This is a genomic window from Actinopolymorpha singaporensis (genome assembly GCF_900104745.1).
Lineage (GTDB): Bacteria > Actinomycetota > Actinomycetes > Propionibacteriales > Actinopolymorphaceae > Actinopolymorpha > Actinopolymorpha singaporensis.
Genome location: NZ_LT629732.1, coordinates 3,421,369 through 3,476,927 on the forward strand (window position 1 = coordinate 3,421,369; position 55,559 = coordinate 3,476,927).

Below are 55,559 nucleotides of genomic sequence, written 5' to 3' on the forward strand. Positions count from 1 at the left end.
GATGGCCTGCGACGCCAACATCATCCCCGTCGTCCTCGGCGGCAACGGCGAAATCCTCGACATCGGAACGGCAGACCGGTTCTTCACCGAACCACAACGACGCGCTCTCGCCATCCGCGACGGGTCCCACTGCCACTTCCCCGGCTGCCACGTACCCGAACGCCGCTGCGTCGCGCACCACATGACCGCCTGGGAGCAGTTCGGCCCGACTGATCTGGCCAACGGAGTGCTGCTGTGCAAGACGCATCACACCTTCGTCCACCACAAAGGCTGGCAAGTGCGCATGGGCAACCACGGCCACCCCGAATACATCCCACCCGAGTGGGTGGACGTGCGACGACGAATCGTCCGTCCATGAGCGTCGCCGACGCCCTCCGACACCACACCGACTTCGCAGGGTCAGGAGTAGGCGTGCCGCATCAGGCCGTGCAGGACTTCGCGGATGCCGGTGGCGAAGCTCAGATTGTCGTGCCGAGTCGACCAGATGAGCTGCCAGGTGACGGTCAGGGCGTGCCCGTGGACAAGGTGAGCGAGGTCGTCCGCGGTCAGCGTGCGCCCGTACCCGTCCAGGAACGCCTCACGCAGGTCGGGCCGGCCCTGCCAAGGTCCGAAGAACAGCTTGGCGAGGTCGGTCACCCAGGCATCCGGGCGAGCCCACTCGAAGTCGATCACGTACAGGTTCCTGCCGTCCAGCAGCCAGTTGCGCGGGCCGTAGTCACGGTGGCACGGCACCGTCCTCGGGCTCGGAAGGCTTTCCAGACAACGGATCTCCGACCGTACGAACGCGGTCTCCACGGCGTCCAGGAGGCCGTCGGCGCGCGCGAGCCAGCCATCCAGTTCGGCTGCCTTCACGGCCGCGTAGTCCGGGTCCCGCCCGAACTCCTCGGCATCGTGCAGCCGGCGCAGGAGCGCCCCGCCCGCGTGGTACAGGTCGACGCTCTGCTCGGGCACGGCCTGCCCCGGCACCGCGGACAGCACGAGCGTGCGTCGTTCGTCGTCATGCGCGCGCAGGACGGGAGCGTTCGGCCGCAGCGCGGGCACCCATCGCCGGTACGCCGAGAGTTCGCGGTCGTACTGGCCCTGGCGTTGATGGCGCTTCGCGAACCACCGGCGGCCCTTGGCGTCTCGCACTTCGAAGACCGCGGCACCGCGGTGCGGCCAGGTGTGCTCGCGTACGACAGTGCACGGACCGAGGACCGTGCCGACAAAGGAGAGAACGGCCGTCGCGGAGGTGGCAGGCATGGGAGACCTCGCAGTGGAAGGGAGAACGGACAGGGACGGGGGGAGTGGACAGGGGACGAGGCAGGGAGCAGAGCTGCGCCGGTGGAGTGGCCTCGGAAAGGGGTGCGCCGACGGATGCGCAGAAGGGGACGGGGGGAGCCACGCGGAAGGAGAGGCCCGAGAAGATCGGCCGTAACGTGCCCGCGGGAGGGGAACCGCGGAACGCCGGCCCCGGCGTGGCGGGAGGGACTCGGGCGAACGAGCGCGAAGTGCCGCGGAAGACTGAGCCGGCCGGATCGGCCTGGAGGCGTGACCCGATCGTAGAACGTTCACCGCATCGTCGGCAACGACGCCGAGACTGCAGTGAGGGGACTTTCGATCATTCGCAGGACACGGGATCACGCCAGGTTGATCATGGTGGTACGTCCTCCTCGGTCACTGAACCCCGCCTGGTTGAGACCGCCATTCGATCTTCTCCCCTGGCTAGCTCAACGGAAGAGCGGGCGATCCGGCAAGATCGTCCTGTCGCGGTTCGACTCCGCGGCCAGGGTCTCATCGACTGCGGGCTCCACCGAGCCGGACGAGTCAGGCGTGTGCCGAACGGGCCGAAGCGGACCAGCCGAGCCGATACGGTGTGCGTCGTAGGTGACACAGGGTGGTCGTCGTACGAACGCCGCGTGCCTTTCCGGCTCGCCGTGCCGGTCGTCCGCGCGAAACACCGGCGGGCGGGGGAACATGAACCCTGACGTCGCCGCAACGCCGGGGCACCCGTGCCCGGACCCGAGGAGCCTGAGCCTGACCATGACCGCGCCCGAACCGACCGCGCACGAATCCGACAACCCGGCCAGCTTCGCCGATCTCGGTCTGCGTCCGGAACTCCTCCACGAGCTGTCCACCCTGGGATACGAGGAGCCGACGCCGATCCAGCTCACGGCGATCCCCCCGATGCTGGCCGGGCGGGACGTGCTCGGACAGGCGGCGACGGGCACGGGCAAGACGGCAGCGTTCGCCCTCCCGATCCTGCAGCAGATGCCCGACGGTGACCGCGGTGCAGACCCCACCGCGCTCGTGCTGGTCCCCACACGCGAGCTGGCGGTACAGGTGTCGGAGGCGTTCCACAGGTACGGCCGGGGCATCGGCATCCGGGTGCTGCCCATCTACGGCGGTCAGCCGATCGGCCGCCAGCTGCGGTCGCTGTCGAACGGCGTCGACGTCGTGGTCGCCACCCCGGGACGCGCCCTCGACCACATCGGCCGCGACACCCTCCACCTGGACAGCCTGACCTGCGTCGTGCTGGACGAGGCCGACGAGATGCTCGACATGGGCTTCGCCGAGGACATCGAGGCGATCCTGCAGGAGACGCCGCAGGAACGCCAGACGGTGTTGTTCTCGGCGACGATGCCGCCGCGCATCGGCGGGATGGTCCGGCGCCACCTGCGTGACCCGGAGCGGATCGAGATCGAGCGGCGCGCACCGGAGCCCGGTGAGGCACCTCTGGTACGACAGGTGGCGTACGTCATCCCGCGGGCGCACAAGCCGGCGGCGCTGGGCCGGGTCCTCGACGTCGAGTCACCCACGGCGTCACTGGTGTTCTGCCGTACGCGCGAGGAGGTCGACCAGCTCGCAGAGACGCTGAACGGCCGGGGCTACCGCGCAGAGGCTCTGCACGGCGGTATGAGCCAGGAGCAGCGCGACCGGGTCATGGGCCGGCTGCGCAGCCGTACCGCCGACCTGCTGGTGGCCACCGACGTGGCGGCTCGCGGCCTGGACATCGAACACCTCAGCCACGTCGTCAACTACGACGTGCCGTCCGCGCCGGAGTCCTACGTCCACCGGATCGGCCGGGTGGGCCGGGCCGGCCGGGAGGGCGTGGCCATCACACTGGCCGCCCCGCGCGAGCACCGGATGCTGAAGACGATCGAACGCGTCACCGGCCGCAGGATCGCGGTGGAGAAGATGCCGACGGTCGCCGACCTGCAGGCGCGCCGGCTGGAGCTCACCCGGGCCGCGTTGCACGAGAGCCTGCTCGAGGACGACCTGGACCACTTCCGGGTGGTGGTGGAGACCCTCACCGACGAGTTCGACGTGATGGAGGTGGCGCTGGCCGCGGTCAAGCTGGCGCACGAGGCCACCGGCGGCCGGGTCGACGAGGACGAGCCGGAGATCCCGAACGCGACCCCGGAGTCCGACGGTGCGCGACGCAAGGGCGACGGCGGACGTCCGCAGGGCGGTCGTGCGCGAGGCCGCGGCGCGGCAGGTGGTATGACCCGGCTGTTCGTCGGGCTCGGCCGGCGGGCAGGAGTGCGCCCGCAGGACCTGGTGGGGGCGATCGCCAACGAGTCCAGCCTGCGTGGGCGGGAGATCGGTGCCATCGAGATCACGGACAAGTTCTCCCTGGTGGAGGTGCCGGAGAACGCCGCCAACGAGGTCATCTCCGCGTTGCGGTCCACGACCGTGAAGGGCCGAAAGGTCAACGTACGCAGGGAACGCCAGCGCTGACCACCGCGTCCTCGGCTCCGTCCGGGCGGCGGAGCGGCCGGAACCGGCTCGCACCCGCGCCGCCGGACCGTTGAGACGTTCGTACGTCAGGAATCGGACAGGCCTGGTCGCCCACACCCTGCTAGCGTCCTAGGAACGGTTCCGGCCCGCCTGGTGACCGCCCGCATCGCGAAGGGGCGCGAGGTCGCGCCGAGCCGCGACAGCCGATCCGACGACGACACTTCAGGGTGGGGATGCGGGATGCCGGCGACCACGACGGTCGGAGTCATCGGGTGCGGACAGGTCAGCCACATGTACCTCCCGATCCTGGGCCGGATGCCGGGGGTCGAGGTCGCCGCGGTGGCCGACGTCGACCAGGAGCGGGCGGCGCAGGTCGCCAAGAAGTACGACGTACCGCAGGCGACGGACCCGCGGACCTTGCTGGAACGCTCGGACATCGAGGTGGTCGTCAACCTCACCCCGATCGCGGTGCACGTCGAGGTGAGCAAGGCGGCGTTGACAGCGGACAAGCACCTGTGGTCGGAGAAGCCGCTCGCTCCCACACTGGAGCAGGCGCGGGAACTCCTCGCGGAGGCCGACCAGCGTGGGCTGGCCGTGGGATGCGCTCCGGACACCCTGTTGGGCTCAGGATTCCAAGCCGCGCGGGCCGCTCTGGCCGACGGTGCGGTGGGCACTCCGCTGTCCGCGACCGGGCTGATGTTTCGGGGCGCGATGGGCCGGGCGAGCTTCTACACCGAGGGTGCGACACCCATTCTGGACATGGCGCCGTACTACTTCTCCGCGCTGGTCAACCTGTTCGGCCCTGCGGTGAGGGTGAGCGGTGCGGCCCACACCCTGCGGGCGGGGGAGGAGCCGACCCGGCCGCCGGCGGGCGCGGCGATCGCCACCGCCGCGGTGGTGGAGTTCGCGAACGGCCTGCTCGCGAACACCGCGCTGGTGTGGGGCACCGACCATCCGCGGGAGGTTCCGGTGCTCACCGTCTACGGCAGCGACGGTGAGCTCGCAGCACCGAACCCGAACAACTTCGGCGACCCCGCGTACGTCCGCCGGTACGGCGAGGACTGGAAGGAGGTCCCGGACAGCCGGCAGCCGGCCGAGCTTCCGCACAACCTGCGCGGGCTCGGCGTGGGTGAACTGGCCGCTGCGGTCCGGGCCGGCCGCAAACCAAGAGCTGGTGGTGACATCGCCTGCCACGTGGTCGACCTGATCACCGGCCTGGTCCGCTCCGCCCAGACGGGTGAGCGGGTGGAGCTCACCACCACGTGCACCCCGGCACCGCCGCTGTCGGTGGAGGAGCGGGCGGCGCTGCTGGGCCAGGGCGAACGCTCGTAGAACACAGGCAGGAAAGGGAGTCCGGCGTGACCCGAGGCCGCGCGGCGATCCCAAGGTGTCCGAGGCATATCGAGGCCCACAGAGGCGTACAGAGGCGTATCGAGGAGGCGGGATGAAGGTCGACCTGGGCTGTGGCCAGATCACGTGGCGAGGTGTCCCGGAGGAGAAGGTGCTCGCCGACATCGCCGAGGCCGGCTACGCCGGCGCGCCGTGGAGTGCCCGCGGTGGCCGCACGGCGAAGGAGATCGCCGAGATCTGGGGCGGGTACGGCCTGGCGCCCGCGCCCGGCTACTTCGGCGGCGACTTCTGGGAGGAGGACCGGCACGAGGAGTACGTCGCACAGGCGCGCGAACAGGCCCGCATCTCCAGCGAACTCGGGGTGGGCGAGCTCTACGTCTCCGCGGGCGGGTTCAACGCCACGACCCGCTCCGGTCGCACCCGACGGGACGTCGCCGCGCACGCGGGTCCGGACGACGCTCTGTCGGAGAAGGACTTCGCCCAGCTGGTGCGGACCGTGGACGCGATCGCCCGCGCGACGCTGGAGTACGGCGTGCGGTCCTGTTACCACAACCACGTCGGCACGTTCGTGGAGACCGAGGACGAGATCGAGCGGCTGCTGGCCGCGGTGGACCCGGAGGTCCTGTTCCTCGGCCCCGACACCGGGCACCTTGCCTGGGCGGGCGTCGACGTGGTGGAGTTCACCCGGCGGCACGCCGAGCGGATCAGGACGGCGCACCTGAAGGACGTCGACACCGCCGTGCGGGACCGCGGCCGGGAAGCGGGCTGGGACTACTCGACGTTCGAGAAGCACGCGATCTGGACCGAGGTGGGCCACGGCGAGGTCGACTTCGCCACGATGTTCTCCCTGCTGGACCAGGCCGGCTTCGACGGCTGGCTGATCGTGGAGACCGATGTCACCCAGCAGGAGACGCCGTTGGAGAGCGCCAGGATCAGCCGGGACAACCTCCGCGCCCTCGGGGTCTGAACCCGGGGTCTGAACCCGGGGTCTGAACCCGGGGTCTGAACCCGGGGTCTGAACCCGGGGTCTGAACCCGGGACTGTCAAGCCGGGCCTGACGCCGTTTCCGGATCAGACTCGACGGGCGGCAAGCCGTTGCCTGGCGTCGCAGTCCTGTCGGGCCCGTTCCAGCCTCTCCAGGGCTGACCCGACCAGTGGGCGAGGGCTGCGAACAGCGGCGCCGGACCGCGATCCAGTTCGCTGGTCTCGTACTCCACCCGAGGTGGGACTTCGGTGAACGGGCGCTCAGTCGCCGTTGCCGGGAGAGCGGTGCCCGTCGTACCGGTCGTGGATGTCGTGCAGGTCGTGGTCGTGGTCGTGGTCGTGGTCGTGGTCGTCGCCGCCGAAGATGGCACTCCTGACCTGACGGCTGGTGCGGTCGAGGTCGTCCAGGACGTCACTGAGCCGCTGTCGTACGACCGGTTCGGAGCTCAGGCCGCCTGCACTGCGCAACCGAAGGCTGACGCCGAACAACTGCTGGACGATCACGTCGCGCATCTCGTGCGCGATGCGGTCGCGTTCCTCCAGCACGGCCAGGTGCTCGCGGTCTCCCTGCGTACGCACCCGTTGCAGGGCGAGCGCGGCCAGGTCGGCGAAGATCTGTACCTCCACGACCTCCTCGCGGGCGAGGGGGGCGTCCGGCGAGCCACGGCGCCACGCGACGAACAACGTGCCCAGCACCTCGCCGTCGGTGGTGAGCGGGAGCATCATGCCCAGCCCCACGCTCGCGAGAGCCTTCTGCCAGGCAGGAGGCGGGTCGTGTCCGAGTTCGTTCGGATAGTCGTCGCTGACGACGGGTTCACCGGAGTCGAGCACTCGGGCCAGCAGACCGGCGCGCGGGATGCGCAGGTCGGGGGGTGCGGGCACAAGGCCGCCACCCTCGAAGACCACGACGAACACCGAGCCGGGGTCGATCGGGTCCGCCAGCAGGACGCCGGCGACGTCCGCGCCGGACACCTCCCGCAGGTGGTCCACGAGCAACCGCATCGCCTCGTCGCGGTCCACCTCGCCCAGCAGCAGCCGGGCCATCTCGGCGGCCGCCTCGAGCCAGCGTTCGCGCCGGCTGCGGGCCTCCTGGGCACGGACACGTAGCAGGACCAGGGCGGTGTGGTTGGCGAACGTACGGACGAGTTCGCCCTCGCGCGCGGCGACCCGCGCGGCGGGGGAGTCCCGCCGCCAGCCCACGAACAGCACGCCCACCAACTCACCGGACCCCCCGAGCGGCAGGACCATGGTCAGCCCCAGAACGGACAGATCCTCCTGCGGGTCCGGGCCCGGGTCGAAGCGCGGGTCGTCCAGCAGGTGGTCGGTGACGATCGGCTCGCCGCTGTCCAGAACGGCGGCCGCGAGCCCGCGCCGGGGAACGCTGGTGCCCGGGAGGGGCAGGTCGCCCAGGCCGGTGACCGCCTGGTAGACGAGTCGGCCCGGGTCGGCCGGATCGACCAGAATCACCGCGGCGTACTCCGCGCCGGAGATCTCCCGGAACCTCCTGGTCGCCAGCCGGGTCGTCGCAGCGAGGTCCACCTCGTCCAGCAGCATGGCGGTGAGTTCCGAGCAGACCTCCAGCCACCGCTGCCTGCGCTGCTGCTGGCCCAGCAGCCGGAAGTTCTCGATTGCCAGGGCCGCGGCCCGGGCCAGCGAGACAGCCGTCTGTTCGTCCGTCGCGGTGAACTCCTGCCCGTCCTTCTTGTCCGCGAGATAGAGGTGGCCGTACGGCGCGTCGCGCAGATGCACAGGGACGGCGAGGAGCGTGCTGGCCAGATCGTGGCTCGGCAGATGGCGCGCGGCGGGGTGGTCGCGCAGCGAGTTCAGCCTGATCGGCCGGTCCGATTCCAGCAGTAGTTCGAGCAGGCCGTGCAGCCGGGGCAGTTCGGCGACCTCCGAGCTCTCCTCGTCGGTCAGCCCGCAGGTCACGAACTCGCGGACATTCCAGTCGGACTCGGTGACCAGCAGGGCACCACACCGCGCACTCATCAGATCACATGCCGAGGAGATGATTCGCTGGAGTGTCTCGGTGAGTTCCTGTCCGGTGTCTTCGGTTCCCGGCGACGAGGGGGACGCCGGGCCGAAACGGTCGGCGTTCGATGCCATGGCTTCGATCGTAGAGGGCTGTCAACCGGACCGACCGGGCGAAACCGGGGTGATCACCCCAGCTTCGGCGGCCGTCCGCCAGGTTGATTCGGGGAATCCCCCACGCTCCTCGCATCACCGGGTCGTGGGCGCCTGATCGTGGTGCTGTCCGGTGCTCGTTCCGCCTGTACTGTCAGGGTTTTCGCCCTGCTGGGGTTTCGTCCGGGTGGGCTCGGAACGGCCCCGACCTCCCTACGATCAGAACGTCCACGCGGCGAGCGCGGCGGTCGACCGTGCGTACTCGGAGAAGTCGCGCGGTTCACGGCCCAGCACACGCCGCACACCGTCTGTCAACGCCGCGTTGCGCCCGTCGAGCACCTCACCGAACAGCCCCGACAGCAGGGCGGCGAACTCCGCCGGAACGCCTTCCTCGACCAGGCCGGCGGCGAACTGGTCGACGGTGACCGGTACGTAGGTCACCTCACGTCCGGACGCGGCGGAGATCTCGGCGGCGACCTCGGCGAAGCGAAGCGAGCGCGGTCCGGTCAGCTCGTACACCTGAGCCTCGTGGCCCGGCTCGGTGAGGGTGGCGACCGCCACGTCGGCCAGATCGTCGGCGTCGACGAACGGCTCGGCGACATCGCCCGCGGGGAAGGGAAGCACGCCCGCGCGGACGGCGTCGACCAGGAAGCCCTCGCTGAAGTTCTGCGCGAAGACGCTGGATCGTACGACCGTCCAGGCCGCGTCGCCCCCGCACTCTTCCCGCAGCACCTGCTCGGTCCGTTGCGCTTCGGGCTCCCCGCGCCCGCTGAGCAGGACCACCCGGCGTACACCACGGTCGACGGCCAACCGGGTGAACGCGCCCACCGTCTCCGCCGCCCCGGGGAAGCCGAGTTCGGGGACGTACGCGACGTATGCGGCGGAGGCGCCCTCCACGGCCGCCGGCCAGGTCCGAGCGTCCTCCCAGTCGAAGGGCGGAGTTCCGGACCGGGAGCCGATCCGGACGCGGGCGCCGCGGGCGGTGAGCCGCCGCGCGACCCGGGCGCCGGTCTTTCCCGTACCGGCCAGGACGAGCGTGGTGCCGGCCGCGTCCGGGTTCGCGTTCGAAAGCGGGACATGCCCCGGCTTCCGGCCGGCCTCCGGGGCTGTGGTCCGGGCTGTGGTCCGGGCTGTGGTCCGGGCTGTGGTCCGGGCTGTGGTCCGGGCTGTGGTCCGGACTGGGGTCCGGACTGGGGTCCGGACTGGGGTCTGGGCTGGGCTCTGGTCGGGTGCTGTCTGTGTCATGGCTCCAGCCAACCGGCGCCGCGCTGGACGTGCCATGGCTGAGAAGCTCGATTCCATACGCGTGCGTCCAGGCCTGGCCGGAGGACCTAGACTCCCGGACATGGACCCCCTCGCCGGGCTGCTGTCCGGACCCCGCGCCCGACAGGCGTTCCTGTTGCGTGTGCTGCTCGACCCGCCGTGGTCGATGCGGGTACAGGACCAGGCGCCGCTGACCCTGGTGGTGATGGTGCGCGGCGACGGGTGGGTCCTGCCCGAGAGGGGCGAGCCCCGCCCGCTCCGGGCTGGGGACGTCGCGCTCTTCCGGGGCCCCGAGCCGTACGTCGTAGCCGACCACCCGGACACGCCACCGCAGGTGGTCATCCACCCCGGCCAGCTCTGCACCACGCCGGCCGGCGAGACCCTGACGGCAGTACCCCGGCGGCATCGCCAAGGCGCTGGTCGCCCGGGCCGGACGATGGACCTCGGCGTGCGGAGCTGGGGAACCAACCCGCAAGGCCAGGTTGCCATGCTCGTCGGCACCTACCCCGAGGTCGGCGCGGTCGGGGCACTGCTGCTGGATGCCCTGCCTGCGTTGGTGGTCCTGCCGGGCGCGGCCTGGGACTCACCCCTGGTGCCGCTGCTCGGCGCCGAGGTGCAACGCGAGGACCCCGGGCAGGAGGTCGTACTGGACCGGCTGCTCGACCTGCTGGTGGTGATGTCGCTGCGGACGTGGTTCGCGCGCCCGGACACCGCCACGCCGCCGTGGTACGCCGCGCAGGACGATCCGGTTGTCGGCCGGGCGCTTCGGCTGTTGCAGAACGCACCCGCTCGGCCGTGGACGGTGGCCCGCCTCGCCGCGGAGTGCGGTGTGTCGCGCGCGGCGCTGGCACGCAGGTTCACCGAACTCGTGGGTGAGCCGCCGATGGCGTTCCTCGCCGGCTGGCGGCTCGCCCTCGCCGCCGACCTGCTGACCGAGCCGGGAGCCACTGTCGCGTCGGTGGCGACCAGGGTGGGGTACGCGAGTCCGTTCGCGCTCAGTACGGCGTTCAAGCGGGTGCGCGGAGTGAGCCCCCGCGAGCACCAACGACGTGCGGCGGCCGAACAGTCCGCGACTGTGAGGGCCGCGATCGGCGGCTGAGGATCATCTCGGCAGGATGGGCTGGATGCGACCACGTTCACCGGAACACCTGCGGCTGGCAACCCTGAACGTCTGGGGGACGCGCGGCGACTGGCCGCCCAGGCGTGAGCGCCTCGCCGCGGGCTTCGCCGAACTGGCGCCGGATCTCCTCACCCTGCAGGAAACCATCGTCACCGACACCTACGACCAGGTGCGCGACGTACTCGGCGACGAGTACCTCCTGGTCCACCAGACCGCCCGGGAGGACGACGGCCAGGGCATCACCACGGCGAGCAGGTGGCCGGTCGGACAGGTGATCGAGGTCGACCTGCAGATCAACGACCGTACGGCTGGGTTCGCGTGCACCAGTCTGGTGACCGAGGTCCTGGCCCCGGAGCCGTTCGGCCGGATCTGGCTGGTCAACCACTTCCCGAGCTGGCGGCTCGACCTCGAACACGAGCGATGCCTGCAGACGGTGCGTACCGCCGGGTTGGTCGAACGCCTGGCCGCAGAACGCCCCGGGCACGTCATCGTCGCGGGGGACCTGGACGCCGACCCCGACGCCACCAGCATCCGGTTCTGGACCGGTCGGCACCCGCTGGACGGCATGAGCGTGTGCTACCGCGACGCGTGGGCGAGCGCGCGCGACCACTTCGGTGTTGCCGTCGACCTCTCCGTGGCAAGCAGACCTTGACAGGGATCGCCAGGGGAGGCACCGTCCCGGCATCGTGGCCAGGGCGTCACCGCGGCAAGTACGCCTTGACGGCCTCGGCCAGCGCCTCCGGGCGGTCGTACGGAAAGGCGTGTATGCCACCCTCGACACTCACGAACGAACCACCCGGCCGGTCGGCGAGCCGGCGAGCCCATCGCTCGGTGCAGAGCCGGTCGTGCTCCCCGCGGACCACGGTCGTGGGAACGTGGACGCGGGCCAGCGCCTCCTCGGGGTCGTCGGCCAGCATGGACCGGACGATCGCCAGCATTCGGCGGGGACCCGCGCGGCGCTGCTCGGACAGCTGCATCCGCCCGAGGCGCGCCGGCGTCGCCGCGCTTTCCAGGGCGAACCGGGTCACCAGTCTGGGCCACGAGCGGTACGCCGGGTCGATGGTGGGACTGGCGAGTACGAGCGCCGTGACCTGGTTGGGCACCGCGGCGGCGATGCGACCTGCGACCTGGCAGCCGTAGGAGTGCCCGACCAGCACGAGCGGACCGGCCGCCGGGTTTGCCGACAGCCAGTCGAGCGTCGCCGTGACGTCCTCGGCGAGGCCGGCCGGCCACGGCGCGTCCGGCGCCTGTCCGGTCCCGGGCAGGTGGACGAGGTGCGCACGGGCCTGTCGCGCGACCAGGTCCTGGGTCCTCCGGAGGTAGCGGTGGACAGCCATGCCGGGCAGGAAGACGACGTCGGTACCGACGCCCGTGCCTGCGCGAATGCCGGCCGAGGTGACCGCCACGGCTCGGGGCGGCGGAGCACCAACCTCGCGGCCGGTCACCGCGCGCGGCGGATCGCCTGGATCAGGTCACCCTTGCCCATCTTCGAACGACCCGGGATGTCGAGTTTGCTCGCCTCGGCGTACAGGTCCTGCCGGGTGCGGTCCTCCAGCCGGTGGCCGGGCTCGCCGCCCCGCTTTCGGGCCGCCGCTCCCTGCTTGCCCAGCTCGCTGCGGGTCTTCGGCGACAGCTTGCTGATGGTCTTCTTCTTCCGGGCGCCGGCTTGCGCCTTCTGGACGTTCCTGCGCGCCGCCTCGGTCTGCTTACGTGTCATGGGAGGCGGATTCCCCTCGCGGTCGGACGGAAACGGTCGACCACTCCGCCGGCGGCGTGGCTACCGAGGCGGGCGGCGGCAGCGGTCGCGGCACCGGCGGCCAGAGCGGTCGCGGCCAGTGCCGCAGCCCGGGCGGCCCGGCTCGGCGTGCCCGGCCGGTCGCCGGGCTCCAGGTCGCCCCTGCTCGCCTCGGCGCGCATGCCGTCGGGTGACTCCTGCCGGCCGGGCAGCCTCCGGGCCAGAAGTTCGGCCAGATGGACACCCTCGCGTCCGCCGCTGTCGAGTTCGTGCAGCTGGGTACGGCAGCTGAACCCGTCCGCGAGGATCGCCGTACCCGGCTCGGCGTCGCGCACCGACGGCAACAACACGCTCTCCGCGCAGGCCTCGCTGACCTCCAGGTGCCCGGCCTCGAACCCGAAGTTGCCGGCCAGGCCGCAACAACCGGAGTCGAGGCGCTCGGCCCGCGCACCGGCGCGGGAGAGGAGTTCGGCGTCGGCGTCCCAGCCCAGGACGGCGTGCTGGTGACAGTGCACCTGGGCGAGCGCGTGCACACCGTCCAGCGATGGCGGCGTCCAGCCGGGCGTGTGCTCGGTGAGCAGCTCGGCCAGTGTCAACGTCTGCTTGCGCAGCCGCTCGACGTCGTCGTCGGAGCCCATGAGTTCGGTGGCGTCGGACCGGAACACCGCTGTGCAGCTGGGCTCCAGGCCGACCACGAAGCCACCGGAGCGCAGGTGCTCCGACAGCGCGTCGATCGTACGCCGCAGCACCTTCTTCGCCGTGGCGAGCTGGCCGGTGGAGATCCAGGTGAGGCCGCAGCACAGCGTCTGCTCCGGCATCCGGACCCCCCAGCCGGCGTCCTCGAGCAACTCCACCGCGGCGCGACCGATGTGCGGGTGGAACGTGTTGGTGAACGTGTCCGGCCACAACATCACCGTGCCGCGGCTCCCGGCCGGACGCGAACCCGGACGCGAGCCCGGACGCGAACCGGAACGTGAGGCATCGCCCGTCCGGCCGGTGCCCCTGCGCTGCCACCACTGCCGCAGGGTCTCGCCCGCGAACAACGGGATCTCACGGTGCTCCAGACCGGCCGCCGCGTTCGCGAGCCGGGGCAGCAACGGCGCGTGGGTGAAGGCGTTCACCACCCGGCCCAGCCGCGCCCGGGTGACGCCGGCCGCGAGGAGAGGCAGCCACCCGAGCGCGTAGTGCGCACGGGGGCGCAGTCGGCCCGCGTAGTGGTGGGCGAGGAACTCCGCCTTGTACGTCGCCATGTCGACGTTGGCCGGGCAGTCGCTCTTGCATCCCTTGCAGGCAAGGCAGAGGTCCAGCGCGTCGCGTACGGCGGTCGAGCGCCACCCGTCGATGATGGGGGAGTCGTGGTGCCCGGCCAGCATCTCGAACAGCAGGCGGGAACGACCGCGGGTGGAGTGCTCCTCCTCCATCGTCGCCTGGTACGACGGGCACATCACCGCGCCGCCCGGATGCTGGTGCTGGCGGCACTTGCCCACGCCGACGCACCGGTTCACCGCCTGCACGAACGACCCGTCGTCCTCGGGGTAGTGGAAGTACACCTCCCCGTCGTAGTGCGGCGTCCACGTCGCGCCCAGGCGGAGGTTCTCGTCCAGCCGGTGCGGCGCGACCACCTTGCCGGGATTCATCCGGTCGCCCGGGTCGAAGATCGCCTTCAGCTCGCCGAACGCCCGCATGACGGTCGGCCCGAACATCCGGGGCAGCAACTCGCCGCGGGTCTGCCCGTCGCCGTGTTCGCCGGAGAAGGATCCGCTGTAGGAAGCCACCAGGTCGGCCGCGCTCTCCAGGAACCGGCGATACTTCGCCACGCCCTCGGCGTCGGTCATCCCGAACGGGATCCGGGTGTGCACGCAGCCCTGCCCGAAGTGGCCGTACAGGCTGGGCGCGGTCTCGTCGGCGTACCCGAAGTCCTCGAACAGCCGCTCCAGGTCGCGCAGATAGTCGCCGAGCCGCTCCGGTGCGACGGCCGAGTCCTCCCAGCCCTCCCAGGTCTCCCGGTGGCCGGGCACGTGAGCGGTGGCGCCGAGACCGGCCTCGCGCACCCGCCAGAGTTCGTCCTCGCGTTCGGGTTTGTCGAGGAAGGCGACGTCGGGGTCGTCCTCGGACTTCCCGAGTGCCCGCAGCATTCGCTGCGCCGCCTGGTCGCACTCCTCGGTCGTCTCGGCACCGAACTGCACCATCAGGAAGCCGGAACCCTCGGGCAGCTCCTCGCGAGCGAGCGGGTTGATGTGCTTGATCTTCTCGTCGGTGAGCAGTCGCTCGTCCAGGCCTTCCAGCGCGATCGGCTTGTGCGGGAGGACGGAGGGCACCGCGTCACCCGCCAGGGAGATGCCCTCGAAGCCGAGCACCACGAGAGTGCGGGAGGGGAGAACGGGAACAAGTTCGAGTTCGGCCCGCAGCACGGTCACGAGCGTCGACTCGCTGCCGACGAGCAGCCCGGCGACGTCGAAGTTGTGCTCGGGCAGCAGGGAGTCGAGGTTGTAGCCGGACACGCGGCGCGGGATGTCGGGGTAACGGGCGCGGATCTCGTCGGCGTACCGATCGCGCAGCCGGCGCAGCGAGCGGTAGACGGCGGCGCGCCGGTCGCCGCGGCGTTCGATCGCGGCGTACTCCTCGTCGTCGGTCTCCCCGCACCAGAAGCGGGTGCCGTCGTAGAGCAGCACCTCAAGGCCGGCGATGTTGTCCACCACCTTGCCCGAGCGCTGGGCGGTCGCGCCGCAGGAGTTGTTGCCGATCATGCCGCCGATCGTGCAGTTGGGGTGGGTGGCCGGCTCCGGGCCGTACCGCAGGCCGTGGCGGCCGAGCTGCTCGTTGAGGACGTCGAGGACGATGCCGGGCTCGACCACGCACGTGCGCCGTTCGGGGTCGACGTGCAGCAGCCGGTTGCAGTACTTCGCCCAGTCGATCATCACCGCCTCGTTGGTGCACTGACCGGCCAGGCTGGTGCCGCCGCCCCGGGACAGGAGTGGTGCGTCGTGCTCGCGGCAGACGGTGACCGCCTCGACACCGGCCTCGATCGACCGGGGGACGACCACCCCGATCGGTACCTGCCGGAAGTTTGAGCCGTCGGTGGAGTAGGCGGCGCGGGTGCCCGCGTCGAACCGCACCTCCCCGTCGACCCTCGACTCGAGGTCCCGTCGCAGGGCGGCCACGTCGACGTGCGGGCGGCGTGGGGCGTGGAGTACGGGTGCGGGCAGTTCGACCTCGGTCACGAGCGGAGCTCCTCCCCCGGTCGGTCAGCCGGGCGTCCCGTCCGGTTGTCCTACCGGTTGTCACAGTCAGTTCCCATGCATCCCGGCCGCTATCCACCTCGTTCCGCCGGGTCCCAGGCCGGGACACGCTCCCAGGATTCCTGCATACTCGCAATACTTGCGCGATTGCAAGTAATGCCGGGCGGTGGTACGTCTTGGAGGGTAGGTCCGTCCCCTGAGGGCGGCTCTGGACGAGAAAAGATCGATCGGGAGGTTTTGCAGGTGTCCGGTGTGGGGAGGGGTCCCTACCCAGCCCCGAGCCCCGGCATGGACGAGGAGGTCACCCATGGCCACCAGCACCACGGCCGCATCAGCGGTCCCCGCCCGCAAGCGAACCGCCCGCTCTTCGCACATCTCCGCGACCGAGAGCATCCGCCAGGCGCGCATGGCGCTCGCCGCCAACCCCCCGTCCGACACCGAGCCCGACAGCGAGTCCAGCACCCACGACGCCGCCGCAACTTCCGCGGCCAGGAAGGACGCCGACCGAAGGAACGCCCGTTCGGGCACCCGTTCCCAGCTGGTTCTCGACCACATCGGCCTGGCCAGAAACCTCGCGTCCCGTTACGCCGGACGCGGCGAGCCGCTCGAGGAGCTCCACCAGGTGGCCATGGTCGGTCTCGTCCTGGCCGCCGACCGGTTCGACCCGGAGAGAGGCACCAGCTTCAGCACCTTCGCCGTGCCGACGATCCTCGGTGAGCTTCGCCGGCACTTCCGCGACCACTGTTGGTCAGTACGAATTCCGCGCCGGCTGCACGACCTGCACCGTGCCGTACGCCAGGCCAACGAGGACATGGCCAACACGCTGCGACGGCCGCCCACAGTGAGCGAACTGGCGGAGGAACTCGACGTCCGGGAGGAGGACATCCTCCAGGCGCAGGAGAGCGCCGGCGCCTACTCCGCGTTGTCGCTGGAGAGCCCTGTGGACAGCGGTGAGCCCGACGCCGACACGCTGGGCGACCTGATCGGCCACGACGACAGCAACGTGGAGTACATCGAGAACCGCGAGGCCGTCCGCCGGGTGATTCCGCACGTGCCGGAGCGGGAACGTCGCATCCTGTACCTCACTTACTTCCGCGAGCGGACGCAGGCCCAGATCGCCGCCGAGTTCGGCATCTCGCAGATGCAGGTCTCCCGGCTGCTGGCGACCACGTTGTCCAACATCCGGTCCGCGGTGATCGAGGACAAGGGCGTTCCGACCAACTGGCCGACACCGCGCCAGAAGGCGAGCTGACACGTCGCGAACGCTCACCCCCGCGCCGCGGCGTACCGAACCGCACGAGACTGGAGGAGAAGATGGCCGAGCCAGTCGCCAACCACGTCCTTGCCCGGCTCCGCGACTGGGGTGTCGAACAGGTTTTCGCCTACCCGGGCGACGGCATCAACGGCCTGGTGGCGGCGTTCGGTGAGTCGGACAACCAACCTCGGTTCGTGCAGTCGCGACACGAGGAGATGTCGGCGTTCGAGGCCGTGGGCTACGCGAAGTTCAGCGGGCAGGTCGGGGTGTGCATGGCGACCAGTGGGCCGGGCGCCATCCACCTGCTGAACGGCCTGTACGACGCGAAGCTCGACCACGTGCCGGTCGTCGCGATCGTCGGGCAGACCGCCCGCAGCGCCATGGGTGGCAGCTACCAGCAGGAGGTCGACCTGCAGAGTCTGTTCAAGGACGTGGCCAGCGAGTACCTCGTCGAGGTCAACGTCCCGGAGCAGCTCCCCAACGCGCTCGACCGCGCGATCCGCACGGCGCAGGTACGCCGGGCGCCCACGGCGCTGATCATCCCCGCCGACCTGCAGGAGGAGGAGTACTCCCCGCCCGAGCACGTGTTCAAGCAGGTGCCGTCCAGTCCGCCCGCCGACCTGCGGTCGCTGGCGGTGCCGCCGGAGGAGGAGATCGCCCGCGCCGCAGAGGTGCTCAACGCCGGTAGCAAGGTGGCGATCCTGGTCGGCCAGGGCGCCCGGAACGCCGCCGAGGAAGTACGCCAGGTCGCCGAGCTCACCGGCGCCGGCGTGGCCAAGGCGCTGCTCGGCAAGGACGTTCTGCCCGACGACCTTCCGTACGTCACGGGCTCCATCGGACTGCTCGGGACCCGGCCGAGCTATGAGCTGATGCGCGACTGCGACACCTTGCTGATCGTCGGGTCGAGCTTCCCGTACACGCAGTTCCTGCCGGACTTCGGTCAGGCCCGCGCGGTGCAGATCGACCTCGACCCCGGCCTGATCGGGATGCGCTACCCGACCGAGGTCAACCTGCTCGGCGACGCCCGCGGCACGCTCGCGGCACTGCTGCCCCGGCTGACCCGCAAGGACGACCGGTCGTGGCGGGAGACCATCGAGAAGAACGTCGCCCGCTGGTGGGACACGGTCGAAAACCAGGCCATGCTGGAGGCCAAGCCGGTCAACCCGATGCGGATCGTGTGGGAGCTGTCCCAGCGGATCCCCGAGAACGCCATCGTGACGTCGGACTCCGGTTCCGCCGCGAACTGGTACGCCCGCGACCTGCGGATCCGCGGCGAGATCCGGGGTTCTCTGTCGGGCACCCTCGCCACCATGGGACCGGGCGTCCCGTACGCCATCGGTGCGAAGTTCGCCCACCCGGACCGGCCGGCGGTCGCCCTGGTCGGTGACGGCGCGATGCAGATGAACGGCATGGCGGAACTGCTCACGATCTCGCGCTACTACCACCTGTGGTCCGATCCGAGGTGCGTGATCTGCGTCTTCCACAACAACGACCTGAACCAGGTCACCTGGGAGCTGCGGGCGATGGGCGGTGAGCCGAAGTTCGAGGAGTCGCAGGTGCTGCCGGAGGTGTCGTACGCCGACTTCGCCGCCGGCATCGGCCTGGATGCCGTCACGGTGGACCATCCCGACCAGCTCGGCCCGGCCTGGGAGCGGGCGCTGAACGCCGACCGGCCGGCCGTACTCGACGTCCGCTGCGACCCGGAGGTGCCGCCGATCCCGCCGCATGCCACCTGGGAGCAGATGAAGGCGACCGCCCAGTCGGTGCTGAAGGGGGACCCGAACGCCTGGCATCTGATGGTGCAGGGCGCCAAGACCAAGGCGCAGGAGCTGCGCCGCGGGCGCTGAGGTGCCCGGGCCGCCCACCGGGCGGGAAGACGGACGGATGAGCCGCTTCGCCGCGTTGTGGATCTGGCTGTTCGCCCTGTGGCTGCTGCTCACCTGGACCCTCACCGTCGAGCAGTGGGTGGTCGGTGCGCTGGTGGCCGCGGTGGTGGCGGTCGCGTTCGCGCCCCTCGGGGCGGTGATCCGTCCCTGGCGGCTCGGGCCGCGCAGGTTGTGGCAGCTGGGCAGGCTGGTGGCCACGGCGCTGTGCCGAACCGCCGTGGCCAACGCCCGGCTCGCCGCCCGGATCTGGTCGCCGCACCCCAGACCCCGGTCGGGGATGCTGGTGGTGCCGACCAACGCACGCAGCGTCGCGGAGTTCACCACGGTCGGGGTGCTGACCTCGCTCATCGTCGACAACCAGCTCGTCGACGTACACCGGGACGGCCACCGGCTGCAGTACCACGCGGTGTGGGTGAGCGACGAGGACCCGATGCGCAACCGCACCCGGATCAACGCGCCCGTGGAGGATCTCGTCATCGGGGAAGACCTCATCGCCCGGGAGTCGCGGTGACCGAGATCTTCTGGCTGGCTGCCGTCGCCGAGACCGTCCTCGCCGTTCCGTTGCTCGCCCGGCTCGGGCGCGGCCCGACCATCGCCGACCGGATCGTGGCGGTGAACACCGTGGCCACCCAGGCGACGTTGGCCGTGGTGTTCACCGCGGCGGCCACCCAGCGGCCGATCTATCTCGACGTCGCGTTGTGGCTTGCCGCCTTCAGCTACCTGGGCACGATCGTGTGGGCGCGCTATCTCGAACGAGGCCTGCTGTGATCCGGACGGTGATCGTGGCCGCCCTGATCGTGGCCGGGCTGTTCTTCTCCCTTTCCGGGGTCACCGGAATCCTCCGGATGCCCGACGTCTACACCCGCATCCAGTGCTCGACGAAGAACATCACGATGGGCGCGTTGCCGGCCCTGGTGGCGCTGGTGGTCGGGATGGGCGCGCTCACCACGTACGGCAGCCGCGCCCTGCTGGTCGCCGGCCTGCTGCTGCTGATCAACCCGATCGCCTCGCACGCCCTCGTTCGCGCCGCGTACAAGAGCGGTGCGCCGATGTGGGGCGGCGCCGTCGTCGACCAGGTGCGGGACCCGGCCTTCGGTCGCGGTGAGGGCCGCGGCGACGGTTGTGGAGACGGTCGTGGAGAGGGCCGTGGCGACGGGGGAGACCGCCGGTGATGTTCTGGGTGCTCGACTTCACCTGCCTGGCGGTGATTCTCGGCGCCGCGGTCATGGTGGTCTTCCTGCGCACCCTCACCGGCGCCGTGGTGGCGCTGTCGACGGTGGGCACCGTGCTCACCTTGCTGTTCGTCGTCCTCGGTGCCCCGGACGTCGCCCACGCCGAGGTCGCGGTGGGCGCGATCGCGCTGCCCGTGCTCTTCCTCGTGGCCATCGGGAAGGTCCGGACGGTGGTGGAACCCGACCAGGTGGGCGAACCTCCCGTCGACTACCCGCCCGACCCCAACCGCACCGACGCGACCGGGCGTTCGGAGGGGACGGGGCGCGCCGGTGGGCCCGAGAGGTCCGGCGGATGAGCGCCGAGCGGCGGTCGGTCTCGGAGGCGACGCACCGTCCGGTGGTCGGAGCGGTGCTGTCGCTGGGCTGCCTCGGGGTGCTGGTGGTAGCGCTGCTGGGACTACCTGATGACCGGGCCCCGTTGCCTGCCGTCGCCCGGCACGCTCTGGAGATGTCGCTGCCGGTATGGCACTCGACCGAACCCGTCAACGTCGTGGTGTACGGCGTTCGCGGGTTCGACACCTTCGGTGAGACGTTCCTGTTGCTGGCGGCCGTGGTGGGAGTGGTGCTGCTCGCCCGCACCAGGGAACCCCGCGCCGGCTTCGTCGGGGAGGAGGCGGCCGCCGGGCCCGAACAACAGCAGGAGGACCCGGGCGCGGAGAAGCGGCCCGGCGAGTCCGGCGATGCCCAGGGCGAAGGCGAGGAGGACACCGCCCGGGCCGCGGAACGAGCCGAGCAGAAGGGCGAGGAGGAGAGCCGGGCGCCGGCCACCCCGGACGACGAGCCGCTCGGGACCCCCGCACCCGAACCCGCACAGGGCATGTCGGTGGTGGTCCGCGGCGGCATCCGTACCGCGGCGCCCGTGCTCGCGGTCATGGGGACGTACCTCGTCGCCTGGGGATACTCGCCAGGCGGAGGTTTCCCCGGCGGGGCCGTTCTGCTCGGCGTCGTCCTGCTCGTCTACGCCGCACTCGGCTACGGCGCGATCAGCCGCGTGATCCGGCCCGGACTGCTGGAGCCCCTCGAACTCGCCGGTGCGCTGGCCATCTGTGCCCTCGGCCTGGTCGGCCTGGCCGTCGCCGGTGCGTTCTGGGCGAACTGGCTGCCGCTCGCCCCCGCGCAGACGATCCGCTCGGGCGGCATCGTGCAGGCGTTCTCGGTGGCGGAGCTCGTGGAGGTGTCGACCGGCCTCACCCTCGCGGTGTTCGGGCTGCTCGGCATGCGCCACGACTGGGCGCCGGACCCCGGCAACGGCAACGGCGACGGCGATGACGGCGACGACCGCGCCGGGCGCGGCGGTAACGGCAACGACGCCGGGGGCAGCCGGTGATCCACGTCAACTACGTCGCCGCGGCGGTGCTGTTCTGCATCGGCCTGTACGCCGTCCTCACCCGGCGCAACCTGCTGCGGATGGTGATGGGCCTGTCCCTGATGGAGTCCTCCACCTATCTGCTGCTGGTGTCGATGGCCTACCGTCGGGGCTCGACCGCGCCGGTCCTGCTCGACCCGCCGCCGGGTAGGACGCCGAGCGAACTCGCGGCCGGCAACGTCGCCGACCCCGTGCTGCAGAACTTCTGCATCACCGCGGTCGTCATCGGGGTCGCCGTCACAGCGGTCTTCCTGGCGGTGATGGTCCGGATCGCCCAGCACCACCGCACCGTGGACGCCGACGACATCCGGGCGATGCGCGGATGAGCGCCATGAGCACGATGAGCACGATGAGCACGGCCACGCTGGAACCGCTGCTGCCGTTGCCCGCGGTCGTACTCATCGTCGGCGCGACGGTGTGCCCGCTGCTGGGAAGGGTCTCCTCCCGCGCGCCCGTGATCGTCGCGGTGCTGGCCTGCGGCACCGCCGGCGGGATCCTTGCGCTGTTCGCGCCCGCGGTCTACTCCGGCCGGCTCTTGGTGACCTACCTCGGCGGCTGGACCCCCGAGCACGGGGCCGCGCTCGGCATCGCCTTCGCCGCCGACCCGTTCGGGCTGAGTTACGCCCTCGCGGTCGCCGTCGTGAGCCTGGTGCTGACCGTGTTCACGTTGTCGATGCTCGGCCGGCTCGGGCGTCGTGAGCTCGGCGGCTACGCCTGTCTGTTCCTGCTGCTGGCCGCCGCCCTGGTGGGGATCGCGCTGACCGCCGACGCGTTCAACATGTTCGTGTGGCTCGAGGTCGCGGCCCTGGCGAGCTACGCGCTGACCGGCTTCTTCCTGGAACGCCCGACCGCGCTGGAGGCGGCGTTCAAGATCCTCGTACTGACCACGATCGGGACGTTCTGCGTCTTCGTCGGCACCGGCGTGCTATACGCGGAGTACGGCGCGCTCAACCTCGGTCAGCTGCACGGGGCGCTCGGGCCGGGCGTGGGGGTGGTCGGGCTGGTCGCGCTGGGCCTGCTCGTCGCCGGCTACGGAACCAAGGCGGGGCTGATCCCCTTCCACGGCTGGCTGGCCGACGCGCACACCGCCGCACCGGGCCCGGTGTCGGCGTTGTTCTCCGGCCTGATGGTGAGCCTCGGCGTGGTCGGGATCGCCAGGTTCGCCTTCCTGGTCTACGGCCGGCCACCACCGGTGCTCGGCGTGCTGATGGTGGTGGGTGTCGTCTCGGCGGTGGTGGGTGCGCTGCTGAGCCTTGGGCAGGACGACCTCAAACGGCTGCTGGCGTACGACACGGTGTCCCAGATCGGCGTGGTGACGGTGGGTCTGGCGATCGGGACCAGGGTCGGGGTGGCCGGCGGGACGTACCAGCTGCTCAACCACACGTTGTTCAAGACCCTGCTGTTCCTCTGCGCGGGAACGGTCCTGCACGTCACCGGGAAGGAACGCCTGTCCGAGCTCGGCGGGCTGGCCCGGCAGATGCCTTTGGTGGCGGCGGCGTTCCTGGTCGGCGTACTTGCCATCTCCGGCATACCGCCGCTGAACGGCTACGTGTCGCTGGGGCTGATCCACGAGGGGCTGGAGGAGACCCATCAGTACGTCCCGCTGGCGGCCCTCCTGGTCAGTCAGACGGTCACCGTGGCGGCACTGGGCCGGGCCGCGTGGCGGGTGTTCTTCGGCCCGGCCCGGGGCCCGGCTCCGGCAGGGCAGTCGGCGCGGCCGGGGATGGTGGCCGGGTTCGTCGCCCTGGCGGCCTTGTGCGTGGCCTTCGGTGCGGTGCCGACGTTGCTGCTGGACCGGGTGCTCAGCCCGGCCGCGGACTCGCTGCTGGACGCGGGGGACTACGGCCGGTCCGTGCTGGCCGGTGGGGGGCACGTGTCCCTCGGCCCGGCCATTTCGTTCGACTACCTCGCCCCGAAGTCCTTGCTGGTCGCGCTCGGCACGGCGGCCGTCGGTGTGCTGCTGACGTGGCGGTACGCCGGTGAGCGGGTGCCAAGTTCGGTGGCGCCGCTGCGCAGGCTGCACACCGGGTCGGTGAACGACTACGCGAGCTTCCTCGTGGCGGGTCTGCTGCTGGTGTGCGGAGGTCTGCTGGTCGGGCGGCTCCGGTAGGCGGCTCGGGTAGGCGGCTCGGGAGTGAGCAGCCGGGACAGGAGGTGGGTGGCCGATGCCCGAACTCCCTGACGTGGAAGGGTTCCGGCGGGTTCTGTGCGACCACGCGGTCGGCGCCCGCGTCGAGGGCGTGGACGTGGTCGACGAGGGAGTGCTGCGCGAGGTGAGCGGTCGTGCGTTCCGGCGCGCGGTCACCGGCGCGACCCTCACCGAACCCCGTCGGCACGGCAAGTGGCTGGTGATGCCGCTCGGTACGCGAGGGCGTGGCGAACACCGCCCCGACGACCCGAGCGTGGTCTTCCACTTCGGTATGACCGGCGGGTTGTCGTGGACGCCGGCGGAGCGAGCGGGGAGGGAGCCTCGGCACCGGCACGACCGGGTGGTCGTCCGTACGCCCGGGGGCGAGCTCCGCTTCCGCGACATGCGCAAGTTGCAGGGAATCAGGCTGCCCACCGACGACCATGCCGTCGACGTTCTGCTGAGCGGGCTCGGGCCCGACGCGGCGACGGTGACGGCTGGGGAGTTCCGCAAGCAGATAAGGCCGTTACGGCGTCAGCTCAAGCCCGCCCTGATGGACCAGACCGTGCTCGCCGGGCTGGGCAACCTGCTGGTGGACGAGACCCTGTGGCGTGCCGGGATCCGTCCCGACCGGCCGACCGCCGGACTCGACGACGCCACCGTGAACCGCGTCCACGCCCGGATGCGCACCGTCGTACGGCACAGCATCCGGCACGGGCGGGTGCCGGGGCATCCATCCTGGCTGACCGGGCACCGCGACCGGGGGCAGGACCAGACCTGCCCTCGGTGCGGCACCCCGCTTCGGCGTGGCCGGGTCGGCGGGCGTACGACCGTGTGGTGCCCGCACTGCCAGCCCGGCTGACGCCTGACTCGAACGCCTGCCTCAGAGGTCGTCCGGCGTGGTGGAACGCCGGGACAGCGCGTCGCGCATCTTGTCCACCAGGCCCGTGCCGGGGTCGAGCAGCTGGTTCCACGGTGGGTTGCTCGGCGAGGACGGGTGCGGCCGGGTGGGCGCGGCGTCCTTGGCCGCGGCGATCCGGCGGGCCAGATCGACCAGCTCGTGCTGCGGGCACGCCTGCCGCAGCTTCGGGAAGAGCACTCCCTCCTCCTCCTCGATGTGGTGGCGCACGTCGTCGATCAGCTGACCGACCAGCCGGTCGAACTCCGCGTCCCGCGGGTCCACGCCCTCCAGGCGCTTCATCAGCTTCTCGGCCTCGGCGTGCTCATGCGTCTCGTGGTCGGCGAGCTCGTCGCCGTCGGGCAGGACACCGCGCGCCGTGGGGTAGAGATACTGCTCCTCGGCCACGGAGTGCCGGACGAGCTCCGCGATCATCACGTCCGCGACCTGCCGGCGGCGTTCGGCGTCGCCCTTGCCCGACTCGAGTTCGCGGAAGAGTTCCTCGACCTCGCGGTGGTCCTCGACCAGGACGTCCACGAGGTCCTGTGCGCCGCCTCTGGCAGCGTCTCCGGGCATCGGAATCGGTGTGTCACCCATGAGAACCTCCTTCGAACGATGTCCGATAACGCCTACCCCGCCGGGTGTGGCGTACGCGTACGCGGTCGCCTGCGTGGTAGGTAGACCTGGTGCGGCCGGACAGGTCGCGGAATGGGAGAACGCATCATGTCGCTGTGGACGCGGATACGTGACCGGGTGAAGCGGGACCGGAGCGGTCGTCACCTGGGTGAGCCGGACGCGCCGTCGGACTCCGGGCCGGGCAGCTCGAGGGCCACCGGTGGCGGCCCCGAGGCGGCGGGGCCCGAACCCACCGGCTCGACCGGCACCGGCACGACAGGCACCGCGCAGAGCGAGACCTACGTCGGCCGCGTGGGCGGGGACGACGACGCGGGCGCGGCGGAGGAGTCCGGTGCCGAACGCCGGGCGCGGGCCGAGGACCCGAACCAGTCGCGTCCCAACTGACCGGTCGCCCGGGGCCGGTTCCCTCCCGGACAAGCGCGAAACAGGTGGCGCACAAGCCAGGACCAGCCGCCCGGTGAAGTGCGGTTTTCCTTGTTTTGGGGACATTGTTCGAGACTTGTGGGCATGAGGCAGGCGGTGATTGACACCGGCGAAGGCGGGCTGTCAACATCACGGCCTGAGCCGCTCCCAATCGTCGGGACGACCGTATCGGGGACACAGGGTCGTCGGTCACGACCGAGCGGGTCCAACGACCAATCCGCACAGCGGCCCGGCCGGGCCGCCGACCGCGTGTGAGGACGCCCGTGACTCATTCCCCTTCGCACCGAAGTGTTCCCAAGAGAAGATCCGCGCGCCGTGTCCGCTCCGTCGCGCTCGCGTGTACCGCGGTCTTCGTCACGTTCCTGACCAGTTGCGCGGGCTCGCAGGCGCCGACGTCCACGGCCGTGAAGAACAACGCCGGCGGGCGTCCCGGCGCTGTCGACCCCGGCCTCGGCGCGGGTGGTGGCGACGAGTGGAAGAAGGCCACCGGAAGCCGGATCCGGGTCAACCAGGTCGGCTACCTTCCCACCGGACCGAAGGGCGCCACGGTGGTCACCCGGTCAAACGAACCGTTGCCGTGGCAGCTGCGCGACGCCAACGGCCGGGTGGTGGCCGGCGGGCGGTCGACGCCGCGCGGAACCGACCAGGCGTCGGGGCAGAACGTCCAGACCGTCGACTTCTCCCGCTACGACCGGCAGGGCAGGGGTTACACGCTGCGGATGGACGGCCAGACCAGTCTGCCGTTCGACATCTCCGCGCAGAACTACGCGAAGCTGCGCAACAGCGCCTTCCGCTTCTTCTACCACCAGCGCAGCGGCACCCCGATCCTCGCTTCCCTGGTCGGTGAGAAGTACGCCCGGCCCGCCGGCCACGTCGGTGTGGGTGCCAACGGCGACGACTCCGACGTGCCCTGTCAACCCGGGGTTTGCAAGTACCGCCTCGACGTGCACGGTGGGTGGTACGACGCCGCCGACCACGGCAAGTACGTCGTCAACGGCGGGTTGGCGGTGTCCCAGCTGTTCGGCACCTGGGAACGCGCGAAGCACTCCCGGACCGGAGATCCCAAGGCTCTCGGCGACGGCACGCTGAGCATCCCCGAACACCGCAACGGCGTGCCGGACGTCCTGGACGAGGCACGGTGGGAGATGGAGTTCCTGCTCCGCATGCAGGTCCCGTCCGGGAATCCGCTGGCGGGGATGGCGCACCACAAGATGCACGACCGGGCGTGGACCGGACTGCCGATGGCGCCCCAGGACGACCCGCAGCCGCGCGAGCTGCACCGGCCCTCTACTGCCGCGACGCTGAACCTCGCCGCGGCCGGCGCCCAGTGCGCCCGCGTCTTCGCGCCGTATGACAAGGCGTTCGCCAACCGCTGCCTGGGAGCTGCGAAGACGGCATGGGCGGCGGCGAAGCGGCACCCCAAGCTCTACGCGCCGGACAGCGACAGCACCGGTGGTGGCGCGTACGGCGACGCCAACGTGACCGACGAGTTCTACTGGGCGGCCGCCGAGCTCGCGCTCACCACGGGCGAGCGTCCCTACCTCGACGCGATGCGGGCCTCGCCGCTGCACAAGGCGCAGGTGTTCACTCCCGTCGGGTTCGGCTGGCAGTCCGTGGCCCCGGTGGCCCGGCTCGACCTCGCGACGGTGCCGGGGAAGGTCCCGGCGTCCGAACGCCGAGCCGCCCAGGCGTCGGTGGTCCGGGCGGCGAACAGCTACCTCGCCACGCAGCGAGGCCAGGCGTACGGCCTCCCGATGCCCGGCGGGCCGGAGTACTACGGCTGGGGTTCGAACTCCAACGTGCTCAACAATCTGGCCGTCCTGTCCACGGCGTACGACATCACCGGGAAGGACGCCTACCGCACGGGTGCGCTGCAGGGGATGGACTACCTCCTCGGACGCAACGCGCTGAACCAGTCCTACGTCACCGGCTACGGCAAGAAGGTCTCCCACAACCTGCACAGCCGGGCGTTCGCGCACGAGCTGGACAAGCGGCTGCCGCCACCGCCGCCGGGATTCCTGGCCGGCGGACCGAACACCGCCCTGCAGGACCCGGTGGCACAGCAGCGGCTGGCGGGCTGCAAACCGCAGTTGTGCTACGTGGACGACATCCAGTCCTACTCCACCAACGAGTACGCCATCAACTGGAACTCCGCGCTGGTGTGGATGACGTCGTTCGTGGCCGACCAGGGCACCGGCGCAGGACGCGGCCGGGTCTGACGGTCCTCACCGACCGCGTGCGCCCCGGCGCCGGCACCAGTGGACGCCGGCCCCGGGGCGCCGTGCTCTGCAGGGTGCGGATCAGTCCATGGGGCGGTCGCCAGGGCGCCGCCGAGGTAGGTGCCCTCGGCGTCCCGGGCGTACAGCAGCACGCCGCCGTCGCGCTGGGCGTTGTGGATGCGGGCGACGTCATCCGGGCCGGCCACCCGGTCGGATCCGAAGGCCGCGTGCTGCGCGGTGACCACGCTCGCGCGCTCCTCGTCGGTGACCGGCTCACCGATCTTCACCCCCGGCGGACCGGCCGGAGTGCGGAGAGTGCGGGGTGAGCAGGTGAGGTACTCGTTGCGGGCCTCCACGGCGAACCCGGCGTCGAGCAGGTGCCGTTCGAGCTCGGGCGCACAGCTGGTGACGTACTCCAGCCGGGGCACACGTTCGATTCTCCGGAAGGCGGCCACCAGTTCGGCCACGTCGGCCGGGGTGAAGGCAGCGCCCACCAGAGGCGTTGCGCAGTTGACGAAACGACTGTCGGTGGTGGGGTCCCAGCCGATGACGAACGGGCCGACGGTGACCGTCGCGGGGCGCCGGGACAGGTTGTGGACGACAGAACTCTGGACGATGTTGTCCATGATCAGGTGTGACCTCGGGGTCAGCCAGGGCGTGGCGGGGCACGCCCTGAGAGGGATGCGGGCTGCACGAAGCAGCGTGAGGCGCCACGAGGACGTCGGACGTCAGCCCAGCTGAGCGAACGTCCGGGCGTACGGGCGGCCGCGGCGGGTCGCCGAGATCACAGGCATCTCCAAGGTCTGCGGATCGTCCGCGTCGAGACGCGAACCGGCGCAAGCCTGCCACCTGGGTCGGCCGAGGTCAACGGCCAGGCGGCAGGCGTGGCAGGCCGTCAACGCCGGCCCGATCGCTCCCTCTGCCGCTCCCTCGGCCTCTGCCTCTGCCTGGGCGGCCTCTCGCCCTCGTCTTCCTCGTCGCGGTCCTCGTCCTCCTCCTCGCTCTCGTCTTCCTCGTCGCGGTCCTCGTCCTCCTCCTCGCCGCGGTCCTCCTCGCCGCGGTCCTCGTCCTCTTCGTCGCCGCGTTCCCGCTCGCGTTCTTCTTCCTCTTCGTCACCGCGTTCCCGCTCGCGTTCTTCCTCCTCCTCGCGCATCACCTCGTCGTGGTCGCGAACGAGTTCCCCGTCACGGATCTCACCGCGCCAGCCTTCCTCCTCCGGGTCGGCCTCCACCGTCACGTAGTGCCGGAACAGTTTGAAGTCCAGGCGTGCGCGGCGCCCCTGCGCACGCCACAGGTTGGCGGTCTTCTCGAAGAAGCCGTGCGGGTGGTACTCGAGGAGCAGCAGCACCTGGGTGAGGTTGTCCTCCAGTTGGTGGAAGCTGACCGCGCCGTTGACCACCGTCTGTCCCTCCGATCGCCACACGATCCGGTCGTCGGGGATCTGGTCGCTGGTCGTCGCTTTCCAGTTCCGGTTGGACCAGGCGATCTTCGCCTTCCAGGAGCTCTTCGTCTCGTCCTCCTTGTCGAAGTCCACGCTCTGCACTCCCTTTGACCACTTGGGAAAGTCCTGGTACTGCGTCCAGTGGTTGTAGGCCATCCGTGCCGGGACAGGGACGTAGAGGTCCTCCACTATGTTCATGTACTTCCCACCGGAGGACTTGCCCTTCCCGCGGCCGAAGATGCCTTTCACCTTCTCCTTCAGCCCCTGCACACCGGCCTTGGCCGCCGCCTTGCCCGGCGAGGACCCGCTCAGTGTCTCCTTCACCATTTCCCCGACCATGCCGCCTCCGTCGTCGTCTCCCTCGGCGATCCCGGTGAGGTTCTTCGTCGCGCCACTCACCTTGTCACCGACCTTCCCCAGCACCTTTTCGGCTTTTGCCGCCGCGAACCCCTGGGCCGCCTCGAAGAGACGCTGGGTCGCGGGGTTGCGGCCGGCGGCCTTGCGGATGCCGCCGCCGATGTCGGAGAGACTCACCTTGTCGGGGCGGGCTCGTCCGAATCCTGCCTGGCTCATCCACTTCCCCCTCTCGAAGCGCTGCGGCTGCTGGACCGCTCGCTTCTGGCACGCTCACTCTTCTCGCCGCCTCGGCCGCCACGCTCGGGACGCTCGCTCCGGCCACGGCTGCCGCCGGGCCGGCGCCCTTCGCCGGTACGCCTGTCACCGGTCCGCGGCTCGCCGCCACGCCCGCGCGTGGGGCGCCCCTTCCGCTCACCGCGGCGGCCCTCGGCGCGCTCCTCCTCCGGCTCTTCGGGCTCCTCCGGCTCTTGGCGCTCCTCGGCCTCCTCTCCTTCGGCGCGATCCTCGTCCTCGCGCCCTCGGCCCTTCCCGTCCCCGGACGGCTTGCCTGTCAAGCCCGCGGTGCGTTCCTCCAGTGAGTCGGCCAGCCGGTCGAGCGGCTTGGTGAGGCTGGCCATCGCGGCGGCGCGGCCGGTCGACACCAGTTCACCGGTCACCTCGTCCTTGATCCGGCCGAACTGTGGTGACTCCGAGAGCCGTTCGAAGGCTTCCTGGCCGAGTGAACGCAGGTCGAGCCGCTTGCCGGCCAGGGCCGAGCCCAACAGCAGGGCGAACCGGGCCTTCTTGCGCCGCCCCAGCACGTAACCCCCGACCACGGCCAGAACTATTTTCGTCGTGTTGTCCATCTCCCCCTCCTCGTGACGCCGACCCGTTTCTCAGCCGGCCGGACGCCGTTGTCCGGTGCCGCGTCGCTGTGCTTCCTCAAGCCGGTCGAGGATCTCGTCCTCGGCGACGTCGAACTCCTCCTCGGTGAGCAGGCCCGCGTCGTAGGCGTCGGAAAGATCCGCCAGTTCACCGCGGATGCGGGCGACGTCGTAGTACTGCTGCTCGCCCAGGTCGAGGACCTGCTCGGCGATCCAGCCCACGCCGCGCACCGGCGCCAGCGGCAACGTGAGCAGTCCGGTGACCAGTCCCATGAGTGCCTACGCCTCCCTTCCCGACACCCGCTCGGACGTGAGATCCGGTGTGGTGACGAAGCTGTACGGCGGAAGCGGCCCGGAACGTCGCACCGTGACCGCCGGACCCCATGCGGCATCGAGCTCGTCCGTGGTCTCCGCGAACTCCTCCGCACGGTCGTTGTCCACGAGAAAGCTCTCGTTGACAGCCGCTCCGCGAACTCTGGAACCTGCCAGGTGGTCGACGGCGATCGGGCCGAGCGCGGCGAGGAGCAGTTCCTCCATGGCGCGTTCCCTGTCCTCGATCGCGGCCGCGACCGCCTCGCCGAGCCGGATCTGCTCGTCCACGCTGTCGATGTGTGCCCGCAACCGCCGTACTGTCGGGTCGTTCTCCGCGACCGACCGGATCAGCTCGTCCTCGTCGCAGAACACCTTGACGTTGATCTCCGCCCTCCGGGCGAGATTGCCGAGGGTGGCGAGGTGGGCTTCGTCCTCGGCGGCGAGCTCGTCGCGCAGGCTGTCCTCGTCGGTCGCGACCACACCGAACCGCATCGGCAGCACCGTTCCCTGGCGGCCGAGCTGGTCCAGGACATTTTGGTGGGCCTGCACGTCCCGCCGTTTGGCGCGCAGTCCGGGAGGAGCGTCGCTGACCACGGCCAGCACCCGGCCGGCGCGAAGTCTCCGCAGCGTCGCGGGCGGGTCGCCCACGCCCTCGAACCCGCTCAGGTCACAGGGGTGATCCCCGGCCACGATGCCGTAGACGTATGCCGCCGACGCGGCCTGCTCGGGAGCGATCTGCTCGCCCTGCCCGGTCTGCTGCTCGGCTTGGGCGGACGCGCCTTCGCGGCCCTTCTCGGCCGTGGGACTCGTGCGTTCCGTCTGCCTCGTCTGCCCTGCCATGACTGCCCCCTTGCCTCACTCCGACCGTGACCGCGAACGTGCCTGACGGGCACGGCTGCTGCTGACCCGCTCCTTGCGCGGCTCGCCTCGTTCTTCCTCTTCTTCGCCTTCCTCGTCGCCGCCCTTGCCGAACACTCCGCTGACCGTTTCCGCGGCTCCGCCCAGCGCGCCCTTCACCTTGCGGCCGGCGCCCTTCTCCTCCATGTCGCCGATGAACTCCGGCAGGGTGCGGGAGTTGCCGGACTGGGTGAGATCGAGCCGGTTGACGGCCTCGGCGAACCGCAGATAGGTGTCCACGCTGGCGATGACGATCCGGATGTCGATGGTGAGCAGTTCGATGCCCACCAGCGAGACCCTGATGTAGGCGTCGATCACCAGACCCTTGTCCAGAATGAGCTCGAGGACGTCGTACAGACTGCTGGAGTGTCCTCGCTGCGCGAGGTTGCTGCCAGAGCCCTGCCAGGGGCTGACTGTCATCGCTGTCATCTTCCTTCTGTGACGGGGTTTCGGTGGTCGGGGAACGGATCCACATGGGCCGGGAACGGCGACAGCTCCGGCTTGTTCCGCCGGCGGCCGGCCACGAACTCGGTGAGTTCGCCGACCTGTTGTTCCAGCGCCATCAGGGACCGGCCGAGTCGCTCCACCTGGGTCGAGGTCAGTTCGCCGGCATCCATGCGCCGCAGTGCCTGACGCTCGAGCAGTTGGCGGACCAGGTCGACCACGAACACCACCAGTCCGGCGACGCCCGCTTCCCGGTCTCCTTCTTCCGGACCCGCGCCGGGCAGCTCCGCCGACGTACGGACCGGTGGTGGTGCGGGGCGCATGCCTGCGCTCGGCCGGCACGCCGAGCCGGTGCGTGACGGTTCGGCGTTCGCTTGTTCGGTGTTCGGCTGTTCGGTGTTCGGTCGTTCGGTGCGCGGTACGGGTGCGGGTGCGGGCCGGGCGTCGACCGGCTTCGACGGGCTCACCCCGGCTGGCACCTGCGCCGACTGCGAGCGCTCGGCAGCACTGCGCTCGGCAGCGCGTTCGAGGGTGTGCACAGAGGCCAGCAGCAGGCGCAGATCGAGCCGAACGAGATCCACGTCGGCGAGGGTGATCAACACGCTCCCGTCGACGCAGGCCCCGGTGTCCAGCAACCGGTCGAGCACGTCGACCAGCGAGCCGTCATCGAGTGCCAGGCGGCGTTCGCTGCCGCTCATCTCGGAGCTCCCGTGGTCGGCGAGGAGGACGCCCGCGACCGGCTCGTGTCGGTCGGCATCCGGACGAAGTGGTACGGCGGCCACGGCCCGGAGACCTCCACCCGAAGGCCGTCGTCGGCGTACTGCCGCGCCACGTCCCGCAGGTTGGCGTCGAACTCGTCCTGCCGGGGGTGGGAGACGAGGTAAACGGCGTCGAACGCCAGGTCGGTGCGGCCGGCGGTCTGGCCAGTGGAATGCCCAGTGGAATGCCCGGTGGTCTGCCCGGTCGAGGGTCCTACCCGGGCCGAGGCCCGGACGACCACGTCGCGGGCCTGACCGGCCAGCGCGTCCTCCAGCGCGGCGGCGACGGCACCGCGAAGCCGGCCGGCAGCCTCACGGGCCGCGGCCGCCTCCCGGCGGCGAACCATCCAGGTGGTCCCGGTCGCCGGCTCGTCCAGGTAGGCGGGTACCTGCTCCGCGCGGTCCGCGGGGGACTCGACGTACGCCTTCACACCCCACTCGCTCGCCCCGTCGAGCCGGTCCAGCTCCGCGGCCAGCCGGCCGGCGTCTGTCAACGCGATCTTGCGGGCGTCGTCGCTGCTGGGGTAGAGGGCACCGAACCGGAACGGCAGGACGGTCCTGTCCCTGGCCAGATCCTCCACCACCCGCTCATGTGCGGCCACAGCCGCACGCAGCCAGCCGTGGGCACTCAGGTCGGGATCCTGGTCGCTGGCCCGGAACCCGGCAAGGGGAACCTCCGAGGCCGCTACGGCCAGGTCGCCGGCGTCGAGGAGCTCGACGGAGGCGCCCTCCACTCCTGCTGGGAGCTCAGCCGGAGCGGGCAGGGACCGGCCCGCGGGGAGGTCGACCCTGCGCAGGATCGCGTACACGTACCACGCCGTCTCGGCGGGCGCCTCACCCTCGGCGGGCGCCCCACCCTCGGCGCCCACCTGCCCCTCGGTGGGCCCCTGGCCCTCGACGGGCGCCTGGCCCTCGACGGACGGCTGGAGGTCGGTGGGGGCCGGCCGGGCACGAGGCACCAGACCGGGTTCGAACCCGGCCGTCGGCTCCTCCGGTGGGAACGGTTCCACACCGAGCACCGAACGCACCGCCTGGCGATAGCGCTCGGCGAGCTGGTCGACGAGTTCGTCGCGCACCAGAGCACGAGCACGCTCCGAAGCCTCGTCGACCAGCGAGGTCACCTCGTCGGGCGTCGGCCGGTCGGCAAGCAGGTTCCGTGCTGCGGCACTCATCGCCGGGCCTCGCTCTCGGTGGAGGTGGACCCGACGGCGTGCTCGGGCTGCCGCTCGCCGGACCCCACCTCGCCGGCAGGAAGCTCGGCGGCCTTCATCCGGTCCTCCATCTGCTCGATGCGCTCGCGGAGTTCGCGGTTCTCCTGCTCCAGGCGGGAGTTGCCGGTCAGGAACGGGTCGGAGGACCACCAGTCGATTCCCATGTCGCGCGCGGTGTCGACCGAGGCGATGAGCAGCCGTACTTTCAGGGTGAGGAGTTCGATGTCGAGAATGTTCACCTGAATGTCGCCGGCGATCACCACGCCTTTGTCCAGAACGCGTTCGAGAATGTCGGCGAGAGAGTCACTGGACCTGGACACGGGAGTAACCCCCGTCGTCCGGTACTGGGGGTACTGGGCGTTCTGCCGCCGCGCGGTCACATCTCACCTGCCTGGTTACGCGGGTACCTCCGCTGCCGTCGATACGACATGATGTTTCCGGCCGAGTCGGTGTGGGTTTCGTAGCTCGCCAGGATGCTGGTGGTGTCCGGAACGCGGGGAACTTCGATGATCTCCACCTGGAAGACCCAGCCGTCGCCGTCGGCCTCCAACCGGGAAACCCCGGCCGCCTCGCAGTTGGTGAGGGCGGACAGTTGTTCCATGGCGGTTCGCGAAACCTGCATCGGATTCATCCCGCTCCGCTCCGTCAGGTCCCGTTCGCGTCGCTCACCACGGTCGTCACGTTCGGCTCGGTCGGCACGGTCGGCACGGCTGGTTCGTCCGGCGCGCTCGGGCCGGCCGTCGCCACGAGTACGCCGGGAAGCACGATCACCGCCACGCCTGCGTTCGTCGGTCATTCGTGAATTTCTCTTCCTTGCGCCTGATCCGCCGCCGCGGTGACGCATGATCCTTCACGTCCCAGGTGCGCGATGCTGATTTCGGTGTCGATACGCTTTCGATCCTCGCGCCGGTCCTCGCGGATCCCTACTGCCACGCTACGCAGTGACCACCGAAGAGACGAGGTTGTCGGCGTTCGGTGTTCCGCCTTTCGGCAAAGCGAAATCGGCGTCATGTCGAGTGATGTCGGCCGAAGAATTTCGAAAGCCGACGAGCGCGCTGTCGTGGCCCAACCGGCATCTGCCGGTGCCGGTCAGCCAGGTGCGGCCAGCGGCGCGCGGCCCGGCCCTGATCGTCTTGACAGGGTTCGGGCGGCGACCATAGTTTCGCGGAGATCCGCACGAAGACGCAGGCAGCGGACGACGACCCAGGTGACCACCGAAGTTCCGGAAGCGCCGCTCCGATGAAGCCGAAGCGCGGGCCTTCCGGAGCGGAGAGGCAGTGCGCGGATGACCGCGGAGACCTTCGACTGGCCCGTCCTCGACCGCTACGACGTCGCTCACTCGCTCCGGGTCGCGCTGCCGCTGGGCGGCATCGGCACCGGCACGGTCAGCCTCGGCGGGCGCGGCGACCTGCGCGACTGGGAGGTGGTCAACCGTCCGGCCAAGGGGTTCGCGCCGAGGTGGAGCTTCTTCGCGTTGCGGACGGCGCCGGCGGGCAGCGACGATCCGCGTGCGGTGGTCGCGCGGGCGCTGGAAGGGCCGATCGACCTTGTGCTGTACGAAGGTGGGCACGGGTCGGGTGTGCCCAACCACGGCCTGCCGAGGTTCCGGCGGTCGGAGTTCCTCGCGGCCTATCCGTTCGGCCAGGTCCTCCTGGAAGACCCCGACGTGCCCGCCGAGGTGCGGGTACAGGCGTTCAACCCGCTGGTGCCCACCGACGCCGAGGCGAGCGGGCTGCCGGTGGCCGTGCTGCGGTACGTCGTGACCAACACCGCCGGCCACCCGCTGGAGGTCTCCGTCGCGGGCAGCGTCTCGAACTTCGTCGGCACCGACGGCTCCGAAGGCGTGGCCAAGGACAACCACAACGCCGTACGGCAGGAGGACTTCGGCACCGGAGTCCTGCTCACCTCCGACGGGGTGCAGCGCGACGCCGAGCAGTGGGGCTCGCTCGCCCTCGTCGCGCTCGGCGAGGACGACGTGACCACCCGCACCGCGTGGGCGGACCACAGCTGGGGCGGTGAGCTGCTGGACTTCTGGGACGACTTCACTGCCGACGGCCGGCTGGAGGAACGCGCCAGCGGCACGGACACCCCGACCGCGTCCGTCGCCGCGACCCGGACCCTCGCGCCGGGGGAGACGCACACCTTCACGTTCCTGCTCGGCTGGCACTTCCCCAACCGCCGCAACTGGGACCGCACCGAGACGGTGGGCAACTACTACGCCACGAAGTACGCCGACGCCTGGCAGGTGGTGGCCGACACGGTGCCGGCACTCGACCAGCTCGAACGCAGGACGCGGACCTTCGTCGAGGATGTCGTCGGCTCCGACCTGCCCCACGTGGTCAAGGAGGCCGCGCTGGCCAACCTGTCCACGCTGCGCACCCAGACCTGTTTCCGTACCGCCGACGGGCGGTTCTTCGGCTGGGAAGGATGCAGCGACGACGTTGGCTGCTGCGCCGGCAGCTGCACGCACGTGTGGAACTACGAGCAGGCCACGCCGTTTCTGTTCGGCGCGCTGGCGACGTCCCTGCGGGAGGTGGAGCTCGGACACGCCACCGGTGCGGACGGCCGGATGCCGTTCCGCATCCCGCTGCCGCTGGAGCGCGCACAGACCGATCCCGGCCCGGCCGCCGCCGACGGCCAGATGGGCTGCCTGGTCAAGCTCTACCGCGAGTGGCGGATGTCCGGAGACGACGACCTGCTGCGCAGCCTGTGGCCGGCTGCCAAGCGGGCGTTGGCGTTCGCCTGGATCCCGGGCGGCTGGGACGCCGACCGCGACGGCGTGATGGAGGGCTCGCAGCACAACACCATGGACGTGGAGTACTTCGGGCCCAACCCGGAGGTGGGGGTGTGGTATCTCGCCGCCCTGCGTGCCTGTGAGGAGATGGCGACCTACCTCGACGACGGGGACTTCGCGGCGACCTGTGCCGACCTGTTCGCCCGCGGCAGCACCTGGCTGGACGAGCACCTGTTCAACGGGGAGTACTACCGGCACGAGATCCGCCCGCCCGGCTCGGAGGACGCGATCGCGCCCGGCCTGCGGCTGAAGGGCATCGGTGCCCGCGATCTTGTCAACCCGGAGTTGCAGATCGGGGACGGCTGCCTGGCCGACCAGCTGGTGGGCCAGGAGCTTGCCCATCTGTACGGCCTGGGCGACCTGCTCGACCCGGCACACGTCCGGACCACGTTCGAGAGCATCCTGCGGCACAACCGGCGTGACACGATGGCCGGCCACTTCAACCCGATGCGCAGCTACACCCTGGGCGACGAGGCGGGCCTGGTGGTCGCGTCCTACCCGCGCGGCAACCGGCCGGAGCGGCCGTTCCCGTACTTCGACGAGGTGTGGAGCGGGCTCGAGTACACCGCCGCCGTGGGCATGATCTGCGTGGGGATGGCGGAGGAGGGCGTCCGGGTGATCGAGACGACCCGGGGCCGTTACGACGGCCGGCGGCGCAACCCGTTCGACGAGGCGGAGTGCGGTCACCACTACGTCCGGGCGATGGCGAGCTGGGGCGCGGTGCCGGCCCTCACGGGGTTCGGCTACGACGGCGTGCGCCGCGTGCTGACGTTCGCCGCCGCGGACGAGGTCGCGACGGACACCACGCGGTGGTTCTGGTCGAACGGCTGGGCCTCGGGCACCGTCGAGCAGACGCCGGCCGCCGCGGGCGCGGGTGTGGACGTTCGCCTCGACGTACGCGAGGGCGCCCTTCGGGTACGCGAGCTGACGCTGACCGGGCTGGGTTCGGCCGACGTGGGCGAGCGCACCCTCGGGCCGGGTGACCAGGTGAGGGTGCGGGTGCCGGCCGCGTGAGCGGTGCACGTGTCCGGTCATGATCGGGTGTGCGGGCGGTCCGCGCGGATGGTGAAACGAGGTCTGGCATGGACGTCAAGGGCATGGGCGTCAACGGCGTGGGTGTCAACGGCGTGGGTGTCAAGGAAGCCTTGCCCCGGTCGACTCCGGAGGACCAGGGCATTCCGTCCAGGGCGGTACTCGACTTCGTGACGGCCCTGGAGGAACGCGTCGACGCGATCCACGGCTTCGTGCTCGTTCGTCATGGTCACGTGGTTGCACAGGGCTCGTGGGCGCCGTACCCGCTGAACGGTCCGCGGATGGTCTTCTCCCTCAGCAAGAGCTTCACCTCCAGCGCGGTCGGCCTAGCCGTGGACCAGAGGCTGTTGTCGGTGGACGACCCTGTGCTGAAGTTCTTCCCCGACGACGCACCGGAGGAGGTCTCGGAAAACCTTGCCCGGATGCGCGTACGCCACCTGCTGACGATGACCACCGGCCACGCGGCCGACACCGCTGTCGTACGCACGACCGGGGACCAGAACTGGGTCCGTGGGATCCTCGCCAAGCCGGTCGAGCACGAGCCCGGCACTCATTTCCTCTACAACAGCGGAGCGAGCTACCTCCTGTCGGCGATCGTCCAGCAGGTCACCGGATCGACGTTGCTGGACTACCTGCGGCCGCGGCTGCTGGAGCCGTTGGGCATCACCGACGCGACGTGGCAGACCTGCCCACGCGGGATCAACACCGGTGGTTGGGGCCTGACCCTGCGCGTGGGCGAGATCGCGCGGTTCGGGCAGCTGTACCTCCAGCAGGGCAGGTGGAACGGCGAACAGGTGATCCCGCAGGAGTGGGTGGCCGAGGCGACCTCCCGGCAGGTGAGCAACGACGGCGAGCCGGAGATCGACTGGCGACAGGGTTACGGCTACCAGTTCTGGCGTTGCCGCAACGGCGCCTATCGCGGCGACGGCGCGTTCGGGCAGTACTGCCTGGTGATGCCGGACCAGGACGCGGTGCTGGCGATGATCGGCGGCACCACGCACATGCAGGGCGCGCTCGACCTGGTGTGGGAGCACCTGCTGCCGGCCATGGGTGCCGAGCCCCTGCCGTCCGACGACACCACCCGCGACCGGCTGGAACGCCGGCTGGCCACCCTGTCGCTGCCGGAGCCCTCCGGCCGATCGACCTCGCCCACGGCCGCGAGGGTCTCCGGACAGACCTACCGCGTCCGGATCGGCGACCACAGTGCCGAGGATCCGGTCCTGGCGCTGCGCCTCCCGGTCCGCGCCGCCCAGACGATCAGGTTCGACGTCGGCGCCGAGGGCGAGTGCCGGCTCAGGTTGCGCGACAGTGGTGGTGAGCACGAGGTCGTCGGCGGGGCGAACCAGTGGCGGGCCGGCACCACCACCGTGGTGCGCGACGATCCCGACCCGGTGCTCGTCCGGGCGACCTGGACCGACGACGACACGTGCGAGCTGCGGATCTGCTTCGTTCGTACGCCGTTCATCCGTACGCACGCCCTGAAGTTCGAGGGCGACCAGGTGACCATGACGACGGTGGACAACGTGCTGCCTCCGCCCGCAGCCGTGGTGGCCGACCTGGGCTGAGCCGGCTCAGCGGCGGGCGCCGGGCGGTGGTCGACGGCTGCCCCGGCTGTGCCTGCGGGCATGATGACCGCGTGGAGCTTCGTACCGTCCTCCGGCACCGGCTGGCCACCCAGCGGCTGACCGGACCCCCGCTGCCCACCGCCGCCGACACGGTGCGCCTGCTCACGTGCGTGCAGGCGCAGGAGCGCGAGCACGCGTGCTTCTCGCTCGCGTTGCGGAGCCGGGCGACCACGCTCGCGGACGTACGCGCCGAGCTCGACTCCGGTGCGTTCGTCCGCACCCACATCCTGCGGCCGACCTGGCACTTCGTCGCCGCGGAAGACCTGCGCTGGATACTGGACCTCACCTCGCCGCGAGTGGAACGCGTGCTCGCCGTCCAGCTGAGGCGGTCGTCGCTGGCCGAGCGGGACGTCGGCAGGGCGCTGGAGATCGTCGCCGAGGCGCTCGCCGGCCGCAACTTCCTCACCCGCAAGGAGATCGGCGCACGCCTCGCCGCGGCAGGGCTACCCGGGTCCGGCCAGGAACTCGGCAACCTGGTGATGGTTGCGGAGCTTCGCGGCGTGGTGTGCAGTAGGCCCATCCGCGGAGTCCAGCACACCTACGCGCTGGTGGACGAGGTGGTTCCGCCGACTCCCGCGCGCTCGCGGGAGGAGGCCCTGGCCGAGCTCGCCCGGCGGTTCTTCGGCGGCCACGGACCCGCCTCGATCAAGGACTTCACCCGCTGGTCCTCGCTGACGGTCACCGACGCCAGAGACGCGCTGGCCGACGTCGGCGACGGGCTGGAACGCGTGGACGTCGACGGCGTGCCGCACTGGTACGACCCGGCGCTGCTGTCCGGGCAGTCCTCCGCTCGGGCGGATTCGACGGAGCCGCCCGGGTCGGGGACGCGCCGCGCACATCTCTTCCCGACGTACGACGAGGCGGTGCTGACCTATCCGAGCGTCAACTTCCCCTTGCCGCCGGAGTCACCGGCACCCGCCGCGCCGGACCAGTGGTCGGCGGCCGTCGTCGTGGACGATGTCCGGGTCGGCACGTGGAAGCGCACCGTCGGCCGGACCGCTGTCACTGTCGAGTCCTGGTTTCTCGGCACGCTCGACGACGAACAGTGCGGCCAGGTGGAGGCCGCCGCCGAACGCCTCGGTATCTTCCACGGCCTGCCCGTCCGGCACGTGGCCGGCCGATCGTAGAGCACGCTGCGGGGCGCTCGCCGCAGGAGACCTCAGCCCGGGCCGGAGATCCAGTCCTCGACGTCCACGACGTCGGCCTGGCGCGGAAACACCTTCTCGGTGAGCACCCGGTGCACCTCCGGGTCGGGGTCGTAACACCCGTCGGCGAGCACGGTGAGCCGGTAGTCGAGGTCGGCCGCCTGGCGCAACGTGGACAGCACGACGCCGCTGGTGGCGATGCCGGTGAGGACCAGCCGGTCCACGCCCGTGGCGCGAAGGACCACGTCCAGGTCGCTGCCGGTGAACGCGCTCACACGCCGCTTGGTGATCACGACGTCGTCGGCCAGCGGCGCCACGTCGGGATGGATCGCGGCACCGGGATCTGCCGTGGTGAACGCGGGCGGCGGGATGGCACCGAACGCCTTGTTCGCCGGCGACACCTCGGGGTGACCCGGACGGAATCCGACGACGACGTAGATCACCGGGATGCCGGCGCCGCGTGCGGCGTCGATCGCGCCGGCCACCCGGCGTACGTAGTGCGGATCCTCGACGCGGCCGACCATGGCGATCTGGAGGTCCATCACGAGCAGAGCGGGTCGGGTCATGGTCGGTTGCCCTTCGGTGAGGAGATGTCGAGCGTGGACGAGGACGTGAGCGAGGACAGGGAGCGGTCCGCGACAGTCAGCACGAGGAACCCGGCCGCGGCGGCGAGCATGAACCACGCCAGCCGGTGCAGCCCGGCTGTGTCGGCACGGTGGGAGAACAGCACACCGTTGGCGCAGGAGGCGACCATCGCACCGAGGTAGGTGAACGTACGCAGCAGGCCCGCCGAGGAGCCGATCCGGGCGGGGTCTGCCTGGTGGTACACGGAGTTCTGCAGGGCGAGGCTGTTCAGGCCCTGCGGTACGCCGAAGACGCAGGCGATCACGACGAGCAGCCAGACCGCGCTGCCGCCGTCGAGCAGGAAGAGCAGGGCGGAGGCGACGACCTGACCGACCGCACCGACCAGCAGTTTGCCGCGGATCTCCTTGCGGGGCCCGGTCGTGGTGGAGACCAGGATCGCGGTCAGGAAGATCGGGAACTGCGCCAGGCCGGCCTGGGACGCGGACAGCCCACGCCCCTCCTGCAGCCACTGGGTGTAGCCGTACAACGTGGAGTACGCCACGACGTAGGCGAGGAGAGTACGCGCGTACGTCAGGAGCAGGGGCAGGTTGCCGCCCAGCACCCGCACGTCGACGAACGGCTCGGGCGCCCGGCGCTCGCGGAGCACGAAGGCGACCGCGGCGACGACCGCGAGGACGGGGAGGTACCAGCGGTCGGCTCGTGGGTCCATCAGGAACAGCAACAACACCACGAGCGTCGCGGCGAAGCTGACGATGCCCGGCAGGTCGACAGCGGCGCCGGATCTGCGCTCGCCACGGGTTCCGGTGACCGGGGACTTCGGCAACCGCCACAGACCCAGCGTCAGCCCGGCCACCGCCAACGGGAGATTGACGGCGAGGGTGGTCCGCCAACCACCGAGGCCGATGAGCAGCCCACCGAGCACCGGTCCGAGCACGGCGACCGTCTGGTTGGCGACCGCGAGCGCTGTCAGGACGCCGGCCGGACTGTTGTGTCCGGTACGCCCGGCCTCGCTGCGGATGAGGAACATCGCGGCCGGATAGCCCGCACAGGTGCCGAACCCCAGCAGCACCCGAGCGACAACGAGCACACCGAGGTTGGGTGCGAGGAGGCCGACCAGTCCGGCGACCCCGACGAGGGCCGTCCCGGCGAGATAGAGGCGCCGCGGCCCGTACAGATCGATCAGCCGGCCGACGACCGGCTGCCCGATCGCGGTCGCGAGGTAGAGACCGGACACCAGCCACGCCGTCTGCGACGGCGGTGCGCCGAACGCCGCCCCGATCGGCACCAGCGAGACCGCGAGAATCGAGGAGTTGACCGGGTTCAGGATCGAACCCAGGATCATCGGGGCCAGCAGTCTTCGGTCGAAGGACTTCGACCCGTCGTGGCCGGATCCCCGCCTGGACCGCAGGATGGTTCGGGCGGTCCTCGGCGTCACGAGTGGCTGAGCTTTTCCAGCAGGGCGAGCGCCTCGATGATCTTCTGGCGTTCCTTCTCGGTGCAGCGGTCCTGCAGGGACCTGGCCAGCCACTCGTCGCCCGCACGCCGCTTGTCGGCGAGCAACGTGCTGCCCGCCGTGCTCAGGGAGACGAGTTGACGACGGCCGTCGTCGGGGTCGGCGCTGCGCCGGATGAGGCCGCGCTCGTCCAGGACCGCCAGCGTGGCCGCCATCGACTGCGGCCGGACGCGCTCCGCCGCGGCGAGGTCGCTGGTCGACGCCGGACCCTCGGTGCTCAGCCTGCTGAGCACCGAGGTCTGCGTGGGGGTGAGCCCGCCGGTGTCGTACGTCTCCCGCAGCCGGCGGTGCAGCCGGCTGAAGACGACGCGTACCTCGCGAGCAGCCTGCACGGCCGACTCCGACACTGCTGCACTCGTCGCTGCCACGTGACGACGATAGGTCGCACAGGGGAAGCTGTCCAGCCCAGCCTGTTCAGCTCAGGCTGTTCAGTTCGCCCTGTTCAGCCTGCACTGTTCAGCCTGCGCTGTTCAGCCCGCGCTGTTCAGCCCGCGCTGTGCAGACCGGACTGTGCGGCTCCAGCCGTGTGGTGCCTCGGTCAGTTCGACGAGGACGGCTGGGACGGCTCGGCGGCAGGTGCCTGCGGGGCCTGCTGGGACTGCCCCTGGGGGAGCTCTCCGGGCTGAGCCTGCTCCGAGGTGTCGTCCCGCAACTCCTGGCGGAAGACCCGCAGCGACTGCCCGAGGCCCTTGGCCGTCTGGGGCAACCTGGTCGCTCCGAACAACAGGACGAGTACGACACCGATGATCAACAGTTCCGGTGCGCCGAGGCTGCCCATGATCCACTCCTTAGCTTGAAACCCCGTCGAGCATAGGTGGCCGGGCACGCCCGACAGCCAAGTGGCGGCCTGGCTTTGCCGACGCTTGACGACGTCCGGACATTGGCTGTCCGAACTGCACCCACTTGCCCACATCTGGCCGCCGCTCGCACGTCGGTCAGGGCAGACCCTAGACGTGGTTCCTGAGAGCCTCGCCTGAGGAGTCCTCCGTGGATGAGCCGGCGCACGCCGCGGTGGCCGCGGCGCGCGAGCTGAGCTGCCCCGTGGCCACCAGTCGGGCGAGGACGTGCTGTTGGCGGGCGCAGGCGCGTGCGGGATGGCGAATCGGGTCGTACGCCGACGGCGCCTGCAGCAGCCCGGCGAGCAGCGCGGCCTGCCCCCAGGTCAACTGCGACGGCGCCCGCCCGAAGTAGCCCTCGCTGGCCGCGTCCAGCCCCCAGTAGCCGTGCCCGAAGTACACCACCGACGCGTACATCCGCAGGATCTGTGGCTTGTCGAAGTGGCTGTAGAGCTTGACGGCCAGCACCGCCTGTTCGGCCTTTCGCCGGGCCCCTGCGGAGCTTCCCCCGCCGTACAACTGCTTGGCGAGCTGCTGTTCCAGGGTCGCGCCGCCGACGTCGCCGCTGCCACTCACGGCGGACGCGAACACCCGGGCGACGGAGACGGGATCGATCCCGACATCGGAGTAGAACCGGGAGTTCTCCGTGGCGAGCAGAGCCGCGGCGAAGCGTGGCGGCACGGCGGAGGACGTGCCACGGGCGTGGTGGGACCGGGCGAGGTCGGCCGCGCGCTGATCGGCGTCGCCGACGTCGGGCACGACCGTCAGGGCGACCGCGAAGATCGCCACCAGCATCGCGAGGGACAGCACCACCACACCGCCCAGCCGACGCGGCCAGCGCCGGCGTCTACGTACGTCCACAGCAAAGACCCTAGGCGCCCAATCTGAAGGTGACAGCCGGTCGCGGTGTTGCTCAATCGCCCGGCATGGGCTCAGGCGGGACGTCTCGGCCGGACTCGTACGCCGAAATCGCCGCCGGCGCCGGCTGAGACGCCGGGACAGAGGCGTACGACAGTGGCGCCGTCACCTGCCGTAGTACTCCGCGACGGCGGCGAAGGCGGCCTTGGGCTCCCAGGTCAGGTCCGGGTAGGTCTCGCCGTTGCGGCCTTCCAGAACCTTGACGATTCCGGGACTCACCAGGTCCAGGTCATCGCGAGGGTCACCGTCGGGGCGGTGCGGGAAGCTCTCGAGGGCGAAGAGGAAGACGAAGGTGGCGTCGACGCCCGCGCCGTCGAAGATCTCCAGCAACTCGTGCAGATACCTGGCCTGGCCCGCCTCGTCGCGGGTGTACTCGCCGTTCAGCCGAAGCAGGGCGCCGGTGTGCCGGTCGTACTCGCCGATCTCCATGAAGCGGGCGCCCAGGTCGCCCGCGCCGAGATAACAGCCGGAGCCGAACTCCGTGATCGCGACCGGTTTTCCCTGCTCCACAAGGGCGCGTACGCCGTCGGCGAACTGGTCGGCCACCTCGGCGGAGCGGTAGAGGTCCACACCCACGATGTCGAAGGGTGCCCAGTCGACACGTTCGAGCGGGATGGCCGCGTAGGTGATCTGTCCGCCGAAGTGTTCGCGGACGATCTTCGCGGCCTGGCGTAGGAAGTCGTTGACCTTGGTGCTGAGGGCGGCGATTCGTTCGGGCATGCGAGCCCGGTCACCCAGCAGCCGGTCGAGGCGGTCCTCCACACTGTCGCCGGGCAGAAGCCCCGGGTTCATCAGGCTCAGTTCGGCCCCGGCCACGAACACGACCTCGGCCCCTCGCCGGCGGATCCGTTCGGCGCGCTCGGCACAGTCGGCGAAGAGCGCCAGCATCTGGTCGGCGGCGAGTTCGAGCGGGTAGGGCGAGAACCACACCTCCAGACCGAGGTCGGCCGCGTACGTCGCCGCCAGGTCCAGCCGCTCCGGATCTCCTCCGATGAGGCGCACGGCGGAGCAGCGCAGGTCGTCACGGATGATGCGGAGCTCTCGCCTGACGACCTCGGGATCGAAGTTCTTCCGGGAACTGTCGCCGTGCCGTACGAAGCCGGTGTCGTAGCTGATTCCTCTTGCCCGCATGGAAAGTAGTCCCTTCATCGTGTCCGTCCGGCGGTGAGCCGCACGTGCTCCTGTCGAGCAGGGCGAGTCCGCTGTGACCCGAGGTCGAGACTAGCCAAAAACTGCGTGCACGCAAGTTTGCGCGTACGCACATCAGGTATGCGATGCTTGGGAACCGTGACGGCACGACAGGCGGGCCTGCGCGAGCAGAAGAAGCAGGCGACCCGGGAGGCCCTGCGAGCCGCGGCGCTGCGGTTGGCGCGTGAGCGCGGGCCGGACAACGTCCGCGTGGACGACATAGCCGAGGCCGCCGGCGTCTCGCCCAGGACCTACAACAACTACTTCTCCAGCCGTGAGCAGGCGATCGTCGCCGCCGTCACCGCCGAACGAGAGACCCGGGTCGCCGCGGCCGTGGCGGACCGGCTGGTCCACGCGGCGCTCGCCGACGCGGTGGTCGAGGCAGTCGTCGAGCAGTACACCGCCCCGGACGACCAGGCGCGCGAGGCACTCCTGTTGATCATCGGCAACCCCGGCCTGCGCAATGCTTTCGTGGGATCCGCTGCGGCGATCGAGAATCCGCTCGCCGCCATGCTCGCCGAGCGACTGGAGGGCACCGACGACCTCGCCGCCCAGGTGCTTGCCGCAGGCGTCTCCGCCGCCGTTCGCGTCGCGCTGCGACGCTGGTTGCGCGGGGCTACCGAGTCCGGCTCGGTCGGCGGACTCGTCGTGCCGTCGGGTTCGCTGCCCGACCTGCTCCGCGCCGCGCTCGCGCCCCTCGCGCCCGCACTCGACGCCGCCGGGAAGCGAGCACGCGGGCCCCGCCGTCGGTGACCAGCGCGGGGCAGCGAAAAAGGTTGGCGGCCGCGGAGGTGCTGAGTACCGTCGCGCAATGGACAAGATCCTCGCCTACACCAGGTCGAACCAGCGCAGCTGGGACGAGATCGCACCGGCCCGGCCGACTCAGTCCGCCGCGTTCTTTCTCGACGGTGGCACCACCCTGGAGGAGTTCGAGCCCGGGCTGCTGCCCGACGTCACCGGCAAGCGGATGTTGCACCTCGCGTGTGCCAACGGCAACGACTCCGTTTCCTGGGCCTTCCTCGGTGCTTCGGTGACCGGCGTCGACCACAGCCACGTAGGGATCGAAGCCGCGAGGGCCCTCGCTCGGGAGACCGGAGCGGACGCGCGGTTCGTCGTCGCCGACATGTACGAGCTCCCGCCGGAACTGCGGAACTTCGACGTCGTCTACGCGAGCTGGGGAGTCGTGTGCTGGCTGCCCGACCTCGACCGGTGGGCGGCAACGGTGAGGGAGCGCCTGCGTCCGGGCGGCACCTTCCTGCTGTGCGAGCACCATCCCGTGTGGGAGGTGCTCGGAGTCCGGACGGGGGGAGTGGAGGTGACCGTCGACTACTTCGGTCGCGGCAGCCCGACCCGGCAGACGTACGACCAGGCCAAGCGTCCGGCCGGGTCGACGCCGGAGACCTCGTTCGACGCGTTCGTGTGGCCGGTCAGTGACGTGGTCATGAGCCTGGCGCGGGCCGGCCTGCACGTCGAGGAGTTCTTCGAGGCGCCGGTCGCGGAGATGTACGAAGGCCTGGGTGACGCGGCGACCCGCGTACCCGCCATCTACGTGGTCAAGGCGCGGAGACCCCAGCCTCCCGGACCTGGGCCACGCGACGGCAGGACTGATCTCGGACTCGCGATCTCCTAGGGTGGGATGCGGAACGAGACAGTCGACCCCGAGGTTTTCGCCTGACCATGGACAACGCAACGACACCGTACGTTCTGACAAGCCTGACCGGCCAGGCCGGCATCGTGCAGGACTGGCTGCACGACAACGCCTCCGCGCTGGTGGGTGTCCCGCTGCGGATCCTGCTCATCATCCTGGTGGCCGCGCTGTTGCGCGCAGTCGCCAAACGCGCCATCACCAGGGTGGTCGAGCGGTTCATCGAGTCGCCGGAGGAGTCGGCACAGGAGGACGCGGGATCGCGCTCGCGCGGCTCCGGAGTGTTGTGGCGCGACCTCCACCGGGCCTCCGAACGCCGCCGCCAGCGAGCCAGGACGATCGGCTCGGTGCTGAGCAACATCGCCGCCATCGTGATCGTGGTGACGGCGATGGCGATGGTCCTGGACCAGCTCGGCATCGCGCTCGGGCCGCTGCTCGCGAGTGCGGGCGTCGTCGGGCTGGCCATCGGCTTCGGCGCGCAGAGCCTGGTGGCCGACTACCTGTCCGGCATGCTCATCATGGTCGAGGACCAGTACGGCGTCGGCGACATGGTCGACCTCGGCGAGGCGGTCGGCGAGGTCGAGGAGGTCGGGCTGCGGCTGACCCGGGTCCGAGACCTGCACGGCGGGCTGTGGCACGTACGCAACGGCGAGATCCTGCGGGTGAAGAACGACAGCCAGGGCTGGGCCCGCGCAGTGCTCGACGTCACCGTGGCCCGGGACGCGGACCTCGACCAGGTACGCCGGCTCCTGCAGGAGACCGGCCGGAGGATGCGCGCGGAGCCGGCGTACCGGAGGATTCTCCTCGAGGACCCCTCGGTGTGGGGCGTGCAGTCCGTCGGCGCCGACGGTGTCGACGTCCGCGTCGCGGTCAAGACGGTCCCGCTGCAGCAGTGGGCGGTCTCCCGCGAGCTCCGCGAGCGGATCAAGAAGGCACTCGACGCCGCCGGGATCGACATTCCGTTCCCCCAGCGGACCATCTGGATCCGCAACGAGGACGACGGCAGTGGCCTCGGCCGCGACGCCGGCTCGCCGGCGCGGACCGTCTCGCGCGGCAACTGAGAGTGTGCGGGCTGTCCTGGGGCGCGTGTTCGGGAGACGCGCCCCAGGTCAGCCGTCGGGCGTCTCGCCGGTGTAGATGACCTCGCGGGCGACGTCGCGGAGCTTGACGTTGCGCTGCTGGGAGGCCTGCCGGAGCAGGGTGAAGGCGGCGTCGCTGGTGACGTGGTGCCGCTCCATCAGGATGCCCAGGGCCTCACCGATCGTCGCCCGGGTCTCCAGCGCCTCCCGGAGGTGGTCGGCCTGGCGGGTGGCCGCGATGGCGACGCCCGCGTGGGACGCGAAGATCCGGCCGATCACCTCCGAACGGTCGGTGAACGCGTGGGCCCGGTCGGCGTAGAGGTTGAGCGCGCCGAAGGTGTCGTCGCGCGCGAAGAGGCGGAAGGACAGCATGGCGGCCACGCCGAGGCGCAGCGCCTCGGGGCCGAACCTCGGCCACCGCTCGTCGTTGGCCAGGTCGTTGGCCAGTTGGACCTCTCCGCTGCGTACGGACGCGACACAGGGCCCCTCGTCCAGGCGGTACTGCGCTTCGTCCACGGCGTAGATGTAGTCGGCGGTCGCGACCGGAGTGTCGACCCGGCCACGAGCGTGACGCATGGTGATGCCGGCGGCCGTCGCTCCGGGCACGCAGTCGACGGCGGCCTTGACGACGAGGGCGAGAGTGGACTCCTCGGAGTCCTCCGCCCACAGGTTCTGGGCGAGCTCTGCGAACGTGCGCGCGAGGCGCTCGCCTTCGGAGGCCTGGGTCAAGCTCATCGCCGCCTTCGGGTCCGGGTGCGCCCGCCCGTCGGAGGGCGCACGCAAAGGTGTCGACCAGGCGATTATCCGGCCTGACCCGCCCACGGGACAGGGGGGTCAGGCCGGCGACTTCAGACGTCCGGCTTCGGACGTACCTCGTTGATCTTTTTTGTCCGGGCAACGATTGGCGGTCGCCGTCCTGGGTATGGCCGACTTGGTTGGACAGCTAGCCGCGCACATTCCCCGCAATGTCGATCCAGGTGAGGCTAGCTGTGAACGATCACCTCGTACCCCCTCCCCGCGCCGATTCCCTCGGCCGTTCCCCCCTTCGTTCCACCACTCCTGCCGGCGACGGCCGCCGGCAGTTTCCGCCTCTTCCGGCCCCCGTCTCGCCCAGCCCGCTGGTGGCGGGTCCCCAGCCGGTGAGCAGCCCGGCACTGGACGTGACCTGGAGCGCGGACAGCCACGGGCACACCGTGGTGAGCGTCACCGGTGATGTCACGGTCGGTAACGCCTTGCAGTTCAAGCGCCAGCTGCAGTGGCTGCTGCTGGCACAGCCACCGGTACTCCTGCTGAGACTCAACAACGCACGCTTCGTCGGCGCGCTCGGTGTCGAGTGCCTGGCCGCGGCCTACAGGCGGGCCAACCTGCTGGGTGTCGACATGCGGGTGGCCGCCCCGGCGAGCGGCGCCGGCCGAGTGCTCCACCTCACCGATCCCGGCGATGCGCTGCTGTCCTGACCGGCGGTGGCGGTCGCGCTCGGGCTCCGTACTGGTTCCCGGCCGGACACCCGACCTGGCCCCGTCGGTTGTCCGCACATCTTGCGGGCGAGGAGAAAGAGAACATGCCCAAGCGAGGAACAGCCATGCCGGGCGGACGCAGCAACTCCGCGCGCCCGGCGAAGGCGTGGACGCAGTGGCACGAACAGGCAGCCTGCGCGGACCTTTCGAGCCGACTGTTCTACGGCCACGAGTCGGAGAGCCCGGCCGAACGAGCCATCAGGGAGGAGACCGCGCTGGCGGTGTGTGAGACGTGCCCCGTCCTGCGCCCGTGCCGGGCCCACGCGATGAACCTCCCGGAGATGTACGGGGTGTGGGGCGGCACCACCGAAGCCAACCGGAAGGGCGCGAGGCGCTGGTCGCGAGCACAGCGGTACGACGAGTCGCGCCGCGCGTCGTAAAGGACCCAGCCTCGCCGTAGAGCAGATCCGCGTCAGGACGCGCCGGCCACTACACCGCGGGCCGGCGCGTTCTTCTCGTGCACTGGCCCTCGGGAGATCGGCCGATCCTCGGGGGACTCTGCCGGTCCTGTCGAAGTGGTCGGCCGGTGGTTTCGGTAAGCCGGCTCCAATTCACCCCGTTCGAAGGTGGTTGGTATTTGGCCGCATGGGTAACGACCTTGTAGCCAAGATCAACCCTCGGACGTCGCGGTCAGCCGTACTCGTCCAGGCGGTCCTCACCGGCTCGACGAAGGATCGATGCGCATGCTCGACGACCTGCGAACTCCCGCCGATCTGCGGACGCTCGACATCGACCAGCCGGAGAGGCTGGCCCACCAGATCCGCGAGTTCCTGGTGGGGTCGGTGTGCCGGACCGGGGGCCACCTCGGATCCAACGTCGGCGTGGTCGAGTTGACGCTCGCCCTGCACCGGGTCTTCGAGCAGGCCGTCACCTCCGCCGCGGGGCCGGCCGTGGGCGGCTTCCACCCGGTCGTGAGCCTGTACGCGACGTTCGCCAACCGCGCCTTCGACCAGGTGCTGCTGGACGTCGGCCTGCACGGCTTGCCGGTCACCTTCGTCCTGGACCGGGCAGGCATCACCGGTCCTGACGGGCCGAGCCACCACGGGGTGTGGGACATCGCGATGCTGGGCATCGTTCCCGGCATGCGCGTGGCAGCTCCGCGCGACCCGGCGACGCTGCTGGAGGAGCTCGACGAGGCGGTCGCGACCGAGTCCGGGCCGACCGCTCTCCGTTTCCCGAAGGCCACCGCCGGCCCGGAGCTTGCGGCGGTGGAGCGGTGGCAGGGCGTCGACGTTCTTCGTCGGTCGCGCGGCCAGGAGGTGCTGCTGGTGGTTGCCGGGCCGTTGGCGGGCGCGGCGCTCGAGGCGGCCGGTCTGCTGGCGGCGGAGGGAACGGAGTGCACGGTGGTCGACCCTCGCTGGCTGCTTCCCGCCAACCCGGTGTTGACGACGCTGGCCTGTTCGCACCAGGTGGTGGTGACGGTCGAGGACGGCGTGCGCGACGGTGGGTTCGGTCGGCGGCTGGCTGCCGAGGTCGCCGAGGCCGGGGCACGTCCCCGGATGCGTACTCTCGGCGTCCCGTCGTCCTACGTCGTCCACGGCGCGCGGTCTGACCTGCTCGCGCGGTTCGGCCTGGACGCGGAGGGTGTCGCGGCGGCTGTCCGGGACCTGCGTCCGCCCGTGCCCGCGGGTGAGCCGGAGGCACTGCCGGCGACCCGGGCGGACAGCTCGGTCCGCGCCTTCGCCGGGACCCTGAGGTGACGGCGACCAGCGCCAAGGGAGCGGGCGGCGCCAGCGCAGTGGCCGGCGTCGAGGGGGCGGTTGGCGTCGGTGCGTCACCACTGGACAAGGCGGCGGGCGAGAACTTCCCGGTCGCGCTGCGCGTGCTGCCCCCGCGGCTTCGCCGGCACCTGAACGCGCTCTACTGCTACGCCAGGTACGTCGACGATCTCGGCGACGAGGCGCCCGGCGACCGGACCGCCGCGCTCCATGAAGTGGCCGACCAGGTCCGCCGGCTGTACGACGGCGCCGGCGGGGGTGCGGACGTGACCGACCCGGTGGTTGCCGGCCTGCGGCCCATGGTCGCCGAGGTGGGCGTACCGGCCGATCCGTTCCTGCGGCTGGTGGAGGCCAATCTCGTCGACCAGCAGGTGACGAGGTACACCTTCGCGGAGCTGCTGGACTACTGCCGGCTGTCGGCGAACCCGGTGGGAGAGGTCGTACTCCACATCTTCGGCGTCGCGACGCCGGAGCGGATAGAGATGTCCGATCACCTGTGCACCGGACTCCAGTTGGTCGAGCACTGGCAGGACGTCGCCGAGGACCGCCGCAGTGGCCGGGTCTACCTCCCACAGGAGGACCTGCGGCTGTTCGGCGTCAGCGAGGAGGACCTGGACGCACCCCAGGCGGGTGAGGCGGTGCGGGCGTTGCTGGCCTTCGAGACCGGCCGTGCGCTGGCCTACCTCGAGGCAGGCGCCCTGCTGCTGCCGAGCCTGCGCGGGTGGGCCCGGCTCGCCGTGTCCGGCTACCTCGCCGGCGGTCGCGCCGCGGCGGCCGCCATCGCCCGGGCCGGACACGACACGTTGTCGGGGACGCCCAGGGCCGGTTCCCGGCAGGTCGCGGCAGCCTGGCTGCGAGCGAGCCTGCGGAGCCCGGGATGAACGACATCTCGAACGCCTACGACATCTGCGAGGAGATCACCCGCCGGGAGGCCCGGAACTTCTCGTACGGCATCAGGCTGCTCCCGCCGCCGAAGCGGCGGGCACTCAGCGCGGTGTACGCCACGGCCCGGCGGATCGACGACATCGGCGACGGCGACCTGCCCGCCGAGGAGAAGCTGCGGCGTCTGGCCGAGACCCGCAAGGCCATCTCCCACCTCGGCGCGGACGAGGCGACCCGGACCGACCCGGTGCTACTCGCCCTCGCCGACGCGGCGGCCCGCTTCCCGATACCGCTGGACGCCTTCGACGAACTCGTGGCCGGCTGCGAGGCGGACAGCCGCGGCGCGCAGTACGACACCTTCGACGACCTCGTCGGCTACTGCCAGTGCGTCGCGGGCTCGGTCGGCCGGCTGTCGACCGGCGTCTACGCGCCCGCTGCCTTGGCCCACGCCATGCCGCTCGCCGACACGCTGGGCATCGCGCTGCAGATCACCAACATCCTGCGTGACCTGCGCGAGGACCGCCAGATCGGCCGGATCTACCTGCCCCGGGAGGACCTGCGGCGCTTCGGCTGTTCACTCGACCTCGACGCGGCCGGTCGGCTGGCCGACCCTCCGGAACGCCTCGCCGCCCTGGTGCGGTTCGAGGCCGACCGGGCCGAGATCTGGTACCGACGTGGGCTGACCCTGCTGCCGCTGCTCGACCGGCGGGCGGCTGCGTGCACCGCCGCGATGGCCGGTATCTACCGCAGGCTGCTGCGCCAGATCGCCCGCGACCCCGAGGCCGTGCGCGCGGCCCGGCTGTCGCTGGGCACCAGGCAGAAGCTCGCCGTCGCCGTGCGCGCACTCGTCCGGAGGTCGGCATGAAGTGGGTCTTCGACCGCACCGACGCGGCCGGCGGCGACGGACAGTACCTCGTCGTGTCGCTGTCGGCGGCCGACGACGAGCTGAACCAGCCCGCCGCACAACTGCTGGCGGTCCAGTTGGCGGCGCTCGCCGACCTGTTCCCGGCAGCCCGCGGGGCCTGGGTGGTGGACGCGTTCGTCACCCGCGAACCCCACGCCACCTTCCGCCAGCGGGCGGGTACGGCGGCACTGCGCCCGGCGGCGTCGACCCGTTGGCCCGGCCTGGCGCTGGCCGGTGCCTGGACCCGTACGGGCTGGCCGGACACCTTGGAAGGCGCCGTCCGCAGCGGAGCGGCCGCGGCCGACCACCTGGGCGTCCCGAGGTCCCGGGCGAGGTCCCAGGCGGGATCGCCGGTGAGGTCTCAGGCGATGGAGGGGACATGAACCACGATCAGGCAACCCTGGAACAGCCCTTCGACCGTGAGCCGCCGCAGCGTCCGCGGTCGACGCCGGCACCGGTCACCGTGTCCGTGCTCGAGGAGGCCAGGCGGCTCACCGAACCCGTGATCCGAGCGGGACTGGACCGGCTGGACCCGGACACCCGGCACGCGTGCGGCTACCACCTCGGCTACTGGGACGCCGACGGCAGCCCGCTCGACGCCGGCGGCAAGGGGGTGCGGCCGGCGCTGGCGGTGCTGTCCGCGAGGGCGGCGGGCGTGAGAGGTGGCGCCCCCCGGGCCGGGGTCGTGGCCGCGGCGGCGTGTGAGCTCGTACACAACTTCTCACTCCTGCACGACGACCTGATGGACGGCGACACCGAGCGGCGCCACCGTAAGACCGTCTGGGCACGGTTCGGACCGGCCTCGGCGATCCTGGCCGGCGACGCCATGCTCGCGCTCGCGAACGAGCTGCTGGCCGAGGCCGGCTCACCCACCACGGCGGCAGCGCTCGGCCACCTCAACCTGACCACCCGGCGGCTGGTGAAGGGACAGGCGGCCGACCTCGCGTTCGAGAAGCGGGCCCGCGTCACGCTGTCCGAGTGCCTGCAGATGGCCGAGGACAAGACCGGTGCGCTGCTCGCGTGTTCGGCGTCCCTGGGCGCGATGCTCGTCGGTGCGCCCGCGCGAACCACGGCGGCGCTGGCCGACTACGGGGCTCACCTCGGTCTCGCCTTCCAGCTGATCGACGACCTCCTCGGCATCTGGGGGACTCCGGCGCGGACCGGCAAGCCGGTCTGGTCCGACCTGCGGGCGCGGAAGAAGTCCCTGCCTGTCGTCGTCGCGCTCGCCTCGGACCGCCCGGCGGGCGGTCAGTTGCGCCGGATGTACGCCGAGGGGGCGCTGCAGGACGAGGCCGCACTGGCGGAGATGGCGAACCTCGTCGATCGCGCGGGTGGCCGGGCCTGGACCGAAGCACGCGCCGAACGCGAATCCGCGGCAGCGGTCGCCGCGCTCGCCGGTCTGGACGGGCCGGCCTCGGTGCGCGCCGAGTTGGCCGCCCTCGCCGAACTTCTGTGCAGGAGGACCTACTGACGTGACCGTGCACCAAGCCCGACCCGGCGAGACGGCGGCACCGCCGGCGTCATCGACGCCACCTGTCCGCTGGTGAGCAAGGTGCACAGCGAGGTGCGCCGCTGCGGAGACCAGGGCGACAGCGTGGTGTTCATCGGGCACGCGGGGCACGAGGAGAGGAGCCCGGACCGTCGGCGTCACCGCCGGAGCGTCCGCGCCGGAGGCACTCGCCGACGGGGTCGTGGACGCACTCCGCGGCCTCGGCGCGGTCGACGTACAGGAACGCAGGATCACCATGGAGAACGTCCATTTCGCCACACCGAAGGAGGTGCGCTCCGCGTGAGCATGCCGTTGCGCCAGTCCCTGAAGGTCGGAAGCTATCTCGTTCGGCAACACCTGAAGCGACGTGACAAGTTTCCGTTGCTGGTCGAGCTGGAGCCCCTCTTCGCGTGCAACCTGCAGTGTGCGGGGTGCGGCAAGATCCAGCACCCCGCCGACGAGCTGCGACGGCGCATGCCGGTGGAGCAGGCGCTTGCCGCCATGGAGGAGTGCGGCGCTCCGATGGTCTCGATCGCCGGTGGCGAGCCCCTCATGCACCCCGAGATCGACAGGCTGGTCGACGAGCTCGTGAAGCGGAGGAAGTACGTCTTCCTGTGCACCAACGCGATGCTCGTACGGAAGTGGTGGGATCGTTACCACTTCAGGCCGTCCCAGTACTTCTCGTTCGTCGTCCACGTGGACGGGCTGAAGGAGCGGCACGACGCGTCGGTGTGCAAGGACGGTGTCTTCGACGAGGTGGTGGAGGCGATCAGGTTCCTGAAGGACAAGGGGTTTCGGGTCAACACCAACTCCACGTTCTTCAGCAAC

General features: G+C 70.9%; 57 protein-coding genes and 1 pseudogene (2 of these 58 only partly in view). 33 read left to right on the plus strand and 25 right to left on the minus strand.

Going from position 1 to position 55,559, the window contains the following annotated elements; genetic code table 11:
- Window positions 1-358 carry the final stretch of an HNH endonuclease signature motif containing protein gene (locus tag BLU27_RS15595; RefSeq protein ID WP_092654428.1) on the plus strand. 1,598 nt of this gene lie to the left of the window's left edge, so the window shows 358 of its 1,956 coding nt (coding positions 1,599-1,956); its start codon lies beyond the left edge, outside the window; it ends in the stop codon at window positions 356-358.
- 41 nt (window positions 359-399) lie between these two features.
- Here the strand turns inward: BLU27_RS15595 and BLU27_RS15600 are convergent, their stop codons facing one another.
- Window positions 400-1,242, minus strand: a complete 843-nt coding sequence (locus tag BLU27_RS15600; protein WP_092654429.1) for a phosphotransferase enzyme family protein — start codon at window positions 1,240-1,242, stop codon at window positions 400-402.
- 780 nt (window positions 1,243-2,022) lie between these two features.
- On the opposite strand from BLU27_RS15600, the gene BLU27_RS15605 reads away from it, so the two are divergent.
- The 3 genes from BLU27_RS15605 (at window position 2,023) to BLU27_RS15615 (ending at window position 6,037) form a co-directional block, all read left to right on the plus strand.
- The gene (locus tag BLU27_RS15605) at window positions 2,023-3,720 is read left to right on the plus strand and encodes a DEAD/DEAH box helicase (protein WP_092654430.1); all 1,698 of its coding nucleotides are present in this window, start codon (window positions 2,023-2,025) and stop codon (window positions 3,718-3,720) included.
- A gap of 240 nt (window positions 3,721-3,960) precedes the next feature.
- Window positions 3,961-5,052 (plus strand): Gfo/Idh/MocA family protein, encoded by a 1,092-nt coding sequence (locus BLU27_RS15610; protein WP_157728558.1) that lies wholly within the window; start codon window positions 3,961-3,963, stop codon window positions 5,050-5,052.
- A 112-nt stretch (window positions 5,053-5,164) separates the two neighbouring features.
- Complete coding sequence (locus BLU27_RS15615; protein ID WP_092654432.1) at window positions 5,165-6,037, plus strand: sugar phosphate isomerase/epimerase family protein; 873 nt, start codon at window positions 5,165-5,167, stop codon at window positions 6,035-6,037.
- Window positions 6,038-6,315: 278 nt separating this feature from the next.
- On the opposite strand, the gene BLU27_RS15620 is transcribed toward BLU27_RS15615, so the two are convergent.
- Complete coding sequence (locus BLU27_RS15620; protein ID WP_092654433.1) at window positions 6,316-8,160, minus strand: GAF domain-containing protein; 1,845 nt, start codon at window positions 8,158-8,160, stop codon at window positions 6,316-6,318.
- A 237-nt stretch (window positions 8,161-8,397) separates the two neighbouring features.
- The gene (locus BLU27_RS15625) at window positions 8,398-9,075 is read right to left on the minus strand and encodes a Rossmann-fold NAD(P)-binding domain-containing protein (RefSeq protein WP_241827450.1); all 678 of its coding nucleotides are present in this window, start codon (window positions 9,073-9,075) and stop codon (window positions 8,398-8,400) included.
- Window positions 9,076-9,523: 448 nt separating this feature from the next.
- On the opposite strand from BLU27_RS15625, the gene BLU27_RS15630 reads away from it, so the two are divergent.
- Together BLU27_RS15630 and BLU27_RS15635 are read left to right on the plus strand one after the other, a co-directional pair.
- Window positions 9,524-10,540: an AraC family transcriptional regulator gene (locus tag BLU27_RS15630; RefSeq protein WP_092654434.1), complete on the plus strand. Its 1,017-nt coding sequence runs from the start codon at window positions 9,524-9,526 to the stop codon at window positions 10,538-10,540.
- A gap of 25 nt (window positions 10,541-10,565) precedes the next feature.
- Window positions 10,566-11,213 carry an endonuclease/exonuclease/phosphatase family protein gene (locus BLU27_RS15635; protein ID WP_157728559.1) on the plus strand — a complete coding sequence of 216 codons (648 nt, stop codon included), beginning with the start codon at window positions 10,566-10,568 and terminating at the stop codon, window positions 11,211-11,213.
- A gap of 46 nt (window positions 11,214-11,259) precedes the next feature.
- Here the strand turns inward: BLU27_RS15635 and BLU27_RS15640 are convergent, their stop codons facing one another.
- From BLU27_RS15640 to BLU27_RS15650, 3 genes are read right to left on the minus strand one after another with little or no spacing between them, the layout of a single operon-like run.
- The gene (locus tag BLU27_RS15640; RefSeq protein WP_157728560.1) at window positions 11,260-12,006 is read right to left on the minus strand and encodes an alpha/beta fold hydrolase; all 747 of its coding nucleotides are present in this window, start codon (window positions 12,004-12,006) and stop codon (window positions 11,260-11,262) included.
- Complete coding sequence (locus BLU27_RS15645) at window positions 12,003-12,278, minus strand: Rho termination factor N-terminal domain-containing protein (RefSeq protein WP_092654437.1); 276 nt, start codon at window positions 12,276-12,278, stop codon at window positions 12,003-12,005. The genes BLU27_RS15640 and BLU27_RS15645 overlap by 4 nt, the downstream gene beginning before the upstream one ends.
- Window positions 12,275-15,517, minus strand: a complete 3,243-nt coding sequence (locus tag BLU27_RS15650) for an FAD-binding and (Fe-S)-binding domain-containing protein (RefSeq protein WP_092654438.1) — start codon at window positions 15,515-15,517, stop codon at window positions 12,275-12,277. Before BLU27_RS15650 ends, BLU27_RS15645 begins: the two co-directional genes overlap by 4 nt.
- A 325-nt stretch (window positions 15,518-15,842) precedes the next feature.
- Between BLU27_RS15650 and BLU27_RS15655 the strand changes: the two genes are divergently transcribed.
- From BLU27_RS15655 to BLU27_RS15700, 10 genes are all read left to right on the plus strand, one after another.
- Complete coding sequence (locus tag BLU27_RS15655; RefSeq protein WP_092654439.1) at window positions 15,843-16,787, plus strand: SigB/SigF/SigG family RNA polymerase sigma factor; 945 nt, start codon at window positions 15,843-15,845, stop codon at window positions 16,785-16,787.
- Between the two features lie 62 nt (window positions 16,788-16,849).
- Entirely contained in the window at window positions 16,850-18,637 is a 1,788-nt protein-coding gene (locus tag BLU27_RS15660) for a thiamine pyrophosphate-requiring protein (RefSeq protein ID WP_092654440.1), read from the plus strand.
- Between the two features lie 37 nt (window positions 18,638-18,674).
- A complete protein-coding gene (locus BLU27_RS15665; protein WP_092654441.1) occupies window positions 18,675-19,187 on the plus strand; it encodes a Na+/H+ antiporter subunit E in 513 nt (170 codons plus the stop codon).
- Window positions 19,184-19,444: a monovalent cation/H+ antiporter complex subunit F gene (locus BLU27_RS15670; RefSeq protein ID WP_092654442.1), complete on the plus strand. Its 261-nt coding sequence runs from the start codon at window positions 19,184-19,186 to the stop codon at window positions 19,442-19,444. Before BLU27_RS15665 ends, BLU27_RS15670 begins: the two co-directional genes overlap by 4 nt.
- Entirely contained in the window at window positions 19,441-19,848 is a 408-nt protein-coding gene (gene mnhG / locus BLU27_RS15675) for a monovalent cation/H(+) antiporter subunit G (protein ID WP_197681442.1), read from the plus strand. Before BLU27_RS15670 ends, mnhG begins: the two co-directional genes overlap by 4 nt.
- Window positions 19,848-20,204 carry a Na(+)/H(+) antiporter subunit B gene (locus BLU27_RS15680; protein ID WP_092654443.1) on the plus strand — a complete coding sequence of 119 codons (357 nt, stop codon included), beginning with the start codon at window positions 19,848-19,850 and terminating at the stop codon, window positions 20,202-20,204. Before mnhG ends, BLU27_RS15680 begins: the two co-directional genes overlap by 1 nt.
- Entirely contained in the window at window positions 20,201-21,235 is a 1,035-nt protein-coding gene (locus tag BLU27_RS15685) for an MnhB domain-containing protein (RefSeq protein WP_092654444.1), read from the plus strand. Before BLU27_RS15680 ends, BLU27_RS15685 begins: the two co-directional genes overlap by 4 nt.
- Window positions 21,232-21,600, plus strand: a complete 369-nt coding sequence (locus BLU27_RS15690; RefSeq protein ID WP_092654445.1) for a sodium:proton antiporter — start codon at window positions 21,232-21,234, stop codon at window positions 21,598-21,600. Before BLU27_RS15685 ends, BLU27_RS15690 begins: the two co-directional genes overlap by 4 nt.
- Window positions 21,601-21,605: 5 nt before the next feature.
- Complete coding sequence (locus BLU27_RS15695; RefSeq protein ID WP_197681444.1) at window positions 21,606-23,384, plus strand: complex I subunit 5 family protein; 1,779 nt, start codon at window positions 21,606-21,608, stop codon at window positions 23,382-23,384.
- A gap of 55 nt (window positions 23,385-23,439) precedes the next feature.
- On the plus strand, window positions 23,440-24,264 hold the full coding sequence (locus BLU27_RS15700; protein ID WP_092654446.1) for an Fpg/Nei family DNA glycosylase: 825 nt from the start codon (window positions 23,440-23,442) through the stop codon (window positions 24,262-24,264).
- 21 nt (window positions 24,265-24,285) lie between these two features.
- Here BLU27_RS15700 and BLU27_RS15705 read toward each other — a convergent pair whose 3' ends face one another.
- Entirely contained in the window at window positions 24,286-24,897 is a 612-nt protein-coding gene (locus BLU27_RS15705; protein WP_241827451.1) for a hemerythrin domain-containing protein, read from the minus strand.
- 111 nt (window positions 24,898-25,008) lie between these two features.
- Here BLU27_RS15705 and BLU27_RS15710 point away from each other — a divergent pair, with 111 nt between their 5' ends.
- On the plus strand, window positions 25,009-25,320 hold the full coding sequence (locus tag BLU27_RS15710) for a hypothetical protein (RefSeq protein ID WP_092654447.1): 312 nt from the start codon (window positions 25,009-25,011) through the stop codon (window positions 25,318-25,320).
- A gap of 443 nt (window positions 25,321-25,763) precedes the next feature.
- Complete coding sequence (locus BLU27_RS15715; protein WP_277869234.1) at window positions 25,764-27,578, plus strand: glycoside hydrolase family 9 protein; 1,815 nt, start codon at window positions 25,764-25,766, stop codon at window positions 27,576-27,578.
- On the opposite strand, the gene BLU27_RS15720 is transcribed toward BLU27_RS15715, so the two are convergent.
- The 11 genes from BLU27_RS15720 to BLU27_RS30890 form a co-directional block, all read right to left on the minus strand.
- Window positions 27,476-28,204: a hypothetical protein gene (locus tag BLU27_RS15720; RefSeq protein ID WP_092654449.1), complete on the minus strand. Its 729-nt coding sequence runs from the start codon at window positions 28,202-28,204 to the stop codon at window positions 27,476-27,478. The two genes, BLU27_RS15715 and BLU27_RS15720, sit on opposite strands and share 103 nt — an antisense overlap.
- 269 nt (window positions 28,205-28,473) lie before the next feature.
- Window positions 28,474-29,592 (minus strand): SRPBCC family protein, encoded by a 1,119-nt coding sequence (locus BLU27_RS15725; protein WP_092654450.1) that lies wholly within the window; start codon window positions 29,590-29,592, stop codon window positions 28,474-28,476.
- Window positions 29,589-30,221: a hypothetical protein gene (locus BLU27_RS15730; protein ID WP_092654451.1), complete on the minus strand. Its 633-nt coding sequence runs from the start codon at window positions 30,219-30,221 to the stop codon at window positions 29,589-29,591. Before BLU27_RS15730 ends, BLU27_RS15725 begins: the two co-directional genes overlap by 4 nt.
- Window positions 30,222-30,251: 30 nt before the next feature.
- Window positions 30,252-30,512: a gas vesicle protein GvpG gene (locus BLU27_RS15735; RefSeq protein ID WP_092654452.1), complete on the minus strand. Its 261-nt coding sequence runs from the start codon at window positions 30,510-30,512 to the stop codon at window positions 30,252-30,254.
- Window positions 30,513-30,518: 6 nt separating this feature from the next.
- Window positions 30,519-31,391 carry a GvpL/GvpF family gas vesicle protein gene (locus tag BLU27_RS15740; protein ID WP_092654453.1) on the minus strand — a complete coding sequence of 291 codons (873 nt, stop codon included), beginning with the start codon at window positions 31,389-31,391 and terminating at the stop codon, window positions 30,519-30,521.
- Window positions 31,392-31,406: 15 nt separating this feature from the next.
- Window positions 31,407-31,868 carry a gas vesicle protein GvpJ gene (gene gvpJ / locus BLU27_RS15745; RefSeq protein ID WP_092654454.1) on the minus strand — a complete coding sequence of 154 codons (462 nt, stop codon included), beginning with the start codon at window positions 31,866-31,868 and terminating at the stop codon, window positions 31,407-31,409.
- A 5-nt stretch (window positions 31,869-31,873) separates the two neighbouring features.
- Entirely contained in the window at window positions 31,874-32,590 is a 717-nt protein-coding gene (gene gvpJ / locus BLU27_RS29935; RefSeq protein WP_157728561.1) for a gas vesicle protein GvpJ, read from the minus strand.
- Entirely contained in the window at window positions 32,587-33,822 is a 1,236-nt protein-coding gene (locus tag BLU27_RS15755; RefSeq protein WP_092654456.1) for a GvpL/GvpF family gas vesicle protein, read from the minus strand. Before BLU27_RS15755 ends, gvpJ (BLU27_RS29935) begins: the two co-directional genes overlap by 4 nt.
- On the minus strand, window positions 33,819-34,181 hold the full coding sequence (locus BLU27_RS31400) for a gas vesicle protein (protein WP_197681445.1): 363 nt from the start codon (window positions 34,179-34,181) through the stop codon (window positions 33,819-33,821). The genes BLU27_RS15755 and BLU27_RS31400 overlap by 4 nt, the downstream gene beginning before the upstream one ends.
- A 56-nt stretch (window positions 34,182-34,237) precedes the next feature.
- Window positions 34,238-34,483, minus strand: coding sequence for a gas vesicle protein GvpO (locus BLU27_RS29100; RefSeq protein ID WP_157728562.1), 246 nt, complete (start codon window positions 34,481-34,483; stop codon window positions 34,238-34,240).
- A 23-nt stretch (window positions 34,484-34,506) separates the two neighbouring features.
- Window positions 34,507-34,638, minus strand: a complete 132-nt coding sequence (locus BLU27_RS30890) for a hypothetical protein (RefSeq protein WP_277869235.1) — start codon at window positions 34,636-34,638, stop codon at window positions 34,507-34,509.
- A gap of 508 nt (window positions 34,639-35,146) precedes the next feature.
- On the opposite strand from BLU27_RS30890, the gene BLU27_RS15770 reads away from it, so the two are divergent.
- The 3 genes from BLU27_RS15770 (at window position 35,147) to BLU27_RS15780 (ending at window position 40,439) form a co-directional block, all read left to right on the plus strand.
- Window positions 35,147-37,669 (plus strand): GH116 family glycosyl-hydrolase, encoded by a 2,523-nt coding sequence (locus BLU27_RS15770; RefSeq protein ID WP_092654459.1) that lies wholly within the window; start codon window positions 35,147-35,149, stop codon window positions 37,667-37,669.
- A 68-nt stretch (window positions 37,670-37,737) separates the two neighbouring features.
- Entirely contained in the window at window positions 37,738-39,252 is a 1,515-nt protein-coding gene (locus BLU27_RS15775) for a serine hydrolase domain-containing protein (protein ID WP_092654460.1), read from the plus strand.
- A 71-nt stretch (window positions 39,253-39,323) separates the two neighbouring features.
- On the plus strand, window positions 39,324-40,439 hold the full coding sequence (locus BLU27_RS15780) for a winged helix DNA-binding domain-containing protein (protein ID WP_157728563.1): 1,116 nt from the start codon (window positions 39,324-39,326) through the stop codon (window positions 40,437-40,439).
- A 32-nt stretch (window positions 40,440-40,471) separates the two neighbouring features.
- Here BLU27_RS15780 and BLU27_RS15785 read toward each other — a convergent pair whose 3' ends face one another.
- From BLU27_RS15785 to BLU27_RS15810, 6 genes are all read right to left on the minus strand, one after another.
- Window positions 40,472-41,023 carry a cysteine hydrolase family protein gene (locus BLU27_RS15785; protein WP_092654461.1) on the minus strand — a complete coding sequence of 184 codons (552 nt, stop codon included), beginning with the start codon at window positions 41,021-41,023 and terminating at the stop codon, window positions 40,472-40,474.
- Window positions 41,020-42,477: an MFS transporter gene (locus tag BLU27_RS15790; protein WP_197681446.1), complete on the minus strand. Its 1,458-nt coding sequence runs from the start codon at window positions 42,475-42,477 to the stop codon at window positions 41,020-41,022. Before BLU27_RS15790 ends, BLU27_RS15785 begins: the two co-directional genes overlap by 4 nt.
- The gene (locus BLU27_RS15795) at window positions 42,474-42,923 is read right to left on the minus strand and encodes a MarR family winged helix-turn-helix transcriptional regulator (RefSeq protein ID WP_197681447.1); all 450 of its coding nucleotides are present in this window, start codon (window positions 42,921-42,923) and stop codon (window positions 42,474-42,476) included. The genes BLU27_RS15790 and BLU27_RS15795 overlap by 4 nt, the downstream gene beginning before the upstream one ends.
- Window positions 42,924-43,093: 170 nt before the next feature.
- Window positions 43,094-43,333, minus strand: coding sequence for a Sec-independent protein translocase subunit TatA/TatB (locus tag BLU27_RS15800; RefSeq protein ID WP_092654463.1), 240 nt, complete (start codon window positions 43,331-43,333; stop codon window positions 43,094-43,096).
- Between the two features lie 169 nt (window positions 43,334-43,502).
- A complete protein-coding gene (locus BLU27_RS15805) occupies window positions 43,503-44,252 on the minus strand; it encodes a biosynthetic peptidoglycan transglycosylase (RefSeq protein WP_157728564.1) in 750 nt (249 codons plus the stop codon).
- Window positions 44,253-44,414: 162 nt separating this feature from the next.
- Entirely contained in the window at window positions 44,415-45,440 is a 1,026-nt protein-coding gene (locus tag BLU27_RS15810) for a hypothetical protein (RefSeq protein WP_092654465.1), read from the minus strand.
- A 156-nt stretch (window positions 45,441-45,596) separates the two neighbouring features.
- On the opposite strand from BLU27_RS15810, the gene BLU27_RS15815 reads away from it, so the two are divergent.
- The 3 genes from BLU27_RS15815 to BLU27_RS15825 are packed head-to-tail and all read left to right on the plus strand — an operon-like array spanning window position 45,597 to window position 48,203.
- Window positions 45,597-46,250, plus strand: coding sequence for a TetR/AcrR family transcriptional regulator (locus tag BLU27_RS15815; RefSeq protein ID WP_241827452.1), 654 nt, complete (start codon window positions 45,597-45,599; stop codon window positions 46,248-46,250).
- Window positions 46,251-46,308: 58 nt separating this feature from the next.
- Window positions 46,309-47,127, plus strand: a complete 819-nt coding sequence (locus BLU27_RS15820) for a class I SAM-dependent methyltransferase (RefSeq protein WP_092654467.1) — start codon at window positions 46,309-46,311, stop codon at window positions 47,125-47,127.
- Window positions 47,128-47,174: 47 nt separating this feature from the next.
- Window positions 47,175-48,203, plus strand: a complete 1,029-nt coding sequence (locus tag BLU27_RS15825; protein ID WP_092654468.1) for a mechanosensitive ion channel family protein — start codon at window positions 47,175-47,177, stop codon at window positions 48,201-48,203.
- Between the two features lie 48 nt (window positions 48,204-48,251).
- Here BLU27_RS15825 and BLU27_RS15830 read toward each other — a convergent pair whose 3' ends face one another.
- Entirely contained in the window at window positions 48,252-48,956 is a 705-nt protein-coding gene (locus BLU27_RS15830) for a GAF and ANTAR domain-containing protein (RefSeq protein WP_092654469.1), read from the minus strand.
- A 404-nt stretch (window positions 48,957-49,360) separates the two neighbouring features.
- Between BLU27_RS15830 and BLU27_RS15835 the strand changes: the two genes are divergently transcribed.
- From BLU27_RS15835 to hpnH, 9 genes and pseudogenes are all read left to right on the plus strand, one after another.
- Entirely contained in the window at window positions 49,361-49,678 is a 318-nt protein-coding gene (locus BLU27_RS15835; RefSeq protein ID WP_092654470.1) for an STAS domain-containing protein, read from the plus strand.
- 104 nt (window positions 49,679-49,782) lie between these two features.
- Window positions 49,783-50,118: a WhiB family transcriptional regulator gene (locus BLU27_RS15840; RefSeq protein WP_241827453.1), complete on the plus strand. Its 336-nt coding sequence runs from the start codon at window positions 49,783-49,785 to the stop codon at window positions 50,116-50,118.
- A 303-nt stretch (window positions 50,119-50,421) separates the two neighbouring features.
- Window positions 50,422-51,438, plus strand: a complete 1,017-nt coding sequence (locus BLU27_RS15845; RefSeq protein ID WP_157728565.1) for a transketolase C-terminal domain-containing protein — start codon at window positions 50,422-50,424, stop codon at window positions 51,436-51,438.
- Complete coding sequence (gene hpnC, locus BLU27_RS15850; RefSeq protein ID WP_241827454.1) at window positions 51,435-52,337, plus strand: squalene synthase HpnC; 903 nt, start codon at window positions 51,435-51,437, stop codon at window positions 52,335-52,337. The genes BLU27_RS15845 and hpnC overlap by 4 nt, the downstream gene beginning before the upstream one ends.
- Complete coding sequence (locus BLU27_RS15855; RefSeq protein WP_092654473.1) at window positions 52,334-53,203, plus strand: squalene/phytoene synthase family protein; 870 nt, start codon at window positions 52,334-52,336, stop codon at window positions 53,201-53,203. Before hpnC ends, BLU27_RS15855 begins: the two co-directional genes overlap by 4 nt.
- Window positions 53,200-53,625 carry an FAD-dependent oxidoreductase gene (locus BLU27_RS15860; RefSeq protein WP_092654474.1) on the plus strand — a complete coding sequence of 142 codons (426 nt, stop codon included), beginning with the start codon at window positions 53,200-53,202 and terminating at the stop codon, window positions 53,623-53,625. Before BLU27_RS15855 ends, BLU27_RS15860 begins: the two co-directional genes overlap by 4 nt.
- On the plus strand, window positions 53,622-54,713 hold the full coding sequence (locus tag BLU27_RS15865) for a polyprenyl synthetase family protein (RefSeq protein ID WP_092654475.1): 1,092 nt from the start codon (window positions 53,622-53,624) through the stop codon (window positions 54,711-54,713). The genes BLU27_RS15860 and BLU27_RS15865 overlap by 4 nt, the downstream gene beginning before the upstream one ends.
- A gap of 51 nt (window positions 54,714-54,764) precedes the next feature.
- Window positions 54,765-54,869, plus strand: a pseudogene (locus BLU27_RS31255) (4-hydroxy-3-methylbut-2-enyl diphosphate reductase); the annotation flags it as partial.
- A 168-nt stretch (window positions 54,870-55,037) separates the two neighbouring features.
- Window positions 55,038-55,559, plus strand: the 5' portion of a protein-coding gene (hpnH, locus tag BLU27_RS15875) for an adenosyl-hopene transferase HpnH (protein ID WP_241828019.1). It continues 483 nt past the right edge of the window; only the first 522 of its 1,005 coding nucleotides appear in the window; it begins with the start codon at window positions 55,038-55,040; its stop codon lies off the right edge, out of view.

Coding starts and splice junctions, on each gene's coding strand:
- BLU27_RS15785 (WP_092654461.1), bottom strand. CDS start 41,023: ATGACCCGACCCGCTCTGCTCGTGATGGACCTCCAGATCGCCATGGTC.
- BLU27_RS15735 (WP_092654452.1), bottom strand. CDS start 30,512: ATGGGACTGGTCACCGGACTGCTCACGTTGCCGCTGGCGCCGGTGCGC.
- BLU27_RS15610 (WP_157728558.1), top strand. CDS start 3,961: ATGCCGGCGACCACGACGGTCGGAGTCATCGGGTGCGGACAGGTCAGC.
- BLU27_RS15695 (WP_197681444.1), top strand. CDS start 21,606: ATGAGCACGATGAGCACGATGAGCACGGCCACGCTGGAACCGCTGCTG.
- BLU27_RS15700 (WP_092654446.1), top strand. CDS start 23,440: ATGCCCGAACTCCCTGACGTGGAAGGGTTCCGGCGGGTTCTGTGCGAC.
- BLU27_RS15720 (WP_092654449.1), bottom strand. CDS start 28,204: ATGGACAACATCGTCCAGAGTTCTGTCGTCCACAACCTGTCCCGGCGC.
- BLU27_RS15635 (WP_157728559.1), top strand. CDS start 10,566: ATGCGACCACGTTCACCGGAACACCTGCGGCTGGCAACCCTGAACGTC.
- BLU27_RS15615 (WP_092654432.1), top strand. CDS start 5,165: ATGAAGGTCGACCTGGGCTGTGGCCAGATCACGTGGCGAGGTGTCCCG.
- BLU27_RS29100 (WP_157728562.1), bottom strand. CDS start 34,483: ATGCAGGTTTCGCGAACCGCCATGGAACAACTGTCCGCCCTCACCAAC.
- BLU27_RS15860 (WP_092654474.1), top strand. CDS start 53,200: ATGAAGTGGGTCTTCGACCGCACCGACGCGGCCGGCGGCGACGGACAG.
- BLU27_RS15620 (WP_092654433.1), bottom strand. CDS start 8,160: ATGGCATCGAACGCCGACCGTTTCGGCCCGGCGTCCCCCTCGTCGCCG.
- BLU27_RS15685 (WP_092654444.1), top strand. CDS start 20,201: ATGAGCGCCGAGCGGCGGTCGGTCTCGGAGGCGACGCACCGTCCGGTG.
- BLU27_RS15740 (WP_092654453.1), bottom strand. CDS start 31,391: ATGGCAGGGCAGACGAGGCAGACGGAACGCACGAGTCCCACGGCCGAG.
- BLU27_RS15865 (WP_092654475.1), top strand. CDS start 53,622: ATGAACCACGATCAGGCAACCCTGGAACAGCCCTTCGACCGTGAGCCG.
- BLU27_RS15665 (WP_092654441.1), top strand. CDS start 18,675: ATGAGCCGCTTCGCCGCGTTGTGGATCTGGCTGTTCGCCCTGTGGCTG.
- gvpJ (WP_092654454.1), bottom strand. CDS start 31,868: ATGACAGTCAGCCCCTGGCAGGGCTCTGGCAGCAACCTCGCGCAGCGA.
- gvpJ (WP_157728561.1), bottom strand. CDS start 32,590: ATGAGCGGCAGCGAACGCCGCCTGGCACTCGATGACGGCTCGCTGGTC.
- BLU27_RS15755 (WP_092654456.1), bottom strand. CDS start 33,822: ATGAGTGCCGCAGCACGGAACCTGCTTGCCGACCGGCCGACGCCCGAC.
- BLU27_RS15800 (WP_092654463.1), bottom strand. CDS start 43,333: ATGGGCAGCCTCGGCGCACCGGAACTGTTGATCATCGGTGTCGTACTC.
- BLU27_RS15655 (WP_092654439.1), top strand. CDS start 15,843: ATGGCCACCAGCACCACGGCCGCATCAGCGGTCCCCGCCCGCAAGCGA.
- BLU27_RS15855 (WP_092654473.1), top strand. CDS start 52,334: ATGAACGACATCTCGAACGCCTACGACATCTGCGAGGAGATCACCCGC.
- BLU27_RS15830 (WP_092654469.1), bottom strand. CDS start 48,956: ATGAGCTTGACCCAGGCCTCCGAAGGCGAGCGCCTCGCGCGCACGTTC.
- BLU27_RS15825 (WP_092654468.1), top strand. CDS start 47,175: ATGGACAACGCAACGACACCGTACGTTCTGACAAGCCTGACCGGCCAG.
- BLU27_RS15725 (WP_092654450.1), bottom strand. CDS start 29,592: ATGAGCCAGGCAGGATTCGGACGAGCCCGCCCCGACAAGGTGAGTCTC.
- BLU27_RS15645 (WP_092654437.1), bottom strand. CDS start 12,278: ATGACACGTAAGCAGACCGAGGCGGCGCGCAGGAACGTCCAGAAGGCG.
- BLU27_RS15630 (WP_092654434.1), top strand. CDS start 9,524: ATGGACCCCCTCGCCGGGCTGCTGTCCGGACCCCGCGCCCGACAGGCG.
- BLU27_RS15775 (WP_092654460.1), top strand. CDS start 37,738: ATGGACGTCAAGGGCATGGGCGTCAACGGCGTGGGTGTCAACGGCGTG.
- BLU27_RS15600 (WP_092654429.1), bottom strand. CDS start 1,242: ATGCCTGCCACCTCCGCGACGGCCGTTCTCTCCTTTGTCGGCACGGTC.
- BLU27_RS15840 (WP_241827453.1), top strand. CDS start 49,783: ATGCCCAAGCGAGGAACAGCCATGCCGGGCGGACGCAGCAACTCCGCG.
- BLU27_RS15770 (WP_092654459.1), top strand. CDS start 35,147: ATGACCGCGGAGACCTTCGACTGGCCCGTCCTCGACCGCTACGACGTC.
- BLU27_RS15820 (WP_092654467.1), top strand. CDS start 46,309: ATGGACAAGATCCTCGCCTACACCAGGTCGAACCAGCGCAGCTGGGAC.
- BLU27_RS15845 (WP_157728565.1), top strand. CDS start 50,422: ATGCTCGACGACCTGCGAACTCCCGCCGATCTGCGGACGCTCGACATC.
- BLU27_RS15605 (WP_092654430.1), top strand. CDS start 2,023: ATGACCGCGCCCGAACCGACCGCGCACGAATCCGACAACCCGGCCAGC.
- BLU27_RS15660 (WP_092654440.1), top strand. CDS start 16,850: ATGGCCGAGCCAGTCGCCAACCACGTCCTTGCCCGGCTCCGCGACTGG.
- BLU27_RS15710 (WP_092654447.1), top strand. CDS start 25,009: ATGGGAGAACGCATCATGTCGCTGTGGACGCGGATACGTGACCGGGTG.
- BLU27_RS15705 (WP_241827451.1), bottom strand. CDS start 24,897: ATGGGTGACACACCGATTCCGATGCCCGGAGACGCTGCCAGAGGCGGC.
- BLU27_RS15680 (WP_092654443.1), top strand. CDS start 19,848: ATGTTCTGGGTGCTCGACTTCACCTGCCTGGCGGTGATTCTCGGCGCC.
- BLU27_RS15810 (WP_092654465.1), bottom strand. CDS start 45,440: ATGCGGGCAAGAGGAATCAGCTACGACACCGGCTTCGTACGGCACGGC.
- BLU27_RS15730 (WP_092654451.1), bottom strand. CDS start 30,221: ATGGACAACACGACGAAAATAGTTCTGGCCGTGGTCGGGGGTTACGTG.